Origin of the sequence: Streptococcus sp. IsoGale022 (assembly GCF_031142805.1) — a bacterium.
In the GTDB taxonomy this organism is placed as follows: domain Bacteria; phylum Bacillota; class Bacilli; order Lactobacillales; family Streptococcaceae; genus Streptococcus; species Streptococcus sanguinis_A.
Map to the genome: position 1 here is coordinate 1 of NZ_JAKZJI010000011.1, position 57,671 is coordinate 57,671.

General features: G+C 44.0%; 57 protein-coding genes, 1 pseudogene and 1 other annotated feature (1 of these 59 running past the window's edge). Of the genes and pseudogenes, 18 read left to right on the forward strand and 40 right to left on the reverse strand.

The window, feature by feature from the left end:
* The 4 genes and pseudogenes from RG608_RS06795 to RG608_RS06810 form a co-directional block, all read left to right on the forward strand.
* Positions 1-268, forward strand: a pseudogene (locus RG608_RS06795) (methicillin resistance protein FmtA); the annotation flags it as partial.
* Positions 269-284: 16 nt separating this feature from the next.
* Positions 285-2,066 carry a serine hydrolase domain-containing protein gene (locus RG608_RS06800; protein ID WP_308946765.1) on the forward strand — a complete coding sequence of 594 codons (1,782 nt, stop codon included), beginning with the start codon at positions 285-287 and terminating at the stop codon, positions 2,064-2,066.
* 16 nt (positions 2,067-2,082) lie between these two features.
* Positions 2,083-3,876 (forward strand): serine hydrolase, encoded by a 1,794-nt coding sequence (locus tag RG608_RS06805; RefSeq protein ID WP_268687551.1) that lies wholly within the window; start codon positions 2,083-2,085, stop codon positions 3,874-3,876.
* Positions 3,877-3,890: 14 nt separating this feature from the next.
* Positions 3,891-4,742, forward strand: a complete 852-nt coding sequence (locus tag RG608_RS06810; protein WP_049543376.1) for an alpha/beta fold hydrolase — start codon at positions 3,891-3,893, stop codon at positions 4,740-4,742.
* A 28-nt stretch (positions 4,743-4,770) separates the two neighbouring features.
* Here the strand turns inward: RG608_RS06810 and RG608_RS06815 are convergent, their stop codons facing one another.
* The 3 genes from RG608_RS06815 to typA all read right to left on the reverse strand — a co-directional run bounded on the left by RG608_RS06815 (position 4,771) and on the right by typA (position 7,248).
* Positions 4,771-5,031 carry a DUF3165 family protein gene (locus RG608_RS06815; protein WP_002929676.1) on the reverse strand — a complete coding sequence of 87 codons (261 nt, stop codon included), beginning with the start codon at positions 5,029-5,031 and terminating at the stop codon, positions 4,771-4,773.
* A gap of 76 nt (positions 5,032-5,107) precedes the next feature.
* On the reverse strand, positions 5,108-5,377 hold the full coding sequence (locus RG608_RS06820) for a DUF3165 family protein (RefSeq protein ID WP_002929675.1): 270 nt from the start codon (positions 5,375-5,377) through the stop codon (positions 5,108-5,110).
* A 23-nt stretch (positions 5,378-5,400) separates the two neighbouring features.
* Positions 5,401-7,248 (reverse strand): translational GTPase TypA, encoded by a 1,848-nt coding sequence (typA, locus tag RG608_RS06825; protein WP_268687552.1) that lies wholly within the window; start codon positions 7,246-7,248, stop codon positions 5,401-5,403.
* Between the two features lie 180 nt (positions 7,249-7,428).
* Between typA and RG608_RS06830 the strand changes: the two genes are divergently transcribed.
* A complete protein-coding gene (locus RG608_RS06830) occupies positions 7,429-8,154 on the forward strand; it encodes a 16S rRNA pseudouridine(516) synthase (RefSeq protein WP_268687553.1) in 726 nt (241 codons plus the stop codon).
* A 66-nt stretch (positions 8,155-8,220) separates the two neighbouring features.
* On the opposite strand, the gene RG608_RS06835 is transcribed toward RG608_RS06830, so the two are convergent.
* The 3 genes from RG608_RS06835 to RG608_RS06845 form a co-directional block, all read right to left on the reverse strand.
* Complete coding sequence (locus tag RG608_RS06835) at positions 8,221-8,601, reverse strand: rhodanese-like domain-containing protein (RefSeq protein WP_002896183.1); 381 nt, start codon at positions 8,599-8,601, stop codon at positions 8,221-8,223.
* Between the two features lies 1 nt (position 8,602).
* Positions 8,603-8,821, reverse strand: a complete 219-nt coding sequence (locus RG608_RS06840; RefSeq protein ID WP_002898045.1) for a YqgQ family protein — start codon at positions 8,819-8,821, stop codon at positions 8,603-8,605.
* A gap of 91 nt (positions 8,822-8,912) precedes the next feature.
* Positions 8,913-9,428: a DNA starvation/stationary phase protection protein gene (locus tag RG608_RS06845; RefSeq protein ID WP_002898046.1), complete on the reverse strand. Its 516-nt coding sequence runs from the start codon at positions 9,426-9,428 to the stop codon at positions 8,913-8,915.
* Positions 9,429-9,594: 166 nt separating this feature from the next.
* Between RG608_RS06845 and RG608_RS06850 the strand changes: the two genes are divergently transcribed.
* Positions 9,595-10,257, forward strand: coding sequence for an A24 family peptidase (locus RG608_RS06850; RefSeq protein WP_268687554.1), 663 nt, complete (start codon positions 9,595-9,597; stop codon positions 10,255-10,257).
* On the opposite strand, the gene RG608_RS06855 is transcribed toward RG608_RS06850, so the two are convergent.
* Positions 10,251-10,700 carry an effector binding domain-containing protein gene (locus tag RG608_RS06855; RefSeq protein ID WP_268687555.1) on the reverse strand — a complete coding sequence of 150 codons (450 nt, stop codon included), beginning with the start codon at positions 10,698-10,700 and terminating at the stop codon, positions 10,251-10,253. The two genes, RG608_RS06850 and RG608_RS06855, sit on opposite strands and share 7 nt — an antisense overlap.
* Positions 10,701-10,778: 78 nt before the next feature.
* Here RG608_RS06855 and RG608_RS06860 point away from each other — a divergent pair, with 78 nt between their 5' ends.
* Entirely contained in the window at positions 10,779-11,678 is a 900-nt protein-coding gene (locus tag RG608_RS06860; RefSeq protein ID WP_268687556.1) for a YafY family protein, read from the forward strand.
* Positions 11,679-11,883: 205 nt separating this feature from the next.
* Here RG608_RS06860 and trpA read toward each other — a convergent pair whose 3' ends face one another.
* The 15 genes from trpA to RG608_RS06940 all read right to left on the reverse strand — a co-directional run bounded on the left by trpA (position 11,884) and on the right by RG608_RS06940 (position 25,238).
* The gene (gene trpA, locus RG608_RS06870) at positions 11,884-12,663 is read right to left on the reverse strand and encodes a tryptophan synthase subunit alpha (protein ID WP_268687557.1); all 780 of its coding nucleotides are present in this window, start codon (positions 12,661-12,663) and stop codon (positions 11,884-11,886) included.
* Positions 12,656-13,879 carry a tryptophan synthase subunit beta gene (gene trpB / locus RG608_RS06875; protein WP_268687558.1) on the reverse strand — a complete coding sequence of 408 codons (1,224 nt, stop codon included), beginning with the start codon at positions 13,877-13,879 and terminating at the stop codon, positions 12,656-12,658. Before trpB (RG608_RS06875) ends, trpA begins: the two co-directional genes overlap by 8 nt.
* Positions 13,869-14,456 carry a phosphoribosylanthranilate isomerase gene (locus tag RG608_RS06880; RefSeq protein ID WP_268687559.1) on the reverse strand — a complete coding sequence of 196 codons (588 nt, stop codon included), beginning with the start codon at positions 14,454-14,456 and terminating at the stop codon, positions 13,869-13,871. The genes trpB (RG608_RS06875) and RG608_RS06880 overlap by 11 nt, the downstream gene beginning before the upstream one ends.
* Positions 14,443-15,210: an indole-3-glycerol phosphate synthase TrpC gene (gene trpC, locus RG608_RS06885; protein ID WP_002904030.1), complete on the reverse strand. Its 768-nt coding sequence runs from the start codon at positions 15,208-15,210 to the stop codon at positions 14,443-14,445. The genes RG608_RS06880 and trpC overlap by 14 nt, the downstream gene beginning before the upstream one ends.
* Positions 15,207-16,211: an anthranilate phosphoribosyltransferase gene (trpD, locus tag RG608_RS06890; protein ID WP_308946766.1), complete on the reverse strand. Its 1,005-nt coding sequence runs from the start codon at positions 16,209-16,211 to the stop codon at positions 15,207-15,209. Before trpD ends, trpC begins: the two co-directional genes overlap by 4 nt.
* Positions 16,212-16,221: 10 nt before the next feature.
* A complete protein-coding gene (locus RG608_RS06895) occupies positions 16,222-16,785 on the reverse strand; it encodes an aminodeoxychorismate/anthranilate synthase component II (protein ID WP_268687561.1) in 564 nt (187 codons plus the stop codon).
* Positions 16,782-18,140: an anthranilate synthase component I gene (gene trpE / locus RG608_RS06900; RefSeq protein WP_308946767.1), complete on the reverse strand. Its 1,359-nt coding sequence runs from the start codon at positions 18,138-18,140 to the stop codon at positions 16,782-16,784. The genes RG608_RS06895 and trpE overlap by 4 nt, the downstream gene beginning before the upstream one ends.
* Positions 18,141-18,544: 404 nt before the next feature.
* Entirely contained in the window at positions 18,545-19,726 is a 1,182-nt protein-coding gene (gene trpB, locus RG608_RS06905) for a tryptophan synthase subunit beta (protein WP_002929642.1), read from the reverse strand.
* Between the two features lie 64 nt (positions 19,727-19,790).
* Positions 19,791-20,026: a binding site (T-box leader), on the reverse strand.
* A gap of 69 nt (positions 20,027-20,095) precedes the next feature.
* Entirely contained in the window at positions 20,096-20,635 is a 540-nt protein-coding gene (locus RG608_RS06910) for a VanZ family protein (RefSeq protein ID WP_268687563.1), read from the reverse strand.
* Positions 20,622-21,710: a 23S rRNA (adenine(2503)-C(2))-methyltransferase RlmN gene (gene rlmN, locus RG608_RS06915; RefSeq protein WP_048772674.1), complete on the reverse strand. Its 1,089-nt coding sequence runs from the start codon at positions 21,708-21,710 to the stop codon at positions 20,622-20,624. The genes RG608_RS06910 and rlmN overlap by 14 nt, the downstream gene beginning before the upstream one ends.
* Entirely contained in the window at positions 21,707-22,288 is a 582-nt protein-coding gene (locus tag RG608_RS06920) for a YutD-like domain-containing protein (protein WP_268687564.1), read from the reverse strand. Before RG608_RS06920 ends, rlmN begins: the two co-directional genes overlap by 4 nt.
* 329 nt (positions 22,289-22,617) lie before the next feature.
* A complete protein-coding gene (locus RG608_RS06925; protein ID WP_004187930.1) occupies positions 22,618-23,661 on the reverse strand; it encodes a SepM family pheromone-processing serine protease in 1,044 nt (347 codons plus the stop codon).
* Positions 23,648-24,142 (reverse strand): pantetheine-phosphate adenylyltransferase, encoded by a 495-nt coding sequence (coaD, locus tag RG608_RS06930; protein ID WP_308946768.1) that lies wholly within the window; start codon positions 24,140-24,142, stop codon positions 23,648-23,650. Before coaD ends, RG608_RS06925 begins: the two co-directional genes overlap by 14 nt.
* Positions 24,132-24,680 carry a 16S rRNA (guanine(966)-N(2))-methyltransferase RsmD gene (gene rsmD, locus RG608_RS06935; RefSeq protein WP_268687567.1) on the reverse strand — a complete coding sequence of 183 codons (549 nt, stop codon included), beginning with the start codon at positions 24,678-24,680 and terminating at the stop codon, positions 24,132-24,134. Before rsmD ends, coaD begins: the two co-directional genes overlap by 11 nt.
* A gap of 69 nt (positions 24,681-24,749) precedes the next feature.
* Entirely contained in the window at positions 24,750-25,238 is a 489-nt protein-coding gene (locus RG608_RS06940; RefSeq protein ID WP_268687568.1) for a YcxB family protein, read from the reverse strand.
* 142 nt (positions 25,239-25,380) lie between these two features.
* Here RG608_RS06940 and RG608_RS06945 point away from each other — a divergent pair, with 142 nt between their 5' ends.
* Genes RG608_RS06945 through RG608_RS06960 form a run of 4 tightly spaced genes read left to right on the forward strand, consistent with a single transcriptional unit; the run spans position 25,381 to position 28,119 of the window.
* On the forward strand, positions 25,381-26,058 hold the full coding sequence (locus tag RG608_RS06945; protein WP_268687569.1) for an XRE family transcriptional regulator: 678 nt from the start codon (positions 25,381-25,383) through the stop codon (positions 26,056-26,058).
* A gap of 3 nt (positions 26,059-26,061) precedes the next feature.
* Positions 26,062-27,477: a Y-family DNA polymerase gene (locus tag RG608_RS06950; RefSeq protein WP_268687570.1), complete on the forward strand. Its 1,416-nt coding sequence runs from the start codon at positions 26,062-26,064 to the stop codon at positions 27,475-27,477.
* The gene (locus tag RG608_RS06955) at positions 27,474-27,848 is read left to right on the forward strand and encodes a hypothetical protein (protein ID WP_002929616.1); all 375 of its coding nucleotides are present in this window, start codon (positions 27,474-27,476) and stop codon (positions 27,846-27,848) included. Before RG608_RS06950 ends, RG608_RS06955 begins: the two co-directional genes overlap by 4 nt.
* A complete protein-coding gene (locus tag RG608_RS06960) occupies positions 27,826-28,119 on the forward strand; it encodes a DUF5960 family protein (RefSeq protein ID WP_268687571.1) in 294 nt (97 codons plus the stop codon). Before RG608_RS06955 ends, RG608_RS06960 begins: the two co-directional genes overlap by 23 nt.
* A 256-nt stretch (positions 28,120-28,375) precedes the next feature.
* On the opposite strand, the gene RG608_RS06965 is transcribed toward RG608_RS06960, so the two are convergent.
* Positions 28,376-29,854, reverse strand: a complete 1,479-nt coding sequence (locus RG608_RS06965; RefSeq protein WP_268687572.1) for a flotillin family protein — start codon at positions 29,852-29,854, stop codon at positions 28,376-28,378.
* A 104-nt stretch (positions 29,855-29,958) separates the two neighbouring features.
* Complete coding sequence (locus RG608_RS06970) at positions 29,959-30,489, reverse strand: DUF177 domain-containing protein (RefSeq protein WP_032906422.1); 531 nt, start codon at positions 30,487-30,489, stop codon at positions 29,959-29,961.
* 98 nt (positions 30,490-30,587) lie between these two features.
* Between RG608_RS06970 and RG608_RS06975 the strand changes: the two genes are divergently transcribed.
* Both RG608_RS06975 and RG608_RS06980 read left to right on the forward strand, forming a co-directional pair.
* Positions 30,588-31,457 (forward strand): Rgg/GadR/MutR family transcriptional regulator, encoded by an 870-nt coding sequence (locus tag RG608_RS06975; RefSeq protein WP_268687573.1) that lies wholly within the window; start codon positions 30,588-30,590, stop codon positions 31,455-31,457.
* A gap of 351 nt (positions 31,458-31,808) precedes the next feature.
* Entirely contained in the window at positions 31,809-33,050 is a 1,242-nt protein-coding gene (locus RG608_RS06980; protein ID WP_268687574.1) for a transporter, read from the forward strand.
* A gap of 131 nt (positions 33,051-33,181) precedes the next feature.
* Here RG608_RS06980 and RG608_RS06985 read toward each other — a convergent pair whose 3' ends face one another.
* From RG608_RS06985 to RG608_RS07000, 4 genes are all read right to left on the reverse strand, one after another.
* Positions 33,182-37,726, reverse strand: a complete 4,545-nt coding sequence (locus RG608_RS06985; RefSeq protein WP_308946770.1) for a glycoside hydrolase family 70 protein — start codon at positions 37,724-37,726, stop codon at positions 33,182-33,184.
* A 69-nt stretch (positions 37,727-37,795) separates the two neighbouring features.
* A complete protein-coding gene (locus tag RG608_RS06990) occupies positions 37,796-38,677 on the reverse strand; it encodes a helix-turn-helix domain-containing protein (protein ID WP_268687576.1) in 882 nt (293 codons plus the stop codon).
* A gap of 459 nt (positions 38,678-39,136) precedes the next feature.
* Positions 39,137-40,033 (reverse strand): zinc metalloprotease HtpX, encoded by an 897-nt coding sequence (gene htpX, locus RG608_RS06995; protein WP_268687577.1) that lies wholly within the window; start codon positions 40,031-40,033, stop codon positions 39,137-39,139.
* 1 nt (position 40,034) lies between these two features.
* Positions 40,035-40,604: a LemA family protein gene (locus RG608_RS07000; RefSeq protein ID WP_268687578.1), complete on the reverse strand. Its 570-nt coding sequence runs from the start codon at positions 40,602-40,604 to the stop codon at positions 40,035-40,037.
* Between the two features lie 153 nt (positions 40,605-40,757).
* Here RG608_RS07000 and RG608_RS07005 point away from each other — a divergent pair, with 153 nt between their 5' ends.
* The 5 genes from RG608_RS07005 to rsmG all read left to right on the forward strand — a co-directional run bounded on the left by RG608_RS07005 (position 40,758) and on the right by rsmG (position 46,627).
* Positions 40,758-41,375 carry a TetR/AcrR family transcriptional regulator gene (locus RG608_RS07005; RefSeq protein WP_268687579.1) on the forward strand — a complete coding sequence of 206 codons (618 nt, stop codon included), beginning with the start codon at positions 40,758-40,760 and terminating at the stop codon, positions 41,373-41,375.
* A 61-nt stretch (positions 41,376-41,436) separates the two neighbouring features.
* The gene (locus RG608_RS07010; RefSeq protein WP_268687580.1) at positions 41,437-42,720 is read left to right on the forward strand and encodes an MFS transporter; all 1,284 of its coding nucleotides are present in this window, start codon (positions 41,437-41,439) and stop codon (positions 42,718-42,720) included.
* Positions 42,695-45,031, forward strand: a complete 2,337-nt coding sequence (locus tag RG608_RS07015) for an FtsX-like permease family protein (protein ID WP_308946771.1) — start codon at positions 42,695-42,697, stop codon at positions 45,029-45,031. The genes RG608_RS07010 and RG608_RS07015 overlap by 26 nt, the downstream gene beginning before the upstream one ends.
* A 57-nt stretch (positions 45,032-45,088) precedes the next feature.
* The gene (locus RG608_RS07020) at positions 45,089-45,832 is read left to right on the forward strand and encodes an ABC transporter ATP-binding protein (protein ID WP_268687582.1); all 744 of its coding nucleotides are present in this window, start codon (positions 45,089-45,091) and stop codon (positions 45,830-45,832) included.
* Positions 45,833-45,913: 81 nt separating this feature from the next.
* Positions 45,914-46,627, forward strand: coding sequence for a 16S rRNA (guanine(527)-N(7))-methyltransferase RsmG (gene rsmG / locus RG608_RS07025; protein ID WP_268687583.1), 714 nt, complete (start codon positions 45,914-45,916; stop codon positions 46,625-46,627).
* Positions 46,628-46,712: 85 nt separating this feature from the next.
* Here the strand turns inward: rsmG and RG608_RS07030 are convergent, their stop codons facing one another.
* From RG608_RS07030 to RG608_RS07085, 12 genes are all read right to left on the reverse strand, one after another.
* Positions 46,713-47,564 (reverse strand): CPBP family intramembrane glutamic endopeptidase, encoded by an 852-nt coding sequence (locus tag RG608_RS07030; protein WP_268687584.1) that lies wholly within the window; start codon positions 47,562-47,564, stop codon positions 46,713-46,715.
* A 19-nt stretch (positions 47,565-47,583) separates the two neighbouring features.
* Complete coding sequence (locus RG608_RS07035; RefSeq protein WP_268687585.1) at positions 47,584-48,420, reverse strand: energy-coupling factor transporter transmembrane protein EcfT; 837 nt, start codon at positions 48,418-48,420, stop codon at positions 47,584-47,586.
* The gene (locus RG608_RS07040; protein ID WP_308946772.1) at positions 48,413-50,098 is read right to left on the reverse strand and encodes an ABC transporter ATP-binding protein; all 1,686 of its coding nucleotides are present in this window, start codon (positions 50,096-50,098) and stop codon (positions 48,413-48,415) included. The genes RG608_RS07035 and RG608_RS07040 overlap by 8 nt, the downstream gene beginning before the upstream one ends.
* 9 nt (positions 50,099-50,107) lie before the next feature.
* Positions 50,108-50,869, reverse strand: a complete 762-nt coding sequence (locus RG608_RS07045; protein WP_268687587.1) for a nucleoside phosphorylase — start codon at positions 50,867-50,869, stop codon at positions 50,108-50,110.
* 219 nt (positions 50,870-51,088) lie between these two features.
* Complete coding sequence (locus RG608_RS07050; RefSeq protein ID WP_002898091.1) at positions 51,089-51,349, reverse strand: SemiSWEET family transporter; 261 nt, start codon at positions 51,347-51,349, stop codon at positions 51,089-51,091.
* Between the two features lie 180 nt (positions 51,350-51,529).
* A complete protein-coding gene (locus RG608_RS07055; protein ID WP_308946774.1) occupies positions 51,530-52,447 on the reverse strand; it encodes a DUF4299 family protein in 918 nt (305 codons plus the stop codon).
* Between the two features lie 294 nt (positions 52,448-52,741).
* Positions 52,742-53,101 (reverse strand): TfoX/Sxy family protein, encoded by a 360-nt coding sequence (locus RG608_RS07060; RefSeq protein WP_268687589.1) that lies wholly within the window; start codon positions 53,099-53,101, stop codon positions 52,742-52,744.
* A 9-nt stretch (positions 53,102-53,110) separates the two neighbouring features.
* A complete protein-coding gene (locus RG608_RS07065; protein ID WP_268687590.1) occupies positions 53,111-53,524 on the reverse strand; it encodes a VOC family protein in 414 nt (137 codons plus the stop codon).
* A gap of 56 nt (positions 53,525-53,580) precedes the next feature.
* Complete coding sequence (locus tag RG608_RS07070; RefSeq protein ID WP_268687591.1) at positions 53,581-54,384, reverse strand: helix-turn-helix transcriptional regulator; 804 nt, start codon at positions 54,382-54,384, stop codon at positions 53,581-53,583.
* A gap of 237 nt (positions 54,385-54,621) precedes the next feature.
* Positions 54,622-55,608 (reverse strand): rhodanese-related sulfurtransferase, encoded by a 987-nt coding sequence (locus tag RG608_RS07075; protein ID WP_268687592.1) that lies wholly within the window; start codon positions 55,606-55,608, stop codon positions 54,622-54,624.
* A gap of 610 nt (positions 55,609-56,218) precedes the next feature.
* Positions 56,219-56,863, reverse strand: coding sequence for a fructose-6-phosphate aldolase (gene fsa, locus RG608_RS07080; protein WP_002932437.1), 645 nt, complete (start codon positions 56,861-56,863; stop codon positions 56,219-56,221).
* A gap of 697 nt (positions 56,864-57,560) precedes the next feature.
* On the reverse strand, positions 57,561-57,671 hold the final stretch of the coding sequence (locus RG608_RS07085) for an ECF-type riboflavin transporter substrate-binding protein (RefSeq protein WP_002900998.1). The gene runs 432 nt beyond the window's last position; the window shows 111 of its 543 coding nt (coding positions 433-543); the start codon falls outside the window, past its right edge; the stop codon is at positions 57,561-57,563.

The window sequence follows — 57,671 nt, forward strand, 5'->3', positions numbered from 1 at the left end:
GCTGATTCTGGTCAGCTTGGTCAATCTAGCAGGTCTCGTCATAGTTGCCGTTTCGGGGAAGTACATGCCCGATTATCGTTGGCAAGTTATTCTCTTTGCCCTGCTTGCACTGATTTTCTTGGTTAATGCTGGGTTGCCAATCTTTCTGCGTTCAAAATTCCAAGTCAGCAAGGGTCGAAAAATCTTGACCTACTTGACCAGCAGCGCTTCACTTATCGTCGTTCTCAATATCCTTTATTGGAGCCTTTACCAGTGGTGGGCACTTTAATAGAAAGGTAAGTATCATGAAAACATCATTTTTTAAACATTGCTTAACTGTGCTGACTTGCGGCTTGCTCGCTCTGGGAGCTGGTCACGCTTACGCTGACCAGCAGAAGTTGCCGTCAGGCACGCCTTACGACCAAATTGGTCAGAAAATTGAGGATTACTACAAGGAACACGAAAAAACCAGTGCGGGACTGGCGACATCTGTTTTTGACAAGGACGGACAAACCATTTACCAAAATAATTTTGGCTATGTAGACAAGGAAAAAAAGTTGGCGGTGGATGACAACTCAGTTTTCGAGTGGGGCTCTGCCACCAAGTTGACCGTCTGGGTCAGCGTCATGCAGCTTTGGGAAGAAGGCAAGATTGACCTTAAAACAGATATAAAAGAGTATCTGCCCAAGGATTTTCTCAAAGGCAAGCTCACATACGACAAGCCAATCACCATGCTGGATCTGATGAACCACCAAGCAAGCTTTGGAGACACGGGGCTTGCCAAGGGAACTAGTAAGAACTTGGGAGATACGCTCAAAAAAGTACATATCTATCAAGCCTATGAGCCGGGAACAGTGACAGCCTACTCTAACTTTGGGACGGCTCTGGCAGGATATATCGTCGAGCGGATTAGCAGACAATCTTATGCTGACTATGTCCACGAGCATATCTTTGAACCTTTAGATATGAGGCACACCGCTCTCTTACCCGATTTATCAGATAATCCCTATGTAGTAGAAAAACGTAAGGAAGTCAAAGGTTACACTAGAGACGGTCGGTTGATTGGCGAAGCTCCATATCTAATAGAAATGTACCCTGCTGGGCGAGCAACAGGAACCTTGGAAGATTTCAAGGCATTCGCTCAGGCACTCCTGCAAAAGAAGACACTTTTTAAGCGTTCAGAGACTTGGGACACCCTTTATACAGCAACCTCTAACTATCCTGATAGCGATCTTCCTACCAATGCTCATGGTTTTTGGAGTGACCTTTATCAAGACCAAGTTATCCTCGGGCACGGTGGTAATACAGCTGGTTTTTCATCAAGTTTGACCTTAGACTTAAAATCAGGTATCGCTGCTGTCATTTTAACGAACCAACTGGGCGAGAAAAATTATGTTGAGAAAATTCCCGAGCTGGTCTATGGGCAAAAGAAAGATGTTCCCAACAAAAAGAAAGAAGAACTCAAACCCGGCTTTTATCGTGACGCTAGTCAATTCTTTGGGCCTTTATCCATTGCGCGACTAAATATGGCGACCTTCTATATTGATAAAAATAGTGAAAATCGATTTTACTGGAGCTTGGAGAAAGTCGGTAAGCGAGAATTTATCAAGCGCCCAGTTTCTGATTACTTTAAACTATCTAACTGGGAAGTTGCCAAAGAATTCGGCAGTGTCATCCTATGGGGGTTAGCAATCTTCTATGCTCTTCTTAGTTTGGTATCTGCTTTACTGGTCAAGCTCTACCGGCTCCTTGCCAAGCGGACAAACCGCAAACCTGTGACACTTGCTTGGTCGCTCTGGCATTATCTGACTTGCGGACTTGTTTTGTCCACTGTACTCATAACCATTCTCATCGTGCAATATAATATGAACATCAGCGGCTCGCCAAATAACAGTGCTTGGCTCTATGTCATCTTTGCAATAACGGGTCTGCTGCTTCTTGCTAGTTCTGTTTTGCCAATTCTTCTGCGTTCAAAATTCCAAGTCAGCAAAGGCAGAAAAATCTTGACCTACTTGACCAGCAGCGCTTCACTTATCGTCGTTCTCAATATCCTTTATTGGGGCCTGTACCAATGGTGGGCACTTTAATAGAAAGGTAAGTATCATGAAAACATCATTTTTGAAGAGCACTGTGGCGCTGCTGACTTGCGGCTTGCTCACTTTTGGAGTAGCGCAAGTTCGAGCCGATGAGCAAAAATTGCCGTCGGGGACATCTTACGACCAAATCGGACAGAAGATTGAGGATTATTATCAGAAAAACGAGAAAACCAGCGCAGGACTGGCAACATCTATTTTTGACAAGGACGGTCAAACCATTTACCAAAATAATTTTGGCTATGTAGACAAGGAAAAAAAGTGGGCGGTGGATGACAACTCAGTTTTCGAGTGGGGCTCTGTAACGAAATTAACCGTCTGGGTCAGCGTCATGCAGCTCTGGGAAGAGGGGAAAATTGACCTAAAAACCGACATCAAAGAGTATCTGCCCAAGGATTTTCTCAAAAGCAAGCTCAAATTTGACAAACCCATTACCATGCTTGACCTCATGAACCACCAAGCAGGCTTCGCAGATGTTGACTTGGCCAAAAATGAAGACAAGGACCTAGCCCATACGCTACAAAAGGCGCCGATTATTCAAGCCTATGAGCCGGGGACAATAACTGCTTATTCCAATTTTGGAACGGTGCTTGCTGGCTACATCGTCGAGCGGATTAGCGGACAATCTTACGCTGACTATGTGCACGAGCATATTTTTCAGCCCTTAGGTATGAAGCACACCGCTATTTTGCCCGATTTTTCGGATAATGACTATGTGGTCGAAAAACGCAAGGAAATCAAGGGCTACACCTCAGACGGTCAGCTGATTGGCGAGGCAAACAAGCCTAATCCTTACTATCCGAGCGGGCGAGCAACAGGAACTTTGAAAGACTTTAAGACCTTTGCCCAAGCACTCCTGCAAAAGAAGACACTTTTTAGGCGCGCGGAAACTTGGGACACCCTTTATACGGCGACTTCGACTTTTCCTGATAGCAAACTCCCAATCAATGCTCACGGATTTTGGAGTGACCTTTATCAAGACCGCGTTATCCTCGGTCACGGTGGTAATACGGCTGGCTTTTCATCCATATTAACTTTGGATTTCAAATCAGGTATCGCTACCGTCATTTTAACCAATCAACAATACGAAAGTAACTATCTTAAAAAAATTCCTGAGCTGATTTATGGAAACAAGGCAACTACTTCAGAGAAGATAAAAGCAGAGTTTAAACCGGGCGTTTATCGCTCAAGTCGCGTTTTCACCAATGCCTTATCAATCACGCGCATTGCTCCGCCAATAACTAACTATCTTGAGAAAAATAGTAAATTTGTCACTCAAAAATACTGGGAATTGGAGAAAAACGGCAAGCAAGAACGGCTGAAATTGCCTATCGCAGACTACCTTAAACTTTCCACATGGGATGTAGTCAAGGATTACGGCAGTCTCGTCTTGTGGTGCCTCGCTGCTTTCTATGCCCTCCTCATCCCTGTATCTGCTTTACTGGTCAAACTCTATCGGCTTCTTTTCAAGCGGAAAAATCACAAACTTACACCGCTTGCTTGGTCGCTCTGGCAATACCTGACTTGCGGGTTCATTCTATCTACCATGCTCCTGCTTTACTTCTTTATCCAAAGCGTCCTGAGTCTACATTCCTCACCAAACAGCCGTGTTTGGCTTTCTATGGGCTTTGCAGCTGTGGGAGTTAGCCTCCTGGTTAGCCTTATTGCCTCATTCTTCCTGCGCTCAAAATTCCAAGTGAGCAAGGGTCGAAAAATCTTGACCTACTTGACCAGCAGTGCTTCACTTATCGTCGTTCTCAATCTCCTCTACTGGAGCCTATATCAGTGGTGGACGCTCTACTAAAAGAAAGGAAAGTTATGACCCATTCTCAAAAAATCGAAACAATGATTCAAAACGGCTCCGACCAACTCTACACCGTTTGCTATCCCAATCCTGACAAGGAAACGATTATCCTGCTGCACGGTGGACCGGGAACGCCTGATGACTTCAAGCTCTTTATCCCTAAGCTCGAAAAAGATTATCAACTGATTGTCTTTCACCAGCGGGGAACGAGGAAATCGCCCTGTCCGAGTGGCGACTACAGCATGGAGGCCTACATTGCAGACATCAACACAATCGCCGACCACTTCAATGTAGATAAATTTCACCTTTTGGGGCATTCCTGGGGTGGATTGTACGCGCAAATCTACGCCAGCAAAATCCCTGAGCGGCTCCTTAGTCTCTTTCTTTCCTCGCCGGGAACAGGCACGGGCAAGCAGTGGAAACAAATGGAAAAGGAAATGATGAATTACAATAAAAATCACTGCACGACTATCGAATGGCTGAAAATGGGAATCTATTCTCTGCTGGGAGGTCTTGGCAGTTCCAAGGCTTCGCAGGCTCTCTATCGTCAGGTTGCTCGCAATTACAATGCCGACTATCCAGCCTTTCGCGATGTGACGTTTAACTTGAGCAATGTTTCAGTCCGGGCAGGCAATCAGACAAGAAAGGAAATTATGGCCTATCCTCTCTTGCCCCGCCTAGAACATCCTGCTTTTCCTATTACCGTGACTTTCGGTGACAATGATATTTTTGGTGCCAGCATGCACTTTGTCATCAGCCGCTATCCCAGCGCTCAGGTGTTCACGATTAAAAACAGCGGCCACTTTCCATTTTTCCACAATCCAGAAGACTACTTTGCTATCTTGCACCAGCATTTTGGAGCATAAAAAAGAACCTATAAAAGCAAGACCGCTTTTATAGGTTTTTCTTTTCTTTTTTCTTGACGGGCATTCTCGCTAAATCCCGCAAGGCAAAATAAGCAAGAAAGGTCACGCCAATGCTGACGAAGATTTCGCTAGGCAGCTGGAAAATTCGGAAAGCTGCTAGAGTTAAGAGGATGAGCAAGACAACCAAGATAAGCACCAGCGTCACTACATTGAGTGTTCCGCGAATGCTAGGCGGAGCAGCAAAAATGTAAAATAAGAGAATGAGAATTCCCACAATCAAATAAAACATAAGCCTATTGTTTTTGTAAAGAAAAAGAGCAAAAACTCAAAACGTCTATCCGACTTTCTAAGTTCTTGCTCATTTATTATTCTTCATCAAAATTCTTTTTTGATTTCTTAGGCGGCTTGAGACGATTAATATCCCGCAAAGCCAAGACGGTCACTACGGATAGGCCAAATCCTACAAAATATTCAGCTGGCAATTGGAAAATCTGAAAAATGCCTAAGCCAAATAAGATAATCAAGGCCACAATCAGTAAAACCATGGTCACAGCATTAACAGTGCCTTTAATACTGGATGGAACAGCAAAAATGTAGAAAAAGAGGATTAAAATCCCAATGATAAGATAAACCATATTGCTGCTCCTTTCCTTTTTAATTATTCAGCTGCAGCTGATTTTTTCTTTTTATTGGCTTTTTCGCGTTCTTGTTTGTTCAAAATTTGCTTGCGCAGACGAATAGATTCTGGCGTTACTTCCATGTATTCGTCGTCATTCAAGAATTCCAGAGATTCTTCCAAGGTCAAAATGCGCGGTGTCTTGATGACTGCTGTCTGGTCCTTGGTTGCAGAACGAACGTTGGTCATTTGCTTAGCTTTGGTGATATTAACAGTCAAGTCATTTTCACGAGAGTTTTCACCGATGATCATTCCTTCGTAAACCTCAGTACCTGGGTTGACAAAGATGGTTCCGCGCTCTTCGATAGACATAATAGAGTAGGTTGTAGCCTTACCAGCATCGATGGATACCAGAGCACCGCGGTGGCGGCCACCGATTTCACCTGGAATAAGTGGTAGGTATTGATCAAAGGTATGGTTCATAATCCCGTAACCACGAGTCATAGATAAGAACTCAGTTGAGTAACCAATCAAACCACGGGCAGGAACCAAGAAGACCAAACGAGTCTGACCATTTCCAGTTGCTACCATATCCAGCATTTCACCCTTGCGCTCAGAAAGGCTTTGGATGACCGAACCTTGATATTCTTCAGGTGTATCGATTTGGACGCGCTCAAATGGCTCACATTTGACACCGTCGATTTCTTTCACGATAACTTCTGGACGAGATACTTGCAGCTCATAACCTTCACGACGCATTGTTTCAATCAGGATTGACAAGTGCAATTCACCACGACCTGAAACGATCCACTTGTCTGGTGAATCAGTTGACTCAACACGTAGAGATACATCTGTTTGCAGTTCAGCCTGCAGACGTTCTTCAACCTTACGAGAAGTTACCCATTTCCCTTCGCGGCCAGCAAAAGGTGAGTTGTTAACCAAGAAGGTCATCTGCAGAGTCGGCTCATCGATATGCAAAATTGGCAGGGCTTCAACGGCATCTGTCGGTGTAATCGTCTCTCCGACAAAGATATCTTCCATACCTGAAACGGCAATCAGGTCACCTGCTTTTGCTTCGTTGATTTCACGACGCTCCAAACCAAAGAAACCAAATAGTTTTGTAACACGGAAGTTTTTCGTTGTTCCGTCTAGTTTAGAAAGGGTTACTTGATCACCAACCTTAACAGTACCACGGAAGACACGGCCGATACCGATCCGGCCAACGAAGTCATTGTAGTCCAAGAGTGACACTTGGAATTGGAAAGGTTCGTCAGAATTATCCACTGGTGCTGGGATATGGTCAATGATGGTATCAAAAATCGGTGCCATGGTGTGCTCTTGATCAGCTGGATCATCAGACATAGATGAGGTTCCATTGATAGCGGAAGCATAAACCACTGGGAAGTCCAGCTGGTCATCATCCGCTCCAAGCTCAATAAAGAGTTCCAATACTTCATCCACTACTTCTGCTGGACGAGCAGACGGCTTGTCGATTTTATTCACCACTACGATAGGAACAAGGTCTTGCTCCAAGGCTTTTTTCAATACAAAGCGAGTCTGAGGCATAGTTCCTTCGTAGGCGTCCACAACCAGAACAACCCCGTCCACCATCTTCATAATCCGCTCTACTTCACCACCGAAGTCCGCGTGCCCTGGTGTATCCATGATATTGATACGAGTACCTTCGTAAGCCACGGCTGTATTTTTAGCCAAGATGGTAATACCGCGCTCCTTTTCAATATCGTTTGAGTCCATTGCCCGCTCTTGCAGCTCTTTACGCTCATCTAGTGTATGAGATTGTTTCAGCAACTCATCAACCAAGGTTGTTTTCCCGTGGTCAACGTGAGCAATAATGGCGATATTGCGAATATCTTCTCTTAATTTTGTCATGATTTCCTCTAAATTTTTAAATTTTATTTCTAACTGAACAATTATACCACAGACGCAGGCAAAAAACACGGCTTTGATAAGTGTAAATGTTTTCATTAAAAAATATGGGAGCTGCATGAGGATTTGCATTTCCCATCCTGAAAATTTATGATATGATTTAGAAAAAAACAAGGAAAACAGATGCGCCTCGACCAACTGCTGGCTGCCAATCATATCAGCCGAAAAAAGATGAAACAAAGCCTTTTACAAAAACAGATTTTAGTGGATGGTAAGCCCGCCTGCAAACTCAGCCAAAATGTTGATACCGGCCTGCAGCAGATTACTTTTCAAAGCAAACATGTCAGCGGTCCTGCCCACCGTTACTACATGCTGAATAAACCCACAGGTGCAGTCACTGCCAATCGCGACGCTGAAAAATTGACTGTCCTGGATTTGCTGGACAAGGAGGTAGAGAAAGAAAATCTTTACTCTATCGGACGCTTAGACAGAGATACTGAAGGGCTTCTCTTGATTACCGACAACGGTCCCATGGGATTTCAGCTTCTGCACCCTCAATACCATGTCGAAAAAACTTACTATGTAGAAGTCAATGGGCCTTTAACTCCTAAGGACAAATCTTCCTTTCAGGAAGGCATTCGCTTTTTAGACGGCACCACCTGCCAACCTGCCCAACTCTCTATCCTCTCTAGCAGCTCTAATCTGAGCTGTGCTACCGTCAAGATTTCCGAGGGGAAATTCCACCAGATTAAAAAGATGTTTCTGGCAGTTGGTGTTAAGGTCATTTATCTCAAGCGGATTCAGTTTGGGGATTTTTCATTAGACCCAGACCTAGCAACAGGTGATTATCGTCCTTTAAACCAAGAAGAATTAGGGATTATTAAAAAATATTTAGAGAAAAGTTGGTAAAACAAAAAAAGCTTTAAAAAATAAAGCTTTTTTGTTATTTCACCAATCCGTTCATGAATCGTTTTATCAGCTAGCCTTCACCTTGCCATTCCAAGAATCCAACCCATAAGAAAGAATATAGATTTCTTTAAATCCTTGTTTTTTCAGATACAGAGCCGCATTGGTTACGCGCTGACCGCGACTATTTTCATAGAGGAGAACAGCCTTATCCTTGCGAAGTGCACCGACACTATCCTTCAGCTGCTGAGATGGAATATTGCGAGCACCTAAGATATGCTTCCGGTGAAAATCAGATGGATCCCGCAGATCAACCAACTGACCTTGGCGAATCAAGTCTTCAAATTCCCCGTTATCCACGATTTTTGCTGCCTGACGCAGGCGCAGATAATTAAAGCCCATCCAGCCAAGTATTCCCAAAAGTACCGCCCACAAAATCCAAATTGTCATCTCAAGTCTCCTTTTTCTTTTCTAAATATTCTAACTCTAATCGATGTTCTCGGCGCAAGACAGCCTCCGCCTCAAAATAAGCTAGCTTATCCATTAGACCAGCATCGTAAATTCTCTTCAGCTCGATTTTCATCATTTCAATATCGTAAAGGCGTTTGCCCATATAGATAATGATTCCGAAACTTTTAAGAAATTGCTGAACATCATACAGGGTTTTCATGAGCTATATTTTATCAGATTTTCCAGCGCTTTTCAAGATGAAAAAGCAGAAAGGAAAGCCTGTTTCCTTTCTGCTTGGCATGGATCATTTTTTATAAACCTGGTGCTTGACCAATTTCAGCTGTCAGCATCCAGATAGTCTTTTCAAGGTCTGCCTTGGCACCGACAAAGATATCATTGGTTACATCGTCCCCTTCTTCGTCTGTTACATCCAAAGCTTCTTGGTAAAGACCTGTCAGATAACGGAAAATCTCAATCACACGCGCCAGACTTTCTTCTACATTCTTGCTGAATTCACCAGCTTTTTCTTCAATCTTACTGTGTTGGATAAACTCAGTCAAGGTAGAATAAGGCTTGCCTCCCAGTGTAATCAAGCGCTCGCTGACTTCATCCAAAGTTGTATCCAAAGTTTCCATGTATTCGTCCATTTTTGGATGCCACACCATGAAGCCTGCACCACGCATATACCAGTGAACTTGGTGAAGAGCGATATGAGCTGTATAAAGGTCTGCCACTACTTGATTAAGAATAGCCTTAGTCTTTGGCAAAGCCTTTTGATTGCTGAAAGTTGCTACGTCAGTTGCTGCACCATTTTTTACTTGTGTCATTGTATTTACCTCGTTTTTATTTATAATGATTCTAATCTTTTTAGATTATGGTTTAATTATAATGCTTCTAAATAAGAAGGTCAAGACAAAAGATTCAAAAAAAGACTTTATTAGAAAAGTTGCAAAATTTCAGAATTTTTCTGTTTAACATTACGAATAAATAAGTATGATTCATCTATACTTTTTTCTCCTTGGCACTGTCTTTGCCTCCTTTCTAGGCTTAGTCATTGACCGTTTCCCAGAGCAGTCTATCGTTGCTCCTGCTAGCCATTGCAATGCCTGCGGGAAAAGATTGGCACCGCGTGATTTGATTCCTATTTTTTCTCAAATCTTAAATCTTCTTCGTTGCCGCTTCTGTGGAGACAAGATTCCCTTACGCTATTTATTTTTTGAATGTATCTTGGGCGGTCTTTTTCTGGCAACTTCACTCGGCACGATTTCCATCAGTCAACTCCTACTACTCACCATGGGCTTGACCCTAGCCATCTACGATAAAAGAGAGCAGCAATATCCCCTGATGGTCTGGCTGATCTTTCAGCTTTCGCTGATGATGACAGCAGGCATCAATCTTCTCATGCTCTTCTTTTTAGTCCTAGGACTTCTAGCCTTCTTTTATAATCTTCGCATTGGAGCTGGCGACTTTCTATTTCTCGCTTCCTGCTCAGCTATTTTCAGCCTGACGGAGATTCTCATTCTTATCCAAATCGCTAGCTTCTCTGGCCTCGCCTGTTTTTGCTTTAAAAAGAAAAAAGACAGGCTAGCATTTGTACCCTGTCTTCTGTTTGGTGTCGTGATGATTATTTTCTATAAATCCTTACTCTTTTACTGAACTGGAACCCAAAGCTCAACTTCTGCATCCATAGGATTCCCATTTAAAAGTATTTCTAAGATAATTCCATCTTGGTAAAGGGATCTGCTTTCTTCCTCAAAAAAGTTATCCTCCAATTGGTCAAACAGGAGTCTTGATTTATCACCACTGGCTGAACTTACTAAATAATCTTTCTCTGGGACGAGAATGCTTTCGTAGCCTGCCACAGCATTCTTTGCCGCAACTCCTGCATAGTATTGAATACCATCTTTATGAGGAACAATCAAAGCATAGCCTTTTTTGTCTAGAGAATGGGTCATCAATTTCCCGAGCATTCCTTCTTTAAATAACTGAGCATAGAACGCCGTCTTCTCTTTAGAATAGTGCTGTTCATGAACCGTAGTTCCTTCTATCAAAATACTCCTGCCAATCAGGGTAAACGATGGTTTGGTTTGATGTTTCATTATATGAACTCCTTTCTTTATGGTATAATCATAACAAAAGTAATATGACATCTATCTGTCATATTCAAGGAGAAAATCATGAAAATCGACCGTCAAATGGGAATCATTTCTCATTTAGTAAATCAACGAAAAACAACAGCTAAAGAACTATCAGAACTTTTTAAAGTCAGCACCCGAACTATTATGAGAGATATTGATGATTTATCTCTTGCAGGCATTCCTCTCTATGTAATGAAAGGAAAAAACGGCGGGATTTTTCTTATGGAAGACTTCCAAACTGATAAACCTCCCCTGACCCAATCCGAACGACTTTCAATAGAATCCGGTTTAAAAAGTCGCTATCAAGTTTTGGAAGACACCTATACTTTCAACGCTATATTGAAATTAAATGCTACCAATACATACCCTGATTTCGAAATTGATTTGTCTCTATCTCAAGGGAACTTGGAAATACGCACTTTGATTTTTAAGTTATTGGAAGCTATTAGAGGTAGAGTAAAAATAAAATTTTCCTATATTAATTCACAAGGACTGGTAAGTCAAAAAATTTGTGAGCCTTACCGTATCGTCTATAAGGATCGGAGTTGGTATATGGATGCCTACGATACTGATAAAGCGCGTTTTTCTGTTTTTAAAGTTGCTAGAATTAGTGAACTTACTCTCTCTGATACTTTTTCAAAAAGACATTTTACACCACTTCCCTATGATGGTGGTACATGGATGAATGAAAACAAGGTACCTGTCATCTTGCATGTCCAGAAAATTGTCCTTGACCGGTTTGTGGAACTCTTAGGCTATAATGCCATAAAACCCATTAATAGCGATATTTACGAGATTACTTATCCTTTAAACGACAATGATTGGGGATACAATACCTTGCTTGCTTTTGGAAAATATATCACTGTTATATCTCCTAAGCATTTCTTGAAACATTTCACCAGCTATATAGATACCATTCATAAGCAATATCCAAACTAATATTCAATCAACATCAAAAATCAAACATTTCTTAAAAATGAATTAGACGAAAGTTACTTTTTTATGGTGATAAAATTCAAGAATATGGGTCAGGCTCTAATTCTTATCCAAATCGCTAGCTTCTCTGGCCTTGTCTGTTTCTGCTTTAAAAAGAAAAAAGACAGGCTAGCTTTTGTGCCTTGTCTTTTGTTTGGTGTCATGGTTCTTATTTCTTATAAGCTGCTGCTGCTTGGATAAAGTCTGCTATAGCAGCATCCTTTTCATGAAGAGCTTTGACAATCTTAGATCCGACAATGACTCCATCAGAGACTTGATTGAAGCGGTCAACATCCTCTAAAGTCGAAACGCCAAAGCCCGTCAGTACTGGAATCTCTGCAATATCACGAAGCTTGCTCAAATGCTGGTCCAAATCATTGCGGTAGCTTCCGCTCTTACCCGTCACACCGTTGATGGCTACAGCGTAGATAAAACCTTCAGCTTCCTTGATCAGCTCCTGCTGCCGTTCTAAGCCAGTCGTCAGGCTCACTAAAGGAATTAGAGCAATATCTGAATCTTCCAGTAAAGGCAGAATAAAGTTCCTATGCTCGTAGGGCAGATCCGGAATAATCAATCCTTGAACCGGTGTCCTAGCCAAATCCTTGACAAAATCTTTGAGACCGTATTGGAAAATAGGATTGAAGTAGGTCATGATGATGAGAGGCAACTGAGTGTCCAAATTCTGCAAGCTTGCGACTAAAGACTTGGCCGAAGTATAGTTGCCCAGACTTCTCAGACCGGCTTCTTCAATAACCGGCCCATCTGCAACAGGGTCTGAAAAAGGCAGACCGATTTCAATGGCTGACACACCCAAGTTTTCCAAAAATGAGATAGTTTCCGGCAAACCTGCTAAACCTTTCTCGTGATCACCAGCCATGATATAAGGAAGGAAAATTCCCTTGCCTGCTTTTTTGATGGTTTCTAAATGCTGAGTGAGTGTTTTAGTCATGGGCACCTCCTTTTTGAGCCGTTTCACTTTCCAAGCGTTCCTTTACCTGAACGACATCCTTGTCACCACGGCCGGATAGGCAGACGATCATTGATTTATCTGGTCCCAACTCCTTAGCCAGCTTAACTGCATAAGCAATAGCGTGGCTAGACTCTAGAGCAGGGATAATTCCTTCGATACGAGACAGGAGCTGAAAGGCTTCCAAGGCTTCTTGATCCGTCACTGGAACATAAGTGGCGCGCTGAATAGCATTAAAATGAGAATGTTCAGGACCGATGCCCGGATAGTCCAGCCCGGCAGAGATAGAGAAAGCCTCAAGAATCTGCCCTTGCTCATCCTGCAAGACATCCATCAAGGCACCGTGCAAAACACCCGGCCGGCCCTTGGTTAAGGTCGCAGCGTGTTCATCTGTATCCACGCCCCGACCAGCTGCTTCTGTTCCATACATAGCAACTGAGCTATCGTCTACAAAGGGATAAAAGAGCCCAATAGCATTGGAACCACCGCCAACGCAGGCCACTAAAGCATCTGGCAAGGCGCCTGCATTTTGCTCAGCAAACTGGCGCTTGGCCTCACGCCCAATCACGCTCTGATAGTCGCGGACAATCTCTGGGAAAGGATGGGGTCCCAAGGCTGAGCCCATAATATAGTGAGTATCATCGACCTGAGCCACCCAAGCTCGCAAGGCAGCATTGACTGCATCCTTGAGGACTCGAGAGCCATCGGTCACAGACTCTACCTTGGCTCCAAGAAGTTCCATCCGAAAGACATTGAGGGCTTGGCGCTTGACATCTTCTTCACCCATGTAGATAGTACAGTCCATGTTGAAAAGGGCTGCAGCTGTGGCTGTAGCTACTCCGTGCTGACCCGCACCAGTCTCGGCAATGATTTTCTTCTTGCCCATCCGCTTGGCTAATAGGACCTGGCCTAGGGCATTATTGATTTTATGGGCTCCGGTATGGTTGAGGTCTTCCCGCTTCAGATAAATCTTAGCACCACCAGCATAGGCTGTCAGATTTTTTGCAAAATAGAGAGGATTTTCTCGCCCTACATACTGCTTCAGCAACTCGTCCAGCTCAGCCTGAAAGGCTGGGTCTTTTTTACTCTCACGGTAGGCTTTATCCAGCTCCAAAACTGCTGTCATCAGCGTTTCGGGAACAAATCGTCCACCAAACTCACCATAGAATCCTTCTTGATTGGGTTGATTATATGCCATATTTCACTCTTTCTATAAATTCTGTTATCTTTTCTAAGTCCTTCTGGCCGTCAGTCTCGACTCCGCTTGAGACATCAACTGCGTGAGGGGCGAAGTGCTGAATAGCTTCTCGGACATTTCCTGCATTCAAACCACCGGCGATAAAAAAGGGCTGGTTTATTTGGCTCCTATCAAAAACCTGCCAGTCAAAGGTCTGACCACTACCAGCAAGTGGTGCATCAAATAGCAGATAGTCCGACTGTTGGCTGACATCTTTTAACGCTCCACTGACCTGATAAGCTCGAATAACCGGCCGGCCAACCTGAGTCAGGAGTTCTTCATCAAAATCGCCATGAATCTGCACCAAATCCAGATTTGCCACTGAAATAGCTTCCTCTAGCTCAGTCAAGCTGGGCGATACGAAAACACCGACCTTTCGGACAGGAGATGGCACCAAGGCAGCTAGCTTCTGAGCTTGCTCTAAACTAACTCTCCGACGGCTCTCAGCAAAGACAAATCCAATGTAATCCGCACCAGCCTTGCATGCCGTCTCCACAGCACTGGCCGTTGATAAGCCGCAAATCTTAACCTTTGTCAATTTTTAGCTCCTTGATTTTTTCTGCCACATCCTCAGCCTGCATCAGGGCTGTTCCAACTAAAACCGCATGGAAATAAGGAGCTACTAGCTCAGCATCTTCCTTGCTGAAAATAGCGGATTCTGATACGTAAACCCTGCCATCTTTGAAATGGGCAGACAGCTGGAGACTGGTATTGATATCTGTCTCAAAAGTCACTAGATTGCGGTTATTAACACCGATAATCCGAGCTCCTATTCTATGGGCAATTTCCAGCTCCGCCAGATTATGGGTCTCGACTAGAACTTCCAAGCCTAAACCCGTCGCAAAATCATAAAGTTCTTGTAGCCGCTTTTCAGGCAAGGCAGCCACGATCAGAAGAATAACCGTTGCTCCGGCATTGCGGGCGCGAACAATCTGCTTTTCATCAATGATAAAGTCCTTATTGAGGGTTGGAATATTAACCTGCCTTGAAATCTCTCTCAGGTAATCCAGATGTCCTTTGAAGAAAATCTCATCTGTCAGGACCGAAATCATGGCTGCACCGTATCGTTCATAGGTTCGAGCTTGCTCCACAATATCCACAGCTAGATTAATATCTCCCAGACTGGGGCTGGCTTTTTTAACCTCAGCAATCAGTTGTAGCTCTTGAGGATGGCTTTTGAGATACTCATAGAGGGAATAGGTCGAGCGCAGAGGTTGTAGCTCTTCATAGGACATGGCTGCCACTTCCTGCTCTTTTTGCTTTAGAATGGTTGGGAGAAATTCTTTACTCATTTCTGATACTCCTGTAGTTGCTTGAGTTTTTCATAGGCTGCGCCACTGGCAATCACTTGGCGGGCCAAAGCTATTCCTTCTTCTATACTGTCTGATTTTCCATTAGCATAGAAGCCCAATCCCGCATTCAAAACTGTCGTTTCTAGATAGGGGCTGGCTTGATTTTGTAGGACAGATAGCAGAATTTCTGCATTTTCCTTGGCATTACCCCCACGGATCGCTTCAAGAGCTATCTCTCTCATGCCAATATCTGCTGGCAGAAAGCTGTGCAGGCTGATTTGTCCATCTGAGAGCAGAGCATACTGGGTACGGCCATGAAGGCCAGCCTCGTCTAGACCATCTGGCCCCGAGACGACTACTGCACGTTTGCGGCCCATATTTTTCAAGACCTCTGCCGTGCTCTCTAACATATCCGGCCGACTGGTTCCTAAAAGCTGGGTTTCTAGCGACATAGGATGGATGAGCGGACCAGTTAGATTCATGATTGTGGGAATGCCGAGGCTAAGCCGGGCTGGCATGATGTATTTCATAGCCGGATGCATATTTTTCGCAAAGAGAAAGACGATACCTGTCTGCTCAAAAACCTTACCCAAGCTAGCAGCATCCAAGTCTAGATTGATCCCCAGAGCTTCTAACACATCAGCTGAGCCTGACTTAGAAGAAATGGAGCGATTGCCGTGCTTGGCCATCTTAATCCCGCCACCTGCCAGTACAAAAGCTGCTGTAGTCGAAACATTGAAGCTGAAAGACTTGTCCCCACCCGTACCGCAATTGTCCATGGCAGTGCGAATAGTGGTCGGAATCTGCTTAGCGTGGCCTCGCATTACCTGAGCCAAAGCCGTTCGTTCCTCAATCGTTTCCCCCTTCATCTTGAGCCCCAGTAAGAAGGCTACAATTTGAGACTCTGTCACCCGCCCAGTGACAATACGCTCAATCACATCTGTCATCTCAGCGCTGCTTAAATCCTTAAAATCAGCTAGTTTTGCAATAATCTCTTTCATACATCCTCCTTTATTTTACTAAATCGATGAAATTCTTGATAGACGACAAGCCGTCCGGCGTGCCAATACTCTCTGGATGATACTGAAAACCATAAATGGGCAGACTCTTGTGCTGGATAGCCATGATTGAGTTGTCATCAACCGCCCGAGCCGCCACTTCAAAATCCTCTGGCATCTCCTCAATCAAAATCGAATGATAGCGCATGACTGGCTGCCCATCCTCTATCCCCTCATAGATAGGAGATTTTCCCTCAAAGCGCAGAATACTTTGCTTGCCATGCATGACTTTGGGAGCCAATCCTAGCTTTCCGCCAAATACTTCTGCAATGGCTTGATGCCCCAAGCAAATCCCTAAAATCGGCTTTTTACCAGCAAAATCGCGGATAAGCTCTTCCATCCGTCCTGCATCTGCTGGCCAGCCTGGACCCGGAGACAGAACCAAGGCATCAGCTTCTTCTGCCGCTTGATAAAGGCCTGCATCATCATTTCGCAAGACCTTAACTTCTGCGAAATTGCCGATATATTGGGCTAGATTGTAAGTAAAAGAATCATAATTATCAATCAATAAAATCATTGCATCTCTCCTATCTTGGTCATTGATTTGGCTTTGTTGATGGTTTCTTGGTATTCATTAGCAGGGATCGAGTCATAAACAATACCCGCTCCAGCTTGAACGTAAGCTCTGCCATTTTTCAAAATCATAGTGCGTATAGCGATGGCAACATCCATATCTCCGGTCGCAGATAGATAGCCGATAGCTCCCGCATAAACGCCACGCTTTTCCTGTTCCAGCTCATAAATTCGCTTCATAGCTCGAATCTTAGGCGCACCCGAGACGGTACCAGCCGGCAGGGTTGACTTGAGCGCATCCATGGCTGTCAGTTGAGGCAGAAGCTGACCACGAACCACACTGGTCAGATGCATGACATAGCGAAAATACTCTACCTCCATGTACTTAGTGACTTCCACGCTGTCATTCTGGGAAATTTTACCAATATCATTACGCCCCAAATCAACTAACATACGGTGTTCAGCCACTTCCTTCTCGTCAGCCAGCAACTCCTCTGCCAAGGCCTTATCTTCTCTTTCATCCTTCCCACGCGGTCTGGTTCCAGCGATAGGATTGGTCGTAACCTGACCCTGCTTGACAGAGACCAGACTTTCTGGACTGGCTCCGATAATCTGATAATCCCCGAAGTCATAAAAGTAGAGATAGTTGGAAGGGTTGGTCACGCGCAGATTGCGATAGTAATCCAGTGGTTTACCAGAATACTCTGCTGAAAACCGCTGACTGAGCACACATTGGAACATGTCGCCCTGCCGAATCAAGCTCCGCGCTTCTTCCACCATTTTTTCAAAAGCTGTCTGCTCGATATGGCTCTGGAAGTTCAAACTGGACAGTTCCAGCGATGAAAATTCATCTGCCGCAGGCTGCGCCAGCTCAGTCATGATACGCTCCAGACTAGTAGCCAAATCAGCTTCGCTTCTATCACTGTAGAGCGCCTCCTCAACGATATAGACCTTGTCTTTTTTATGGTCAAAAACCATGTAACTCTCATAGACGAAAAAGTGCATATCCGGCGTTCCAATCACATCAGCTGGAATCTGGCCAATCTCCTCATAGAGGGAAATCATATCGTAACCTACAAAGCCGATGGCTCCACCACCAAAAGGCAGGTCTGAATGATGATCTTTTTTCACTGCCAACTCATGCAGATAGTCCAATGGATCCGCCTCGATTGCTTGCCCGTTCTTTGTTAACCGGCCATTTTCATAGCGAACTTCAAAGACTGGGTTATAAGCTAGGATAGAAAAGCGAGCTGTTTCGCTATCTCTCGGAATACTTTCCAAAATCACCTTGTGGTCGCCCTGAATCCGCATGTAAGCTAGAATCGGCGATAAAATATCAGCTGGTAAAATCTTTTGCATATTTTTTCTTTCTATTTAAATCGGACGCGTTTAAGGAGGAGCAATCTGCTAGCCATGACCGCATTTCACAAGAACAGATAGCACCTGTTCACTGTCATAACTTGCTCCAGAACTACAGAAAAACGCCCGCACAGTTCATTCTGTGAGGGCGTGTCATCGCGGTGCCACCTCAGTTATGGAGTTTTCAGGCTCCACATCTCATTTACCTATTTACAGTCATTTAGATCCCTTTTAGTAGAAGGCAGCATACTGGTTTACAGCAAAGTAAGCTAACAAAGTAATAAAAGTTCAACTAAAGGACAAGATTTTGACTCCAGCAGCCCATTTCATAACTTCTCCTGCCTGTTTACAGCAACCACAGACTCTCTGAAAGGAGGGACATTACTACTCTTCTGCTGGGTATATTATTTTCGTTTTTCTAGATAGTCGGCAATGGCTGCCACATCCTTGTCTCCGCGACCAGATACATTGATAATGATGATTTGATCAGATGACAGTTGCGGAGCTCGCTTGATGGCTTCAGCAATGGCATGGGAGCTTTCGATTGCCGGCAAAATTCCTTCCTTTTGTGTCAAGAGGAGCAAGGCATCCACAGCTTCATCATCTGTCGCGGCTACGTATTCTACTCGGCCAGAATCTTTAAAGAAAGCATGTTCGGGACCAACTCCAGGATAGTCCAAACCTGCTGAAATTGAGTAAACCGGTGCCACCTGACCGTCTTCAGCAAAGACAGCGTAGGTCTTCATACCATCCACTACTCCGACGCTTCCCTTGGTCATGGTCGCTGCATGCTGGTCTGTGTCAAGACCCCGTCCAGCCGCTTCAACACCAACCAACTTGACTTCTTCATCCGCCACATACTGGGAGAAGGCACCGATAGCATTGGAGCCACCGCCTACGCAGGCAATAACATAGTCCGGCAAGCGGCCTTCCTTGTCCAAAATCTGACGGCGTGATTCTTCACTGATCACCTTTTGGAACTCATGGACAATGGTCGGATAGGGGTGAGGTCCGACAGCCGAACCCAAAACATAGAAGGCTTCCAAATCGCTCATCCAAGCTCCAAAAGCTGCATCTACAGCATCCTTGAGGGTTTTGGTTCCTGTTTCCACAGCGTGAACAGTCGCCCCCATCATTTCCATGCGGAAGACATTGAGGCGCTGGCGCTCTACATCCTCTGCACCCATGTATACATCGCACTTCATACCAAACTTAGCTGCTGCCGCTGCAGTTGCCACACCATGCTGACCAGCTCCAGTTTCAGCGATGACTCGGGTCTTACCCATGCGCTTAGCTAGAAGAATCTGCCCCAAAACATTATTGAGCTTATGAGAGCCTAGATGATTGAGATCTTCCCGCTTCAGATAAATCTTAGCTCCGCCCAGATGCTGAGTCAGACTTTCTGCAAAGTAGAGCGGAGTTTCCCGACCTGAATAATCCGCCAAATAATGTCGGTATTCATTTAAAAATTCTGGGTCATCCTTATATTTCTCAAAAGTCACTTCCAATTCATCCAGCAAGGCCTGGATAGGCTCCGGTACAAAGGAGCCGCCGAATTGTCCAAAATATCCTTTAGTTTCCGTCATATTAATTACCTCATTTCTTTATTTTCAAGCAAAACAAAAGCCCACACACAGAAAAAAAACTCTGTGTGAGGGCGTAAAATCGCGGTGCCACCTCAATTATGGAGCAAAGTATAGACTGCCTCCATATCTCTGTCTTGTCTAACAACAAGCTGCACTGTAAGGTGTGCTCACCGAATTTTTATTGCTTCAAATTCACCTTTTGCATCAGCCCACTTCATAATCCTCCACTGCCTGTTTCCACCAGCCACAGGCTCCCTGAAAGTAGAAAAAATTATTACTTTTCTGATGATTTATTTTATTATAGGCCTTTCCCTTTTTCTTGTCAAGAAAAAATTTATTTTTTTCTCCTAAATCCGAACCTTTCTCTCGCTAATCTCTTTTAAAAGCGTTGTCTTGACGATTTTTCCAGATTTTCTGACCAAGCTGAAATACCCGCCAAGCCAGATAACCACCCAAAGTATTGGTCCAGAGATCATCAATCTCAAAAACTCGATTAGCGTTGATGAGAAGGTCCAGCAGAATCTGAGTCATTTCGATGGACAGGCTCATCCCAAAGCTCAGCCATACAACCTTCTTGGTCTTCCGCAATTTCGGAAAGAGCCAAAGCAATTGAAAAATTAAGGGTGACAGCAAGAAGATATTGGCTAGATTTTGGATAAAGACCTTGACCAGCTGGATCCAAGAAGTAATCTCGCCAATATTGACAAAGGAATTAAAAGGGATTAACAAAACCACTATTCGGCCAAAGTACTGGATTCCCGGCGTCTCCATTCCCGGCTCTGGAACTTGAGGAATAAAACACAGAATGCAGAGCATCAAGAAATAGAGCCAGCTTCCTACTATCAGCAATCTCCGTCCCTTGGCTGTCAACTCACCGTCTGAAGTCAGATAGTTCTTAAGGCTGAACATTTTCTACCAATGCTTTCTCGCGATCACGCTTCATAGTATTAGAACGCAGCTGGCCGCAGGCTGCATCAATATCTGTACCATGTTCCTGACGAACCACACAGTTGACTCCGTTTTTCTTGAGAGTATCATAGAAAGCCATTACACGCTCTTTGGGACTGCGGCTGTATTGGTCGTGCTCGCTAACGGGGTTGTAAGGAATGAGATTGACATAAGACAGTTTCTTAATGTTCTTGAGCAGCTCAGCCAGTTCCTTGGCCTGCTCTACCCCGTCATTGACTTCATTAAGCATGATGTACTCAAAGGTCACACGACGGTTGGTCGTCTCAATATAGTATTCGATAGCTGCAAAAAGCTTTTCTATAGGGAAGGACCGGTTAATCCGCATAATGCTGGTCCGCAGTTCATTATTCGGGGCATGGAGGGATACAGCTAGATTGACCTGCACACCTTCATTGGCAAAGTCACGAATCTTATGAGCCAGTCCTGAAGTTGAAACCGTGATATGGCGGGCACCGATAGCCAAACCTTTGTCATCATTGACCGTCCGGACAAACTTGAGCACATTATCATAGTTGTCAAAAGGCTCGCCAATTCCCATAACTACGATGTGACTAACCCGCTCATCCTGACCACGCTCGTCAAAATACTTCTGAACCAGCATAATCTGAGCAACAATCTCACCGTTATTGAGGTCGCGTTGCTTTTTAATCAAGCCGGAAGCACAGAAGGTACAGCCAATATTGCAGCCAACTTGGGTAGTCACACAGACAGAAAGTCCGTAGTGCTGGCGCATAAGTACCGTCTCAATCAGCATACCATCCGGCAGCTCAAAGAGGTACTTAACCGTACCATCAGCCGACTCCTGAACAATGCGCTGCTTAAGCGGATTGACGACAAACTGATCATTTAGCTTGGCAATTAAGTCCTTGGATAGATTGGTCATCTCTTCAAAAGACTGGACTCGCTTGCGGTAGAGCCACTCCCAAATCTGGGCAGCACGGAATTTCTTTTCTCCCTGAGCTTCCGCCCATTCAATCATTTCCTGACGCGTTAAGCTATAAATAGATGGTTTCATTTTTCTCCTTTATTCTGGCGAATCACAAAATGGCGATTGCTGTCTTTTTGCTTTTTCTGCCTATCTTGCTGGGAATTGTTGCGAGAGCGCTTATTATCCCTTTTAGAACGACTGTCTCGGTCTCGCTCGCTTCTGCGATTGCGGCCACCGCCTGAGCGACTATTGCGAGAACGTTTCGACCGACCTTCTGACTCTTTCTTGCCATGCGATTTCTTATCAAAGGAAGCACGCTGGGGATTTGGATTTTCCAAGACAAAATAAGCACAGCCGTAGCTGCAGTACTCCAGCAAATAGTCTTCTAAGCGGCTGATCTTCTCATCGCTGTCATTGGCCCTCTCGTCTTTGTAAAAACCACGCAGGCGCAGCTGCTCATTGCCCCAGTCACCGACAATATAGTCAAACTTGGTGAGAATTTCTGAAAAACGCTGATGAAAGGCAGTCAAGTCAAAGCCTTCCTTATAGTTCTCAATCAATTCAAACTCGAATTTTTCTGCAACAATCTTGCTGTCAATCTGTTTAAACTCTGGTCCTGGGAATTTATTATAATTATACAATTCAGGTGAAATATCTTTACGCATACTCTTCCTTTAACGATCTTGGATAGTTTATCTACAATACTTTATTTTATCATAAATCAGCCAGTATTTCGCGGACTTTTCATCAAAAATATCTTTCTGAAAAAAGTCAGACGATTTAAAGCAAAGAAGACCAACTGATTTTGTCTGTCTCACAAGAAAAGGGAGTGGGAAAGAACTTCAAACAAGTTAAAAAGTTCGTCTTCCCACCCCCGCACAGTTGATTAGGTCATCTTTGGAGCTTAAAAAGCGAAGTAAGATGCCAATCAACCACTGCGTCATCTATTTTTTCTAATTTAGACTCAAAAGTCTGGACTTTTTGCCCAGACTCCTTACTTGTTCTTTTTCAGATAGTCAATGGCATCCTGCAGCGTTTTAACTGGAACAATTTTCATATCCGTTTTAATCTTCTTGGCTGTCTCCAGAGCCGTTTGGTAGTTGTTTTTCCCATTGGGAGAAAGCTTCTTCTCTTCCTCTGTAAGTTCATTGTTCGGTGCAAAGAAAACATCTGCTCCGCTTTGGGCTGCTGAAACGACTTTCTTATCGATTCCGCCGATTTCGCCAACTTCACCTTCACGGCTGATGCTGCCGGTCCCTGCAATATCGCGGCCGCCACGAAGGGTCGGATCAGCCAACTGGGTATAAATGGCTAGGCTGAACATGAGACCAGCACTAGGACCGCCAATACCTTCAGTTGAAAATGTAATCGGAATATTACTGCTGACTTCTGTCCTGTCTATCAGACTAATCCCAATCCCGTTCTTACCGTTCTCCAGCTTGATAATCTTTCCGGTTGCCGATTTCTCCTGACCATCTTCTTGGAAAGTCACCTTGACCTTATCTCCAAGCTTCTGCGAGTTGACATACTTGACCAGCTCCTCAGAGCTTTCAAAGGTCTTGTCATTGACACCGGTTACCGTATCAGCAATATTGAGAACTCCTTTGAAGGTTGAGTTATCAGCTACCTGCAGGACATAAACCCCCAAATAGTCCATTTTGATCTCTTTACCAGCTGTCGTCAACCCCTGATATTTGGCCATATTTTGCGATGTTTCCATGTAAAACTGGTTGATCCGATTAAACTCATCGTCCGTGGAGCCACCCGTCATATCCTTGGCGGAATAAATATCTGTAAAAGGAGTCAGCCAAGCATAGACCAGATGAGCAAAGGTTGCCTGCTCTACTCCGACCGTCACAAAATTGTAGGAGCCCGCTTCCTTGTCGGCCTTATTATCAACTATCAAGACCTGACGAACATCCTCGGCACCACCAGGAACTTCTATGTAATAAGGCAGACGAACGTAAAGAGCTGCTATAAAAAAGGCAATAGTGACGCCAATGACCGTTGGCAATATAAACTTCTTAATTCTTTTCATTGTTGATTCTTTCTAATTCTTTGATTACACTTTGGGGCACATAGGCCGCGATATCCTGCTGAAAAGCAATCAGCTCACGAATACGTGATGAACTGATATGCTGATAGACTGGCTTGCTGAGTAAGAAAATCGTCTCCAGCTCTCCTGCTAGTTCATGATTGAAAAAGTTCATATTGGCTTCATAGTCTAGGTCTTGACTGTTACGGAGACCGCGTACAAAGGCCTTGACTCTCAGCCTTCTGGCCACTGTCACTGCTAGCTCATTCTGAGAAGTAATAACCTCAACATTATCCAAATGCTGCAGAGCTTCTTTGACCATGCGCTCTCTGGCTTCAATTGTGAAAAAACCAGATTTTTCTCGGTTATAGAAAATCCCTACATAGAGCTTATCAAAAAGCCTGCTGGCCCGCTCAATCAGGTCCACATGCCCTGTGGTCATCGGGTCAAAAGACCCTGTGAATAATCCTATCTTATCTGACATATACCGTCACCTTTGAAATTCCATATATCTTCTGCTTCCAAATGCCCAGCCCTGCAATTTCCTCCGGCAGCTCTACTTCCTTGTCTGTCTCACAGACTACCAGAACATCTTGACTCAAGAGCCGACGCTCCTCCAGCTTCTCAAGGTCCTCCACAATCTGCTCCTTGGCATAAGGCGGATCCAAGAGAACTAAGTCAAAAGCCCCTGTCAACATTTCCAAGGCTCGACCAGACTCCATCTTGAGCAAGTCAAAACGTTCCTGCTCCTTGGTCATCTGAATATTTTCTGAAATAATAGCCTGAGCTCTGCGATCCCTTTCGACTAAGATAGCTGTCTCCATACCTCGCGAAATAGCTTCAATGGCCAAACTCCCGCTCCCAGCATAAAGATCCAGCACTCGACCGCCGTCAAAATAGGGACCAATCATATTAAAAATTGCCCCCTTGACCTTATCGGTCGTAGGCCTGGTCGTCTTGCCGTCCAAAGTCTTGAGGGGCCTGCCTCCGTATTTACCTGCCACAACTCTCATAAAAAACATTATAACACACATCGCACAGGAGGCCAATTTTTTGAAAACTTGACAGACAAAAAACAGAAGTGCCCCAAATTAGAGACTTCTGCTTTCTTTTAGTTTTAGTAAAAAATCAATTAATTCAGGCTGACAGTCTGCCTTATCCAAGATCAGTCCCAATGACCGGCCAACCATGATATAAAAAGTTTCTGGCTTGTCTATAATCGCCACAATATCTTGATAGTCATATCGAGAGGTATGATTACGATTAAAGACCTGAAAATCCGTCTCGTAAAAGTTAAATTCCTGCTCCAAATCATGCCAGAGAGGGTTGCCTCTATAAAACTTTTTAATATGTCGATTCATAGACAGGTAGTAAAGAAAAGGAAGTATAGCCACAATAACAAGAAAAGCTACGCCTGCCAAAGGTTCTCCGATAAAAAAACAGATTGCACCGCATATCAGCACCACTATCTCAGGGAGAATCAGTGAGAAGATGCCATTCTTTTTATACCAAAAGTTGGTCCAAGCGAAACGGCGGTAGACTTCTTCTGTCATAGTTGTTTTTGCTGTCATAGGAAACATCTCTCTACCTCCTGGTTATATTCCTCCCTACAGTTTACCACATTATTGCTAAGAATGAAAATACTCAATAAAGCACTTGCTTTTCTCAATTTCATCTGGTATACTATGTGTAACTTTTAAAACGTTACATAGGAGGTGTAATATGTTTTCGCATGAAAAATTAAAAAAACGCCGGCTGGAGCTTAATTTGACTCAGGCTTCCATTTACCAAGAGCTGGGCGTCTCTCGAAAGACATACTCTGCTTGGGAAAATGGCCTAGCAGAACCCCATGCAAAAAATCTCAGGAGGTTGGCCACCTGTCTCAAAGTCCAAGAGAACTACTTTGTGGATGAGACCAGTGCGCTCTACACCTACCCTTTACTAACTACTCCGCACAAAAAAGAAGTAGACAAGCTCGCTAGTCGGCTCCTAGAGAGACAGCGCAAGGTTAGCTCTCTTACAGCCTATAAGGTTCTATCCGTTGAGCTGGCTGCAGGTCGCGGGCACAGTTACTATGACAATGAAACAGACTACGAAACGGTCTACTTTGATCAAGAGATCCAGCATGACTTCGCATCTTGGGTCTCTGGGGATTCTATGGAGCCTAAATATCCCAATGGCTCTGTTGCCCTTATGAAACAGACAGGATTCGACTACGATGGGGCGGTCTATGCTCTTATGTGGAATGGCAAGACCTATATCAAAAAAGTCTACCGTGAAGCTGAAGGCCTACGCTTAGAATCTATCAATCCTCACTACGATGACCTCTTTGCCCCTTATGAAGACCAACCTAGCATTGTTGGTATAGTAGTCGGACATTTTCTGCCGATTGAGGTGTAAGTTATGGTCCTATTTGATTATTCACGCGAGCCCCATTCAGACATTGCTTTTGTGGATATGAAAAGTTTTTACGCCTCTTGTGAATGCATTGCCCTCGGCCTTGACCCTTTAAAAACCTCGCTCTGTGTCATGAGCCGAATTGAAAATTCTGCCGGACTGATACTAGCTGCTACCCCTCTCTTTAAAAAGAATTTTGGGAGCCAAAATGTCAGCCGAAGCTATAATCTTCCTTTTGATGTCCACACCCGTAAGTTCAACTATGCTGCTGCCCGCAAGCAGGGACTGCCAATTACAGCAGATTATGTGCGCTTTATCGAAGACGCTGCCCAAAAGACCCTACTGGTCCCCCCTCGGATGAACTACTATATCCAGAAAAACATGGAAATCCAAAAGATTTTCCAGGATTTTGCGGCTCCCGATGATATTTTCCCCTACTCAATTGATGAGGGCTTCTTAGATTTGACAAGCTCTATCAACTACTTCATTCCCGATCAGACGCTGGACCGCAGGACTAAACTAGACCTGCTGGCTGCCCGCATTCAACAGGCTATCTGGAAGAAGACTGGGATTTATGCCTCTATCGGCCTGAGCAATGCCAATCCTCTTCTCGCTAAGCTGGCCTTGGACATTGAAGCAAAACATACAAAAAAGATGCGGGTCAACTGGTCCTACGAGGATGTTCCCAACAAGGTCTGGACTATTCCGACAATGACAGATTTTTGGGGTATCGGCCACCGAACGGCCATCCGTCTTAAGAAGCTAGGTATCCACTCCATTTATGATTTGGTTCACTTTAACCCCGATATTCTCAAAAAAGAAATGGGGGTCATGGGCCTGCAGCTTTGGTTTCACGCTCATGGCATTGATGAAAGCAATGTTCACAAGCCTTATCAGGTCAAGTCACATGGCCTAGGGAATTCGCAAATTCTCCCCCGAGATTATAGACGACAGGCAGAGATTGAGCTGGTTTTCCGAGAAATGGCTGAGCAGGTCGCCATTCGGCTCAGACGTTCTGGTAAGAAATGCCAGCGTGTCTCCATCTATGCCCGCTATTCTAAACAGGAGCGCCTTCCTTCCATTCATACACAGAAAAAAATTGAGCCTATCAATAACAGCGATCGACTGGCTCAAATCGTAGTTCAGCTTTTTCGTTCCAAATATAAGGGCGGGGCTATCCGACAGATTGGTGTTTTTTACAGTGACTTTGTCGATCAAGGCTATGGTCAGATTTCTCTCTTTGATGATCCCCTGCAAATTCAAAAAGAAGAGGAGCTCCAGCTGACGATTGACCTCATCAGAGATCGCTTCGGCTTTACCTCTCTGCTTAAGGGAAATGCCTTGCTGGACTCCTCCCGTGCTATTGCTCGAAGCAAGTTAACTGGTGGCCATTCTGCTGGAGGTTTGGAGGGCTTATCATGACCGACCGCTCTTATCTCCCCTATCAGTCAGCACGTGACTTTCAGGATCGGGGCATGGCTAAGTGGGCTGGCTTTTTCCTCTCTGAGCACAGCACTGCTCTGGCCAAGACAGAACTAGATATCAGTCGCCTGACCCAGCTTGACAGACAGGAAAAATTCCACTTGCTCAGTCAAGCCTACAGTCAGCAAGTTCCCATCCGAATCACCTTTCTTAATCAGGGAAAGCTGACCGACATTACTGCTACCGTCTTCCATCTGGACTGCAAGCAGGTCCTCTTGCAGGAAGGTGACCATTACAAAGTCCTTGCTATCCATCAGATTCTTTCGATACAAGCTTCAGGAGGCGCAGATGACTACTCAGAATCTACATGAGGAACTTCAATTTGATTATTTTTCCCAGAATTACTATCAATTTCAAGAGGATTTTTATCAATTTTCCAATCTTCCCCAGCCTCTGATGGCCATGGAAGATGACATCCTACTCCACATGGCCAGCCGCCGGGTCACTTACTTCAAACTCTCCAAGACCAAAAGTTTGGACAAGAAGGACCATTACTTCCACTTTACCGTCAGCCGCCCAGACCAAGCAAACCGACTCTGCATTTACCACTATCAAGGCCAAACAGAAGATATAAAGCAATGAGCTCCCAAACTAAATGTCTGGGAGCTTATTGTATGGAGCTGGCCATCTACTAGAATCTTCTCAATTCTTTCTTGCTTTAAGTCAGGCAAATAACATTAAAGATTTGAACCGGGTATATTCGAACCTGAGAAACGCCATTCTTTTTAGGTTATATACCTAGTTTATTTGTATAACTTAATTTCAGATTAAAGACACCCCAATCGTTAGATTTTCTGTCTAACTTTTGGGGTGCAATCAAAACCATTTATCTTTTCTTTTATTTTTTATCGGTGTCAAGATTTGCAGCTTCAATAGCAGGTTGCTCATCTTGTTTTAGCTTGTTAACAGTCATATTAACACCAAGAGCTCCTGCTAGGAGTTGGCGGATATCGAAGCCTGCACCTTGCGACACTTGGTCAATACTCTGCATGATATCACCAACCATCTTAGAAGCATTGCCTTCACCATACATAGTAATTTTGTCCACTTTAGTAAGCGGCTCTGCTACAGCACGGGCAATTTCTGGCAGTTTGTCTACAATCATCTCAGTAATCGCAGCTTCCTGCATTTTCTTCATGGCTTCAGCTTTTTTATCCAAACCTTCTGCTTCAGCTTCTAGCTTAAGACGAATAGCCTCCGCTTCAGCACGTCCCTTGGCTTCAATGGCTTCAGCTTCTTGCAGTTGCGCAAATTTCTCAGCCTCGGCTTGAGCCTTGCGAGCTTCGGCTTCTTTTTGTGTTTCAAAGAGTTCAGCCTCGGCTTGGCGTTGACGCTCAATCAATTGTGCTTCCGCAGCTTGTTGACGAGAGTATTTCTCTGCTTCAGCCTGTTTGCGGATGTTAGCATCCAGTTCTTGCTCCCGAACCTTAACTTCGCGTTCCTTGACTTCAGCTTCTTTCTCTTGCTTCATGATATTAGCTTCGGCAGCCACACGTTCTTGCTCGCGACGCTGCACTTCCGCCTCAATACCTTTAGCTGCATCAGCCTTAGCTTGCGCAATATCCGCTTCCTGCTTGAGGGCTGCTTGTTTCAGTTTCAACTCATTTTGCTTTTGAGCGATTTCTAAGTCAGCGGCTACTCGCTTGTCGTTAGCCAATTTGTCTTGCTCAGCTTCTACTTCCTTGCGCTCACGTTCCGCTTTAGCCTTTGCGATTAAGGCATCTTTTTTGATGGTTTCAACATTTTCGATACCGAGATTATCAATCACACCACCTTCGTCAGAGAAAGATTGAACTGTAAAGGCAATGACTTCCAATCCCATTTTAGCTAAATCCGGAGCTACGTTATCCTGCACTTTTGAGGCAAATTCCTGACGGTCATTGACCATCTTCCGCAACTCCATCTGACCAATTACTTCCCGAAGATTTCCTTCCAAGACATCTTGAACAGAGTTGGAAATATCAATTGTATTCCAATTAAGGAAGTTTTCTGCCGCACGAGCAATCATTTCATCAGTCGTTCCGATTTTTAGCTTAACAGCTGCATCGGCACGAACATTGATAAAGTCTAGAGTCGGTACCGCTTCAGAAGTGCGAACATCTGTTGAGAACTGCTCAATATCCAAATAAGAGCGCTGCTCTACAAAAGGAATCATAAAGCCAGCCTTACCACGAAGGTGACGCTGTTTACGTAGTCCCGTAATTACAACTACTTCGTTAGGGCGTGCGTTAACATAGCCTTTCACTAAAAGTACGACAAGGACAACCAAACCAATAATTACTGGAATCAACCAGGTTGGAAAGAAAAATGTATCCATTAAATCTCCTTCTATAAGACAATTTTCATTGTCTATTTTCTTTTTATACTTAGTATAACAAATTATTTCAAATTCTCAAATTATTTTCAAGATTTTTACAAGAATCATTCATCAAAAAGTCCTTGCAAACCGGCGAAAGGATTGTTCTTCTCTTTTTGAGCTTCTTGAGCAGCGGCGAATTCCTCTTCCGTCATAACCTGCCAGTCTTGGCCCGACAGAAAGCCTTGGCCGGCTTCTTCCTCAGCTGTCAGGATTTTCAACGGGATATTCAGCAAGATATTATCAGCCACACTCTCGGATACATTAATCTCGCCATTTTCAATCGGCAGCACCAAATCCTGATCAATCATATCCTGCGATGCAGCCTGTCCTTCTTCCATGAAAATTTCGTTGACTAGATAAGACTCCTTGAGTTCCACTGGCTCCATGCTACGACTGGACGTCAGAGTAATGGTATAAGACAAGTCATAATCTAGAAAATAAAGGCCGTCTTCATATTGAACCTTTCCACTGGCTACAATATCCTGAACATCTAAAATTTCAGGATTGCGCTCTTTTAACTCCTCTGCCAAGTCCAGCTTTTTCTCAAAGGCTAGTCCATCTGGATTCTTCCGAATTTCTTGAATATGCAACATAAGTTCCTCTTTGTTTTTTTCTTTTATTATATCATGTTTGGGCGCTCCGCTGTTATTGAAAATTATTTTGTTATAATAAATAGCAAGGAGGGAAGACAATGGAACATCTGGGACAGGTTTTTAGATTTTTTCGAGAGGCTAGGCACATCTCTTTATCCGAGGCGACCGGTGGAGAATTTTCAAAATCTATGCTCTCTCGCTTTGAAAATGGGCAGAGCGAACTGTCGGCACAGAAACTTTTTAGCGCACTCAGTGCTATCCACACGGAAACGGAAGAATTTACTGTTGCAGCCGGCATCCAGAACCATCACTCTCACAAGGAACTCTTAAGCCAAATCCAAGACCTGTTGCAAGCCAATCAGCTTAACCTCTTAGAGGAACTTTATCTGGAAAAAGAAAAAATCACGCGAAAAAGTAAGAGCGCTAACGATTGGGTTGAGCGCCTGATTATAAAGGCCTATCTCTGTGCCCTCAAAGAGTCTGAAAAGGCCAGCCCAAAAGAACTCGATTACCTACATGATTACCTCTTTTCAGTTGATATTTGGGGCCGCTACGAGCTCAATCTCTTCTCTATCTGCACTCCAGTTTTATCTCTAGATTTGTTTTCTCAGTATACGAAAGAAATCCTCTCAAGAAAGGATTTCGTAGCCTTATTTGCCAACAATCGCAACACCCTGCACACTACTTTTCTTAATGGCTATCTTCTGGCCATCAGTCAGGAAAATATCACCCAGGCAGACTATTTCCAACAAGTCATTGAGCGACACTTTTACGAAGAAAATGAGACTTACTTCCGAATTGTCTATCTCTTTGCTCAGGGAGAGTTAGCTTGTTTGAAAGGGCAAAAAGAAGAGGGACTCACTCAAATGAAGCAATCTGTCGACATTTTCCGAATCTTGAACTGTCAGCATAGCGCTGACTATTATCAAGAAGCTCTTGATACTGCTTTTCAAAAATATAGTAAATAATGCAAATCTCCACTTTTAAGCTCAGCGATGTTGAGTTGGAAAGTGGTTTTTTGATGCAAAATACACTCCAACTTACTCATTTTAACAATTACACCCAAAAAAATCATTGAATATATGCAACATTTCTTGCGGCTTAGATTTTCTATTTTATACTAAAAACAGAAAGAGCTAGCGCAAGTCACTTTCAGAATTTTACCACTTACTTATGAGACCTAACCAGTTGCCGAAAAGCCCTTTTTTTGGCTTTAAACGGTCTATAATGGTCATCAGAAAGAGAAAAAACAAAAGCTAGATTACAGATGTGCCAAATCAGCTTTTATACAATTTTGCAGTTTAGAAAAGGAGTCTACGATGAAATTATTCTTTAAAAATGGGGTCTATGCCTCACTCAGCCTTTCCCGAATCTTCAACACCTTGGGAGCTTCTATTTTCAATATTGTTTTTGTGGTATTTGCTTCCAGCATGCCCAATCCCAAGTTCGCTATTGCTGTGGCTAATTTTATCGTTCTGGTTCCGACCTTCTTTACTATCTTTGCTGGTATCAAAGCTGACAAGACCGTTCATAAAACTCGTTGGCTGATTCATTTTGGTTATCTTCAAGCCCTGCTCTTTGTCCTTGTTGCCTTCATGACTCGCTCCAGCTCTTATCTAGCCTTCTCAGCCGTCTGCTTGATGAATATCCTTTCTGATATCATCAGCGACTATCGGAGCGGCCTGCAAATGCCGATTTTGAAAAAGAATGTTCCAGAGAAAGACCTTATGGAAGCCTTCTCTTTTACCCAGCTTATCAGTTTTCTCTGCAGCCTGGCCGGACAAGCTTTGGGAGTTTGGCTCCTAACCGTCAGCCAGCAAGACTTTTTCTTAGTTGCTTTGGTTAACGCCTTGACCTTTCTCCTATCCTCCACCATCCTCTACCTAGTCCGTCGCAGATTGACCCATGACCCAGTGGCAATTTCTGAGAAAAAAGCTCCTCTGAAGGAAGAATTGAAGAAAATGTACACATCGTCCAAGCTCATCTTCGAACAGGAAGGTTCTAACAATTTTCTTAAACTACTGGCTCAAATCCTGATCGTCAACGCTATGGCAGGTTCTCTTATAGCTCTTTATAATCTCTACTTGCTGGACAATCCCATCTTCCAGCTGTCCTTTAGTCAGTCTCTCTTGGTTCTTCAGACCACTCTTGTCCTAGCCATGATTGCAGCCAGCCTGACGCCCAACGATTACTTTAGCCGTCTCTCTCTAAATCAACTAACCCTCTGGGCTGCTCTTACCATGATTCTGCTTGCTGTCAGCAATTTCTTGCATCTGCCTGTTTTCGTTGGTATTGCTTTCGGATTTTTACTAGCTTATATCTCCGGCAAGATTAATCCCAAAATCAACACCCTCTTACTGAGCAAATTGCCTTCTGATGTTCTCGCTCAGACTTCCAGCTTTCTGAGTCTGCTCTTTTCTTTCTCTGTTCCCTTTGGTACTATGATCTTCAGCAGTCTGGCCCTCTGGAATATGAACGCTAGCTGGCTCATCTTCAGCATTATCGGTGTGATTGCTCTGCTCCTATCTATCGAAAAAAAGAAAGATGTTAAAGAAATTTGATAGATTTAATTTTATTTTTATATTTGTTCTCCCAGAAGACAGCAAAAAACGATAACTTCCAAATAAGAAGTTATCGTTTTTGTGTATTAGAAAGCTAAAGATTAAGTTTCATTTAGCCTATTCTATTGCTATTAGTTCCAGCCGAAGCGTCTGCCTCTACCATTTCGGTCAAAGTACATCCAACTTCCATCTTCCAGCTGAATCCATTTATTGCGCGCCATTTCACCTGAATTGGCATCAAAGTAACGGTTAGCACCATTGACATAGACAATCTTACCTTTGACTTGCTTGCCATTTTGGTCGAAGTAAAGGGTTTGTTGGCCAATCTGCTGCAGACCTGTCACAGCTATCCCGTCACGGCCAAAGTAGTACCAAGCATTTGGTTCTGCTTCAGCAAAGCGGTTGCGAGCCAGCTCGCCGGAGTTGGCATCAAAGTAGTAGCGTTGTCCTTTATTGTTCTTCACAATCTTGCCCTTGACTTGCTTGCCATCTTGGTCAAAGTAAAGCACTTGCTTGTTGATGGTTTGTAGACCAGTCACAGCCTTACCAGCCTGATCGAAGTAATACCATACATTCTTGGCGCCTTCGACAAACTTGTTGACAGCCATTTCACCTGAGTTAGCATCAAAGTAACGGATAGATTTATCAGCCAGAGTTACTACCTGCCCCTTGACTTGCTTGCCATCTTGAGCGAAATAAAGAGTTTGCTGACCAACTTTTTGCAGACCAGTCACAGCAACACCATCTGCGCCGAAATAGTACCAGTCACTTGGATTATCTCCTTGGGCAAAGCGATTAGCAGCAGCGTTACCTGAATCCTTGTCAAAGTAACGAAGTTTACCATCCTTGGCACGCGCAATCTTGCCCTTGACTTGGTAGCCGTTTTGGTCGAAGAATTGCTGATTGCCACCCAGAGTTACCAAACCTCTAGCCATGACACCCTTGGCATCAAAGTAACGCCAGTTTTGGCCATCAGTAGTGTAGTAACGGTTGAGAACTTGGGCACCAGTCTTATCGTAGTAGTACTGATTGCCGTTTTCATCTTCACGGAGAGAGTCTCGTAACTGAATACCATTCTTGAGGAAGTAGAGCTGTTTGCCGTCAATTTCTTGCGCGCCTGTCACCAGATAGCCGCGGTTGTTGAAGTAATACCAATTTCCATTTTCATCTTGGATAAAGGCATTCTTAGCCTCATATCCACTAGTTGAATAATACTTAGTACCATTAGCATCACTAACAAATCCAGTGGAAGCTTTCTTATTGACCAGTTGCTTAGGCAGTACCATCTCACCATTCTTGGTATTGAGATATTCGTTGCTAGCCCAATCTTTAAGAACATAGTAAGCCCCGCGACCTAAGATATTGGTACCGTTGAAGTGTTTAGCTGACCACTTGGTAATCTTCTCATCAGTCGTCATCTTTTGGCCGTTGGAAATCTGTACTCGTTCAAAGATTTCTGGGTATTTAGCTTTGAGTTCATCCAAGAAGGCTCCACCATACTTGCCTTGATAGTCTGTACCATTCGTTCTAGCATTGGCAACGTAAAGTTTTTCCTTGATTTCTGCACCTTCACGGTAGGTTCCGTAGTTGTTGACACGAGTTGCTGTTACTACTTCTTTGCCTGGCAGATTGTAGATTTGGTCTGGCACCCAGTCCGCAATGGCTTGGATATTGACACTATGAAGAGCACGGAGAGCATTGAGCAGGTCATTTAAAGAACCATATTTATTGTTTTTGCTCATTGCCATATCATAGCGATCTTCAAAGGCATAACCATTCTGGATGATAGAATCTAGGAAAGTACCGTCTTGGCTAGATACATACTGAGGTGGCAGCTCAAATGAAGTCACTCCCCATTCCTTGAAGAGGTTGACATTTTTAGCAATGACTTTATTGGTATATTGGTCATCACGAGTTGCAAAGTCTTGGAAGTTAGAGAAACCTTCATAAATCAGCTGAGAATCAAGGGCTGCGCTAGACTCGTAAACCTGACCGCTGGCATTTTTCTTCTTGCTGGCTGTTACACGAGCATCCTGATCTGCCTTAGCACCAACTGGTACCCAAACAGCCAGATAACCAGAAACTTGGACATTGCTGTAGCCTGCAATATCATTCATATCAAAGGTCAAAATACCATTGGCATCTGTCTTCTTCCAGAGGGATTGTGGTACTTCTTCGTCAGTTAAATAGCGGGAAATGCCATCTTTGGTCGTCAAGAGCACAGGACGGTAGTATTGATTCTTATGGGCTGCTCCCATATTGACTTGCAGTTTATCCCATACATTTAACTTGAGGTTAGGGTTGTTAGAAGCAATAACAGCCATCCCTTGGGTACGGGTCTCTTCTGTTCCTTCATCCGTTGCTTCGTTGGCACCAGTACCGTAACGAACAGAAGTCAAAATACCGTTATAAGACCATTTATCAGCCTCACGAGGTACACCCATATAGGTGACTTTCATGTCCTGACCACCAGCTACATACTTAATACGAGCCCGCAACAAGGCATCAATAGCGTCATAGTAAGGAGATTTTTTCTCCATGTATTGACCGTCATCAGTATAGAGATCCCCATAGTAGACCCGAGTAATGGAGTCTTTATTAGAGAGCATGAGAGCATGAGCAGTTGGAATATTGAACTGCGTATACTTCTTGTCCGCCTTGCGCATATCTTCGTTGTAAATCTTGAAGGCTTGCTTAAGCTCATCCATGGTAAAGGTCAAACCATCAGTATTTGGATTGATATTTTCCCGAATGATGTCGGCAATAACGGTTTGTACTTCACTGTCATGAGCCCGAACAAAGATATAGTTGGCCATCCGCTCGCCATTTTTCTTTTCAGTAGAACGGTCATTCAGACTATTCGTAATCGTTGGCTCTACACCGCTACGGATAGAAAGTTTACGCATGAACGAATAAAGCAAGGACAGACGAAGCTTATTATCAATCGGCAATTGAGCGCCCTTGGTGTCTTTGTTGTAGTCAGGGTCGTTGTCAGACCAAGCTTCTAAGATAGACAGATGCTTAATAGCCTGCTCTTCACTTTCTCCAACCTTGTAGCGAGACTTGAAGTAGTCAGAGGCAATTTGGAGCAAGTCCGCATTGACATTGTCCACCGCATCGACACGGACTCCGTCAAAGTTAGCAGTCGGATCATTAGCTACGATGCTGCCGAAATTCATCATAAAGTGCAGCCAGTTGAGTTGCTCAGCCTGAACAGCTGGATTAGAGTTGTCAAAGTCGTTAGCTAGCAGGAACTCATAACCACCATTTGACTTATCAATGAAGTACTTAGGTGTACCAGTTTGGCTGGTAGGTGTGCGATTCAGGATGCGGTACTTAGAATTAGCATGAGAAGTCTTATCACTATTGGTATAAAGCAGAGCTCCGCCTTGCAAGTGGTCCTTATTAGTACCAGTTGTTTCAGACTCTGTCTTGATATTCCAGTTTGGCTGAGTTTTGATAAATGCACCCATCAGTGTTCTCAGCCATTTAGTATCGCCGTCTTTACCGATTCTTTCTTCAATTTTGCGCTGAACCTGCTGAGAAGCACCTGTCAGGATAGCTTGTTCCACTTTGTTTTCAAAAGCTCCTGCTCCCAAACCTTGCTGGTTCATATAGTTAAGATAGCTAACCTGCGTTTGCTTATCAGGCCACCAAGCCATTAAAAGCGGACGCAAGTCAGTCTCTGTAGACTGAGTCCATGTTTTTCCATCCTTGAGGATAGCTTTTGGACGATACCAGCTATCCGCTGTCAGGTAGCCGTCAACTGTTTCGATGTCCTTTTCCGTAGTGCCATGGAAGGCATTCATTCTGGTGAATTCATTGTTAAGGCTGCTAGTACCTTGCTGGAATTGATACTCAGCTGAATCAATCAGTGCTCCAGTCTCTGCATCGAAATAAAGAACTTTTCCATTAAGCTCAACTGCAAAATTCTTTTTAACTGTACCATCGTCCTGAACATAGTATTTCTTGCCATCAATCGTCTTGATATGAGATAAGACATCATCATCATGCTCAGTATTAACAGGCGCCGCTTGAGCTTGAGCAGCACGCATTCTTTCAGCTATCGCTCCCTGTCTTTGAACCGGTTCTGGCAAGCGATCTTTCTTTGCAACCTTTGGATTTGCAACAATTTTGTCTGTAACAGTCTTTTTTGCTTGTTTGTCAGCAGCCTGCTTTTGAACAGTTGCTGGACTTGCTTGTCTATCCTGAGCAATTGCTTCCGTTTTAGCTGCTTCTGATGTTGCGTTAGCTGCTTTTGCTTCTTCAGCAACGGCTGCATTTTCTGTAGCTGCTGCTTCTACCTGCTTTGCTGGTTCTTGAGCATCGGTTTTAGCTACTGCCTCTGTAGTTGCTGCAGCTGCTGCAGCTGTCTTTTCAATGCTTGCTGGACTTACTGCGGTAGCTCTGTAAGTTGCTTGGTCCGCAGAAGCTGTTTTTTCTGCTTCTAGTTTAGAAGGTGTAGTCGCTTGGGCTTCAATCGCCTGCTCTGAACTACTGCTCTGAACGGGCGTCTGATCTTTAACGGCCGCTTGTTCAGCATCATCCGCATGGACAATGCCTGCTTCAAGACCAAGTACTTTTGGTGCTACGAGGAGTGATAAAGCAGTCACGCCAATAGCTACCCAGTTCTTCTTAACTTTATGCATTTTATAATGAATTTTTTTCTCCATCATAAAACCTCCTTTTGAAATTAATATAAAGTTTTACCCTTATTTTAGTACATTTTTAGAAATGAGTCTATTTTATTTGCACATCTGCAACTGCGAAAGGCAAATTCTTTCAAACTGTGCTTTGAGCTTCTGGGCAACACCGAAGGAATCTAAAAATTCCAAAAAAGCTAGGCATTGCTCAATATCACTCAGAGCATGGCTATTCCCAACCTTATAGGAATAAAGAGCTCTGTGATATTTAATCAGCATCCGTTCATAGAGATCTGTCTCAGGGATTTTAGAATGGTCAAGATAATTTAGGAATCTCATAGCAACCAGCAAATGATTTCCCTCTATGCAGACGCTGATAACATTAAGCAGCATCTTGATAATACGCCGGCGATTCTCTGGTAGGTCATTATAAAACTGGGTCCGATTAATCATCTCACTAGCAAAGGTTTCCAGTGTTTCTAAGGTCAGCAAATCAACACTGTTAGTAAAGAGCCATAGCTCATAACGGCCCCATTCCTCGACAGAAAAGAGATAATCGGTCAGAAATTCTATATCTTTCTTGCTAATCTGAAAATCTGGACTGCAGGAAGACAGGACTGCCCTAACAACAATTGTATTGAGCCTATAATTCTTCTTCTCAGGGAATTTTTCGACCAAAGCTTCCGAGCCAGCCAAAATATTTTGGAGCTTGACGACATTGTTTTCCTGATAAGCATCAGCTACTTTTTTTGAGAAGAGCGCATCATCTGCCTCAATGTAGTTATGATAAACATACTGGAACTCGTCTAGAGAAACGGCCATATTCTTCAAGCAGCAATAAAAAGAATCAAGCGTGATACCGCTGACTCCCCGCTCAAAACGGGACAATTGAGCTACTGAAATATCTCCGGCTGCCGCCTCTTTAAGAGACATATTTTTTGATTCTCTAATGACTTTGAAAATTTTTCCAAATGTTTTCAACATACCGAACCCCCGGTTTCATATATGCAATAAAATTTTTTACTAAATTTAATATACTAGTAATATATTTCTTTTTTATTACAGAAAAATTACTTTATATTTCTAAATAATACAAATAGATTAATTTGAGCAATAAAACAACTCAATATAGTGATTTTTTCTGAAAATTTTCTGTTTTTCAAGAAAATGCTAATTTTATCAGAAAGTCAGAAGGGTTCAACCTGACAACTTGAAAACACTGAATTTTCTAAAGGTAGCTTCCGTACTTATACAAAAATAAACTTGGATAATCTAAGATTTATAGACGGCTGAAATAAAATTGTAACACAATCTGAGTGAACATCTTTTAGACATGAGTTAAAGGAAGCAAAATGAAAAGGACTTAGCCCTGTCCAATGCAGAACTAAATCCTTTTACTAGTTGTTTATCTAACTTTTGGAAATAATTTAAGTTTCCCTGCTTTTACATCTGTCTCAAGCGCTCCACTCGTTCTGAGATAGGAGGGTGCGTATAGAAGAGTTTCTTCAATCCGCCTTCTTTTTTAGGATCGCTGATATAGAGAGCTGCACTTGCATCATCGACATGATGCTCCATAGGCTCGCTGCGATCCAGCTTGAGTAGGGCATTAATCATACCTTGCGGATTGCGGGTCAGCTCTACACTGGAAGCATCAGCCAGAAACTCCCGCTGACGAGAAATGGCCAACTGCACCAAGGTAGCTGCCAGAGGAGCTAAAACGATAGCAATCAATGATACGATAAGGAGAATAATTCCCAAACCACTATCGTTATCTCGATCATTACTACTGCGCCGTCCGCCACCAAACCACATCATCCGCCCAGCCAGGCTAGACAACAGGGTAATAGCACTGGCCAAAGCCACAGCAATCGTTGAAATTCGGATATCGTAATTGCGAATATGACTGACTTCATGACCAATCACTCCCTCAAGCTCCTCACGATTCATGATTTGCAAGATACCTGTCGTTGCTGCGACAGCTGCATTTTCAGGCTTAGAGCCGGTAGCAAAAGCATTGGGAGAGGGATCCTCTACGATATAGACACGTGGCATAGGAATCTGAGCGACCATGGCCATATCTTGAACAATATGATAGAGTTCAGGTGCTTCCTGCTCAGAGACCTCGCGAGCCCCATTCATAGCCATGACAAACTCTGTAGACTGAAAAATCATCACTCCGGCATAAATCGCTCCGATGATCAAGGCTAGCAAGACACCACCTACCGCAGAGCGCAGCCAGAGATAGCCAATAGCTGCTCCAAGGAGAGCCAAGAGACCGAAAAAAGCGATAAGGAGGAGCCAAGTCCTCCTTTTATTGCTGGCAATTTGATCAAATAGCATCTTAGTCACCTAGTCCAGTACTGCCAAAGTCAACTTTTGGCACAGCCTTTTCTTCTTCTGGTGTCTTGAGGAAGTCAGCAGCTTTAAAGCCAAACATTCCTGCAACAATATTGCTTGGGAATGTTTCCAACTTCACATTGTAGTTGCCAGTTACTGAATTATAAAGCTGACGAGAATAAGCAATTTTATTTTCAGTATTGGTCAGCTCTTCCTGCAACTTCAAGTAGTTGGTATTTGCTTTCAGATCTGGATAGCTTTCAGCTACTGCAAAGATTCCAGAAATCTGACGAGAAAGGGCGTCGCTGGCTTGCATGGCTTCGGCTGGTGAAGCAGCTGAAGCTACCTGGTTGCGCAGTTGTGTTACCTTTTCCAAGGTTGCCTGCTCGTACTTGCCATAGCCTTTGACCGTTTCCAAGAGGTTAGGAATCAGGTCATTACGGCGTTTGAGCTGCACATCGATCTGACTCCAAGCTTCTTGAGTCTGCATACGGCTTTTAACCAAGGTATTGTAAGCACCAACAACGAAGAATGCTAAAACCGCGACAATAATAAGAACAATAATAAAAGTCATGATATACTCCTTCAATTTTGATTAGACTTATTATATCAAAAAATAGTGGAACTGTCTTTATTCTTGACATGGATTTAGAAAAGATGTATGATAAAGGAAAGAATAAACCGACAGTCGGTCGAATAAAATTTTACTATTAAAAAGGATGCAAACATGGCCAATAAAAAAGACTTTATCTTAGATACCGCTCAGGAGCTTTTTATGGAGCAAGGCTTTGACCAGACCTCTATCTCCCAGATTTTAGAAGCGACTCAAATCGCTCGCGGTACTCTCTACTATTACTTTTCTTCTAAGGAAGAGATAATGGATGCCATCATTGAGCGAACCATTGAAGGAGCATTTACGGCTTCTCAAGCCTTTGCTGATAATCGTGAACTGACTGTTCTGGAGCGCTTGGCTGGTAGCATGGATGCACTGAATCTCAATCATCAAGAGGGAGAGAAAGTGCTGCTACATCTCAATCAGCCGCAAAATGCACTCCTGCACGAAAAGACCAATCAAATTCTTCTTGAACGGGCACCTCAGATTCTCCTCCCCATCATCCAAGACGGTATTGCTGCTGGAGATATGAGGACCGACTATCCCTACGAAAGCCTGGAAATGATTCTTACTTATTCACTACAAGCTTTTGGCAGCAGTTTTCAGGCTCTCCCTCCAGAAAAACAGCATCAAAAACTGCAGGCTTTTCTCTATCTTTTAGAAACTCTTTTTCAAAGCCGGCAAGGCTACTTCAATCCCTTTCTAGACTTGATTCAGACTCAAAGCAGCTAGAAAAATAAGCACTAGATTCACTATTTATACTTACTTGACGTCATAAGATTAGGAGGCAATTATGAAACAATCAGGCTTTAGACTCTTTTTATTGATTTGGATTGGAAGCCTCATCTCGGAAATCGGCTCTGGTATGACTTCTTTCGCTTTAGGAGTTTATATCTTCCAGCTGACCGGTTTGGTTTCTGTTTCTTCTTTTGTTACTCTTTGTGCTTTTCTACCCGGTCTTTTGGTCACCCCTCTAGCTGGAATTCTGGCAGATCGCTATGACCGAAGATTGCTGATGGCTCTGGGAGATGGTCTGTCAGGCTTAGGAGTTCTCTGGATTTACTTTAGTCTGAAAAATCCTGCTTTGATTTTTATCTGTATCGGAGCTGCCATTAGCTCACTCTTTTCAGCCTTGGTCAATCCGGCCTTTCGAGCTACGATTTCCGACTTGCTGCCTGAAGACCAGTTATCAAAAGCAACTGGTTTGTCCCAGATTAATGGCATTGCCCGCTATCTGATTTCACCAGCCTTAGCTGGAATGATTTTGGCGAGTGGACATATCAGCACGATTCTGTTGCTGGATTTTTCGACCATTTTCGTGACAGTGGCCTGCACCTTGCTCGCTCGTAGAGCCATTCACACACAAGTTTATAGCAGCGACAGTCGTTTCTGGGCTGATTTCCTTAAAGGTTTTCAAATCGTCTATGGAAAAAAAGGCATCTGGATTTTAGTCCTAGCTGGAACAGGCTTTTCCTTCTTTTTGGGAACAGTCCAAATCCTGCTTTCTCCCTTGGTGCTGGCTTTCGCAGACGCCAAAACAGCCGGCTGGGTGATGACCATCTCTAGCAGTGGTATGCTGATAGGAGGGTTGATTCTGGGATTATTTGCTATAAAAAAACACTTCCATCGTATTCTCTGCCTCTCTCTATTTCTATTGGGGCTCTTCATGGTTGGGCTGGGCATGAAGGAGAGCTTCATCTGGATTTGCAGTTTTGGCTTTCTCCTCTTTACTGCCCTGCCTTTCGCCAATACAGCTATCGACTATCTGGTGCGCATCAATATTAACAAAGCCGATCAAGGTAAGGTCTGGGGAACCATTGGGATTATTTCTCAGCTGGGCTATGTGCTAGCTTATGCCGGCATGGGTTGGGTAGCAGATACCCTTTTCAAGCCCTCACTGACTTACTTTGGCTGGCTGGCAAATTCTGTCGGAAAAATCATCGGTGTTGGAGGAGGCAGAGGCTACGGTCTGCTCTTTATCCTATCCGGTATCTCTATCAGCATCGGTTCTTATCTGCTCTCCCGAGCACGTTCAGTAAAGGAGCTGGAATATGTTTCAACGCTTGATAAGAAATGATCTAAAAGAAAATAAAATCAGCATGTTGGTCATCGGGCTTTTCCTGCTTCTGACTCTGACTCTGAGTTTTGCAGCTACACGCCTGACCGTCAGACTCACTAGCTCAATTGAGCGCTTTGTAGAGACAGCCAAAAGCCCTCACCTGCTACAGATGCACAGCGGAAGCGTCGACCGAGAACGTCTGAAAAACTTTGTCCAGCAGCATCCGGAAATTGCCTCTTGGCAGCTGACAGACTTTGTCAATGTGGAAGGATCAGCCATCCGCATCAATGAGAAAGACTCACTTCAGGACAGCTCTCAGGATAATGGCTTTTCCAGTCAAAACCAAAACTTTGACTTCTTACTGGATCAGAATAACCAGCCAGCCCAGCCTCAGCTGGGTCAAGTATATATTCCGCTCTACTACTACAACAGCGGTAAAATCAAGATTGGTGACAAAATAAGCGTCGGCAGTCTCCAGCTGACTGTCAAGGGCTTTATCCGCGATGCCCAGATGAATGCAGGTCTGGTATCCTCCAAGCGCTTCCTCATCTCGCAGGCTGATTTGCAGACTCTGAAAAAAGAAGCATTTGCATCTAATGAGAACCTGATTGCTTTTCGAGTACATAAGCTTAGCCAGATCTCTAGCATTGAGCAGGCCTATAAAAATGCAGAGCTTGAGTCCAACGGGCCGCCTATGATTACCTATCCGACCATCAAGATGATTAATGGCTTCAATGATGCTCTCGTCATCCTAGTCATGGGACTGCTGGTTGTGGCCATTATTGGCATCACCTTTCTCTGCATGCGCTTTTCCCTCTTGACCAAGATTCAAGAAGAACTGCAGCAGATTGCCGTTATGAAGATAATGGGGCTGCCCCAAAGCTTTATCAGCAGGGTCTACCTGACCAAGTATTATTTCTGCCTGGCTCTGGCAACCATCATAGGATGGGGACTATCCTTTCTTCTGAGTTCTCCTTTTAAAAAGCAGATGGTATTGTCTATGGGGCAAAGCCCGACGCCCTTCTATAGCTATCTTTTGGAAATGCTAGTGGCTCTGCTGCTCTGTCTCTTGGTCTTCTGGCTGACTGCCCGTCCTCTCAGCTCTTTTAAGAAAATGACCCCCGGCCAAGCTTTAAGATTAGCTTCTTCCAACAGTCTGACCGAGACTCGTTCTACTCCCAAAATGGGTTTACCGACTATCCCCTTCTCAGACAGACCCTATTTCGCCCTGAAAACGATTCTCAGTCATAAGAAACTATATTTGACTATCTTGTTCATTGTCAGTTTGATTAGCCTGCTTATCCTGCTGCCAGCCAGTCTCTACAGCACTGTGATGGACAAGAACTTCATCCAGTATGTGGGAGCTGGTCAGGCAGATGTGTTGATTGATATTTCTCAGACTGAAGATATTGATACCAAGGCTTCCCAGCTTCTAAAAGAACTACAGGCAGACAAGGATATCGCAGAGATTAATCAGTACCAAAGCCAGAATTTCTCCTATCAAGACCAGCAAGGTCAGACCCAGCAGTTGCGGGTAACTCTGGGAAACCATGCAGGATTTCCAGTCAAATACAGCCAAGGCCGCTATCCTAAAAACGAGGATGAAATTGCCCTATCCAAGCTGCAGGCAGAAGAACTCAAGCTAAAAGTAGGAGATAACTTGACTTTGAATATTGATGGCCAAGCAAGGAGACTAAAAATAGTCGGTATCTACTCAGACCTGACCTACGGCGGTAAGACCGCCAAGGCTGTCTTTGTGACAAAGCAGGCTCAAACGCTCAATAGTCTGACGACCATCCGTCTTAAAGATGCTAGCAACAAAGCTAAAAAAATCAACGATTGGAAAAAACACTATTCCAACTATAAATTAACCGACATAGAAGACTTTTTCCATCAGACTTTTGATGACACTCTAGCCATGCTCCGCCTGATTCAGACCAGCGTTTTCCGGACAGGACTCATCATTGTCTTCATCCTTATGACCCTCTTTGTCTATATGATTTTCACTAAGGACCAAGCTGACTTGGCACTTTATCGGATGCTGGGATTTGGCAGTGAACGACTCAGGAGCCACTACCTGCTCGCTGTCTGCTTCATCTTGATGCTGGCTTTGGCAATAGCCGACCTGCTGCTCCTTAGTCTAGGGCAAGAAGTCTGCAGTCTGCTGCTCAGCAGCTTCGGTATCAGCAAACTCCAGCTCATCATCAATAAGTCCCTTACTTTTCTATGGACACCGCTGGCTCTGCTTCTTAGCGGACTGACAGCAGCACACATCAGTCTCCGAGCTCTGAACAAGCTGGAAATTGGTCGCTATCTCAAGGAACATTGACCTTAAGCAGATAGCTTCCGAGCACTTAGCATTTATTCTACATCCGAGGAGAAGCCTATGTTATTAGAAGCACATAACCTCAGCAAAAGCTATCAGGAAAATCAGGAGCCCATTCTCCGTGATTTGTCGCTGGAGATTGAAAGCGGCCAATTCATCGCCATCATGGGACCGTCTGGCTGCGGGAAATCCACTCTTCTCAATCTTTTGTCCACCATTGACAAACCTGACCAAGGACAGATTCTTTACCAGGGACAGGACTTGCTGGCCATGAAAGACAAGGACTTAGACCGCCTTCGCAGAGAGGCTTTTGGCTTTGTCTTCCAGCAGGCAACTTTCCTGAAAAATCTCAATATCCTAGACAATATCTGCCTACCGAGTATTATTGGTAAGAAAGGCAGTGAGCGAAAGGCAGCCTATGAGCGAGCCAAGGAGTTAATGGCTCTGACCGGAATTAAGGACATTGCCAACCGCTCTATCCATCAGGTATCGGGCGGCCAGCTCCAGCGAGCTGGCATCTGTCGGGCTCTCATGAACCAGCCTCGAATCATTTTTGCTGACGAGCCGACAGGAGCCCTCAACTCTCAGGCTGGCCGTCAAGCTATGGAACTCATGCAGCACTTCCACCAGCAGGGCGCAAGCATTCTCCTAGTGACGCATGATGCCAGCGTGGCGACCTATGCAGACAAGGTCCTGCTTATTTTAGATGGCAAGATAAAAAAAGAAGTTCTATTTGACCAAACCGCTAATCAGGATGAGCGGCGCCAGCTGCTCTTGGCAGAGCTCAATCAGATTGGCATATAAGAAAAGAGGCCCTTCGGCAGAATGCCGGGGTCTCCTTTTTATGATATAATAGGATGAATACTGACAAACAAGGATGAAACTATGACATCGCAAGAATTTTACCAGCTATTAAGCCAGCAGGGGTTCGAACTGACTGACCGCCAGAAAGACCAGTTTGAGCGTTATTTTCAACTTCTGGTCGAATGGAATGAAAAAATCAATCTCACAGCTATCACCGAGAAAAATGAAGTCTATCTCAAGCATTTCTATGATTCAATTGCCCCCGTTTTGCAAGGCCTGATCGATAATCAAGAGCTTAAGCTGCTGGATATCGGAGCCGGTGCTGGCTTTCCCAGTCTCCCTATGAAAATCATCTGCCCTCAGCTGGATGTGACTATCATTGACTCGCTCAATAAACGAATCAACTTCCTCAAACTGCTGGCTGAAGAGCTGGAGCTGGACAAGGTTCACTTCTACCACGGTCGCGCAGAAGACTTTGCTCAGGACAAGGCTTTTCGGGCTCAATTTGACCTGGTCACTGCCCGTGCAGTCGCTCGCATGCAGGTCCTATCTGAACTGACCGTTCCCTATCTGAAAGTTGGCGGGAAGCTTTTGGCGCTCAAGGCTTCTAATGCTCCAGAAGAACTGGAAGAAGCCAAAAATGCCCTGAACCTGCTCTTTAGCAAGGTCCAGGACAACCTCAGCTATGCCCTGCCAAACGGTGACCCTCGCTTTATTACGGTGGTGGAAAAGAAGAAAGAAACTCCCAATAAATACCCCCGCAAAGCCGGCATGCCCAATAAAAAGCCATTATAAGAAGAAAAGCAAGCAATTCAGTGATTGCCTGCTTTTTAAATGCTTCGTTGAGATAAGTCGAAAAGAAAACTGAGGTATAAAGAACTCAATGGCGCGACCGCTTTCGTGTTTGATAGTAGATTAAAAGCACTAAAAATGACAAGGTCTGAGCCACGGTGATTCGAAGACTCAGCAGCTGATCCGTTCCGTTTTTTGATAGGACATGAAGCAGATTAACCACCGTGTTATTAACAAAATGAACAGCCATGCCCATATAGAGACTGCCCGTCATCTTAGCCATAAGAGCAAACTGAAGACCAATCAGAAAACTAGTGAGAACTAAGATCAAACTATTAACCCAGAAGCCTGTCAAGCTCATTTCGCCATCAAGCAGACTTCTAAAGGGTGCCATGATATGCCAGAAACCAAAAAGGAGACTGGAAAAAAGAGCTGCTTTTATAAAGCTGTATTTTCTTTCAAAAACTTTTTGAAAAAGTCCACGGAAGATTCCTTCTTCCATGAGGACATTGATGAGATTGCCAGACAGACAGATCAATAGAAAAAGAAGGCCCCTTTGCTGGCCGATATTGCCATTGACTGAATAAGCAGATACATAAAAATCAAGCCCCATAAAATTTCCTTGACTGAGCAACACAGCGATTTCTACCAGATAAGCTAAAGCAAAAAATAGACTCCCCCAGATTAGACCTAGACTAACACGACGGAACAAGTTTTTTGTCCCCAAGCCAATTTGTTTGAAATTCAGGCCGTAAAAACGCAAAGCTGGGACCAGGAGTAGCATCCCTAGGAGTTTGTGGACAAAAGATTCTCCCCAGAATGTCTGATCCGTCCTCAAAATCATATATTCTGCAATCCGCAGAATACAGCAAACCAAATAAATAATCAAAACAACTTGAATCTGTCGGACATATTGGTCTTTAATTCTTTTTATTTTCATACTTTCTTACTCCCCTTTCCTACCTCCACGGATTATAAAAGCGACCGTGATTGACTGCGAAGAGGGCAAAGCAGAGCAATAGAAAGATGACTGCCAGTGTCAGCACTAGCATATCTCGTTTGCTTAGAGCCTGATAGGTATACCAGGTGCGTTTTTTATTCTTACCGAAACGGCGCAGCTCCATGGCTGTAGCAATGGTATTGATGCGCTCTAGTGAGCTGAAAATCAGCGGAATGATAATCTGCAGATTTCCTTTCACGCGCTGAGCCAGTTTGGCTTTCTTGGATAATTCCTGCCCGCGCGCTTCCTGAGACATCCTGATGAGGAAGAATTCTTCCTGCAAATCTGGAATATAGCGGAGCGTCAGACTGACCGCGTAAGCAATTTTATAGGAAATACCAAGCTGATGAAGGCTGGAAGCAAACTGACTGGGATGGGTTGTCATAAGGAAAATCACTGCCAGAGGAATAGTCGAAACATACTTGAGCAGGAGATTAAAGAGGTAGAACAGCTCCTGAGCTGTTAGATTATAAGCTCCCCATCCGGTCCAGAGGACATCTTTGGCTCCATAGATATCGACACCATACTGAGGGGCAAAAAGATAGACCATCACTAAGTTAAGAGCAGCAAAGGATGCCGCAAAGACTAAAACAAATGAAATGTCTCGGATGCGAATATGGGACAGCCGAAAGAGGCAGAGGGACAGCAGGGCTAGCCCCAGCAAAAAGCGAGTATCATAGCTAATCATGGCTGCCACCGATACCAGAACGAAGAACAGCATCTTGCTGGCACCAGACAGACCATGAAGAGATGTCTCGCCTGCATGGTAGCCGATTAATTTTCGCTGATTAAGCATGCTTGTCCTCCTTTTCTCGCATATAAAACTCGGTCAAAGCCAGAGGGTCGGCCCCAATCTTCTCAGCCAGAGCAAAGATTGACGTTTCCTTTAGATGAGCCGCCGCAATCAACTCTTGATCTGTCAGCACCTGCGCAGGCGCCTTATCGGCTAAAATCTGACCATCCACCACAACCACTGCCCGGTCTGAGTAATCCAGCATCAGCTGCATATCGTGGGTAATCATGATAATCGTATGTCCCTGCTGGTTGAGCTCATCTAGAAAGTCCATCATCTCTGTATAATGGCGCTGGTCCTGACCAGCTGTCGGCTCATCCAAGAGGATAATCTCCGGATTCAGCACCAAGATAGACGCAATGGTCACCCGCTTCTTCTGGCCAAAAGACAGGGCCGAAATCGGCCAACTACGAAATTCATAGAGTCCACATGTCTTAAGAGCTGCATGGACCCGCTCTTCGATTTCCGCTTCTGCCAGTCCGCGCAAGCGCAAGCCTAAGGCCACTTCATCAAAAATCATGGCTGCCGAAATCATCTGATTGGGATTCTGCAGGACATAGCCAATCCGCTCAGCTCGCTCCTTTATAGAGTCTCCTTTGATGTCCTGACCTTTCCAGCTATAGCTTCCTTCAGTCTCGATAAACTGACAGAGAGCCTTGGCCAGAGTTGACTTGCCAGCTCCATTTTTACCAACGATGGCTATCCGCTCACCCTTGAAAATCTTCAGGCTCATATCCTGCAAAATAGGCTTGCCGCCGCTCTGGTAAGCAAAAGACACCTGCTCCAGTTCCAGTAAGGGCTCCTGAGGCTCTTTGTCAGGGTCAGACCAGTTTCTGCCCTCAAAGGTCACATCTGCCAACTGCAGCTGATTCAAGTGGGACAATCCCTCAGTCTTTTCCACATCAACACCCAGCTGGCGTAGGGTCGTAATGTAGAGCGGTTCGCGGATGCCATTTTCAGCTAGCAGCTGGGTTCTGAGCAGGTCATCCGGCTGTCCATTAAAGAGAATGCGTCCGTCATTGATAAGCACTAGCCGGTCTACTGGCCGATAGAGAACATCTTCCAAACGATGCTCGATAATCAGAGTTGTCGTTTCCGTCTCCCGATGAAGCTGATCAATCAAATCAATGGTATCCTGACCTGACTTGGGATCCAGGTTGGCCAAGGGCTCGTCAAAGAGCAGAATAGGACCCTCGTCAATCAAAACCCCAGCCAGACTGACGCGCTGCTTTTGACCGCCCGATAAATCCTGGGGCCGATGCTGCAAAAGCTCAGCTAGATCCAGCTTCCCAGCCCAAGCTTGAACTTTTTCGCGCATAAGCGACAGCCCCATGACGTCATTTTCCAGCGCAAAGGCCAAATCTTCTGCTACGCTAAGCCCAATAAACTGGCCATCCGTGTCCTGCAAGACTGTGCTGACTAGATTGGACTTATCATAAATGCTGGATTCAAAGGCTGGCTGCCCCTTAATCAAGAGATGACCGCTGGCCTCTCCTTTATAAATGTTGGGGATAATCCCATTGAGGCACTGGCCCAGCGTTGACTTCCCAGAGCCAGACGGCCCGACAATCAAAACCTTCTCTCCCTCGTAAATAGTCAGGTTAATCTGCTTCAGGGTCGGCTCAGACTGGGCCTGATATTGAAAGCTAAAGTCTTCAAATTGGATAATTGGTTTTTTCATCTTATTTCTCTATAGTGCCAGAGCGATCTGAATCGCGAGATTGGCAATTTTATCTTTTTCGTCTAAGTCAGCGTGGTTAGCCAGATTGCGCATATCCCAAGCTTCCTCTGACAAGTGGTCAGCTGCATAGAAGAACTGGCAGACGGTTATCTCTCGAAAAGCTGCTAAAGCCGCTACAGCTGAGCATTCCATATCCACACAGATAGCTCCCTCAGCCTTTCTCTGGCGGAGTTTAGCCACCGTCTCACGGTAAATGCCGTCTGTCGTCCAGACCTTGCCCTTGCGATGGGAAATACCGCGCTCATCCAGAAAAGCCGTCAAAAAATCTTTCAGGCCAAGATTGACTTCCTGCTCACGGCTAGTTGGCTGGTAGTGATAGCTAGTCCCCTCATCTCGCAGGGCCTCCGTCGGGATAATGACGGACGTTTCCTTAATCTCCTCATCCAAGATGCCACAAGTACCGAAAAGCACCAGCTTCTTCATGCCAAAAGCAATCAGGTCTTCCAGAATAGCTACACAGGCCGAAGCTCCAACCGGTGCATTAAAAAGAGCCAGTTCCCGTCCATCCACTAAGACCCGATAGATAGGAATTTCAATATTTGCCATGCTGGTCGTCGTAATCAGTTCATGCTCAAAATCCGCTAGCATCCGCGCAAAAGTCTCTCTGGCAAAGCAGGAAACAGCCGTCTCCGGAAATCCTTCTATGGATTCATTCAAATCTTTTGGGTTGATGATGGCCTTGCGATTGTTGTCAAATTCTTCAAGTATCATAGGCGCGCTCTCTTATCCCTTTCTTCCTGATGAAACAGCCAGCAGTTCTCTGCTGACTTCATCTTACCATTGTATCATAAAAAGACGGTCTGCTGAACGCTACCTGCATATTTTCTACATAGCCAAAGCCATAGGCAGGCTCTATAGCTACAAGTGAAGTGAATACTTTGTCCAATGATTTTCCAACAAAAAAGACTGGGCATAACTCCCAATCTCGTCTTACATAAGGGCTGTAGCAGCAGTAATCAAGCCAAATACGATGCCCGGCATATTAGCCGCTGCCAAAGGAATGTCCCGCTTCTCTTTAAATAGACCATAAATGACCCAGAGAGTACAGTTTAGAGCAGCTACTGAAGGCTGGATAAAGTCACCCTTATTGCCAGCTAGATTATTCATAATCTGAGGGATATAGGAAACATACATCATAACAGACATAAAAGTGGCCACCCAGCCCAAGATTAGCATGTGTTTTTCTTTCATTTCGTTCTCCTTTTTATAAAACTGACCTCTATTCTATAGCTTCTTTTTGAAATTTTCAAGATATTTTCAATAATGTTATCAAAAAGAAAAGAGTCACAAAATTGTGAGAACTGCTGACAGACCTAAAAAAGCCGCCTTTTGGCAGCTCTGTTAAGATTCAAAAGGTAAATTTTCCTAGCGCTAAAACTTCGGTTCTCCCTCTGGAAGCTGGTCCAAAATAGCTTCCAGTTCCAGCCGATTGAGTGGCTGAATCCGGATCTGGCTGGAATCCAGATAGGTGCGGTGAGTATCTGGAATCTTTTCCAAAAAAGCTTTTAAATCCTTTGTTGTCAAGTATTTATAGCCCTGCGGGCTGCTGGCATCCTCTATCAGGGTATGAAGATGCCATTCCATGTCTTGACTAGCACCGCTCTCAATCATCTCTTTAACCAAGTAGCCCTTGGGCATGGGCTGAGTTGGAAGGACTGTATCCACTCCTTCTGCCAGAACATAAGAACCCAGGTATTTCCCACCCTGATCCTTATAATACTTAGGAGTAGAAAATTGACTCTGAACCTGCTGCATCTCGGCCATCTGCCTGCCAAACTCCTCCACAGGATCTTCAGCCTTGAATAGTTCCAGAAGTTTTTCCTGCGACATGTACAAATCATGGGCATAACCTTCGAAAACATGCATAGGCGCAGCTGCCACTCTGGCATCGTTCAGGCCATAGAGAATATCCGCTTCAAAATCAATATTAAAAATCCCGTCAGCAGTGTAAGTATTGCCGTATTCATCGACAATATCCTGCTTCATCTTCTGAGCCAAACGACTCATAAAGAGAATAGCCCCTTTCCAATCACCTACCGTCGATGGTGTCAAGACGCGGACCTGATAGGTTTCCCGGTCTGGCAGATAATAAACTTCAAACCCACGGCCTGCCCCTTCCCAATAGACAGCCAGAAAAGTTCCGACCTGATCCAAGGATTGATAAGCCTTATCGCCCTCGAGGCCTACGACCTCCAGCCCTTCCACCAAAGAAACTAGAGACAGGGGTGTCTCGACGGCCTTATAGCTAAACAAGCCCTTTCGGTTCTGAATGTAAAAAGAAATACTCATACCATGCTCCTTTCTAACGACAAAAGCCTTTCAGAAAGCGAGAAAATGCAAAATCAAAACTCAATACTGGTACAAACTAGCTTTTCTCCAAGACTTTTAGGGATAACCCCCATTCGCAAAACGGACTCTGGTATTAGTATAACATTTTTGGAAGAAAAAGACGAAAAAACCTGTATCCATGAAGAGACTCTCCGATTGAAAGCTGCATCAATACAGATTCTAAGAATATATTTGAATTTCATAAAAAGGTAATGAATAAACTTCTAAGAAAGCAAAACTCATTCTGAGTACTTCTTACTTTTTATCCTGCTGCGTCAGCTCCTGATTGTAGGACAAAGCTAGCTTGATCCAGTAAGACAGTTCCTTTTGTCCTTCGCCATCTAAATCAATATAGCCATGATAAAGCCTACCCTTCATCACTGTGACACTAGCACCATTTTTAGGCAGAACCTGCTGTTCCATTTCCTTACCGATGCGTATCATGATAAGCTCTTGACTTCTCGAACTCACAGTAACGGTCATCTTACCTCGAACCATAAAAGCCAAGCCACCAAACATCTTTTTCTCTTCTACCTCTTCTTCAAAAACACAAGAAGGAAGTTCAGTAGCTAAAATGGTACGGACTTGCTGGGCTAAGGATTCACTATAAGCCATCCTTCTACCTCATTTCATCACATCCCAGCCGATACCAAAACGGTCAATCAAGCGACCATAAAACTCTGCGAAAGCTTGTTCCTCTAAAGGATAGAGAATTTGTCCACCTTCAGCAAGCTTAGCAAAGAGCTCATCGGCTTCTTCTCTACTATCTGGACTCAGAACCAACCATTGATTGGGCTGATGATTGCTAGGAATAGATAGGTCATTAAAAACACCTACATCCTCACCATGCAGAGTTAAGTTTTCCGTATCTAAGGCAATCCAGGCAACCTTATCCCGTTTTGCTGCAGGAAGGTCAGCTGGATCCATCATATCACTGGCTCGGACAAGTCCCTTTATCTCTGTCTGAAAAAGATCTGCATAAAAACGAAAAGCTTCTTCGGCCTGACCATTGAAACTTAAAAACACGTCTAATTTCATTATTGTTCCTCCAATTTTTTATATCTGAGAATAAATCTCTAGTATCAGTTTATCAATTAGGATAAAAATTTTCTTATTCTCAATTGCGCTTGTTTGGCTAGGGAACGCATGATTAAAACTGGAAGATTAACTGTAATAGGTGGATCACTGGGCAAGGGCCTGCGCATGCTGATTTCCTCTTGATAGATGCTATCGCCTGAAAATGTGAGAGGCTCATCACTGCCCCAGCGAAAGTTATGCTTCAAGACATAGTTTTTAGACAGGCGTAAATCCTCCAGTAATTCACAGGCCAAAAGATAGTAGTGACCATCCGGTACATTTTCAAAAATAAACTGCCTCTCCTGACTAAGTGCCACTCCGATAACTGGCTCTTCTTTAGGTATGCGGGTCTTAAAAAGCCCGACACAACTAATGCGTGGCTCATACCCCTCGGGATAAGATAACGCCACAGTCAACCGATTGCCACTTTTACAGTCGGGATCCTGATGCAACAAAGCTCCCTTCTCATCCAGCTGTTTGACTATAAAATCATAAGCCTTGGTTGATTCCTGATAATATTTTTTAGGCGAAAGTCCAGTATGCCGCTTAAACGTATTGGAAAAACTGCCTAGACTATCATAACCAGCTTCCATAGAGGTCTCAGTCACATTTTGCCGGCCTTCTACAATCTCCTGAATCCCTTTTTCCATCTTAAGAGCTTCCACATATTGCTTGATAGAAAAGCCCATCTTTTTCTTGAAAGTTCTGGATAGATGGGAAGGACTATAATGGAAATACTGAGACAAATCAGTCAGACTCAGCTCTTCATCTGCATGCTGACGAAGATAGGCTGCCACTTCTTCCATGATAGCTTTAGACATAGACTTACTCCTTTCCCATTTATTTAAGCCCATTATATCACATCAAAAAGAAAGGACAAAAAATCAAAACCTCGGAAAGAAAACCAGAAATCAAGTGATAATCCGCGAGATGCCCCAAGAATCGGCGGAAACAGTCTACTTTCCCAAATCTCTGTCCAACAAGACTTTTACCTGTAGATAAATGATAAAAAACTTTAGACGCTTGAAACATCTAAAGTTTTTATCTTCACGATTAAATTACTGAGCCACTAGTGTTTCCAGGCTTTCTCCAATCGCAGCCAAACGCTCCACCACTTCTGCTTGGCTCAAACCGTTTTCAGCCACATAGCGGTTGCGAGGGTGAACACGGCATTCATGAGAACAGCCACGAAGGTACTTGTCTTCATTTTCTTCTGAAGTCAGGATGCGGCGGTTACACTCTGGATTGCCACAGTTGACATAGCGCTCGCAAGGAGTACCGTCAAACCAGTCTTTCCCAATCACAACTGGATCAACATGGTTGATATCAACCGAGATACGCTCATCAAAGACATACATCTTACCGTCCCAAAGCTCACCTTGAACTTCTGGATCCTTGCCGTAAGTCGCGATACCGCCATGAAGCTGACCGACATCCTTGTATCCTTCACGCACCATCCAGCCTGAGAATTTCTCACAGCGAACACCACCTGTACAGTAAACAACCACGCGCTTGTCCATGAACTTCTCTTTGTTATCACGGACCCATTGCGGCAATTCGCGGAAGTTGCGGATGTCTGGACGAATGGCACCGCGGAAGTGACCCAGATCGTACTCATAGTCGTTACGAGTGTCTAGGACAACAGTGTCTTCATCCAAGAGAGCTTCCTTAAATTCCTTAGGTGACAAGTAAGCTCCTGTCGTCTCCAGCGGGTTGATGTCATTATCAAAATCATTGTCTTCCAAGCCCAAGTGCACAATTTCTTTCTTGTAGCGAACAAACATTTTCTTGAAAGCTTGTTCGTTTTCTTCGTCAATCTTGAACCAAAGGTCTTCCATGCCCGGAAAGCTGTGCACATAATCCATGTATTTTTGAGTGGTTTCATAATCACCAGAAACCGTTCCATTGATTCCCTCATCTGCTACCAAGATACGGCCTTTAAGACCAATAGATTTACAGAAGGCCAGATGATCAGCTGCAAATTTCTCAGCATTCTCAATCGGAACATATTTGTAGTAAAGTAGGACGCGAATATCTTTTGCCATAAGATTTCAACTCTCTTTTCTCTATAAAATTTTCTGAATTTTTTAATTCATCTATTTATTATAACCCGAGAAGAAAAGCTGGGCAAAAAATTTGTTTGAAAAATAGCAGAGCTGGAAAGTTTAAATGAGAAGGACAGGTCATCGCTCTTCTTCCAATTGATCCAAATACTTCTCAAAGCGCTTTTTCTGCCATTCTCTTACAGATTCCCCTTTCACTTTATAAATCTCTATAATGCAATATATAATTTACATTTTATCTTTTATTTTTTACATTATTTCAGAAGCAATTTCCACAAATCTAAACATCAAAAAGAGGCTGGGACAAAAGTCCTAGCCTCTCAATTGTCTTTGGATTGTCGAGCAAGACGCAGTGGTTGAGTGGACTCTACTACGCTGATTTCATCAGCTTTTACAGCCCTACTCAACTGTGCGGAGGTGGGACGACGAAATCGAATTCTAACGAATTACCGATTTCTGTCCCACTCTCCAAATCTTATCTTACCCGCAACCTAGATCTGTTGACAAAGAGTCAAAGTCTTCTAAGTCGCTATGGCCTGCTTAAAATATAGTCAGAGGCAGAGACTTCTATTTTCCATACCTACCCTAACACTTATTTTTTAAATGCTTCCCAATCCTTCATAAATTGGGCTATCCCATTGGTAGTCAGTGGATGTTGCGTCATTTTTTCAAATAAATTATCCGGAATAGTCGCAATGTGAGCACCAAGTTTTGCAACAGCTTCAACATGTGCCGAATTACGAATACTAGCTGCGATGATTTCAGCTTCAAAATCATAAATATCAATAATCGTGCGCAAATCTGCAATCAGTTGATAGGCATCTGTTCCGATATCTTCCAAACGTCCAACAAAAGGACTGATGAAGGTAGCTCCAGCTTTCATAGCCATGAGTCCTTGAGAAACTGTAAAAATCAAGGTAACATTCGTTTTAATTCCCTCTTTTGAAAGGACAGAGACTGCTTTTAAGCCTTCCGTTGTCATTGGAATTTTGACAACAACATTATCAGCCCATTTAGCAATATCCCGTGCTTCTGCAATCATTTCAGGTGCTGTCAAGCCAGTAACCTCTGCACTAACAGGACCACTTACAATCTCACAGATTTCTTGAATAACCGTTTTAAAATCGCGTCCTTCACGTGAAATAATTGTTGGGTTAGTTGTTACGCCATCCACAACCCCTAATTCATTAATTGCTTTGATAGCCGCCACATCAGCTGTATCTAAGAAAAATTTCATACCACATGTCCTCCTAGGCTTCTTCATTTAAGCCTTTATTACAAATAGCACTTGTCATTACAACAAGTAGATCAAATACAACAATGGTCATCATGAAGGGCATCCAGCCAAACTGACCAATTTTACCTAAAATACACATTGGAATTCGATAATTCCTGAGCCTAAAAATTGAAACTGCTCTCTTTTACGAATCAAGAAGTGAAAAAATTGCAAGTCACAACCAACTCAACTGAAACCTTTTCTACCCACACCATATCTATATCTTAGAGGTCTATACATCCAGCCGTCAGGGCACCTGATTCTGCTGCTAAAACAATGTAGGCACAATCATCAATAACACGTTGGAACTAGCTGAGTCACATAAGAACCAAAGAGACTTTGAACTATTCAAATCTTTGGTTAATCTTGATTCGTTGGCAAGGAACTTACCGACTCCTATTCTCTATTATAGTAAAAATTTAAAGCGTTTTCAAAAAAGACTAGAAAAATCTACAAAATTCAGATCAGCAAGAGCTGTTCTAAAATTTGCTCTTGTTTTTTAGCTCGTCTAAATATATCGTTTTATATTATAAGTAGTTTTAGGAAGTCATGAATTGCTTAAATTGTCCAGTTCCGAATGGACAACTGTATGCTTCACCACTATCAAAAAAAGCCGCCCAGTCATATAGGCAGCTATTTTTGATAGAAAATACTATGATTAATCTTTTTTGAGACTTCCTGCGCGGGTGCGGGTGCGAGCGTAAGCAGTCAGCAAGACAGTTCCGATGACAGCTACTGTCGCAGAATTCACCAGAATTGCTACAATACT

Coding starts and splice junctions, on each gene's coding strand:
- RG608_RS06800 (WP_308946765.1), top strand. CDS start 285: ATGAAAACATCATTTTTTAAACATTGCTTAACTGTGCTGACTTGCGGC.
- RG608_RS06805 (WP_268687551.1), top strand. CDS start 2,083: ATGAAAACATCATTTTTGAAGAGCACTGTGGCGCTGCTGACTTGCGGC.
- RG608_RS06810 (WP_049543376.1), top strand. CDS start 3,891: ATGACCCATTCTCAAAAAATCGAAACAATGATTCAAAACGGCTCCGAC.
- RG608_RS06815 (WP_002929676.1), bottom strand. CDS start 5,031: ATGTTTTATTTGATTGTGGGAATTCTCATTCTCTTATTTTACATTTTT.
- RG608_RS06820 (WP_002929675.1), bottom strand. CDS start 5,377: ATGGTTTATCTTATCATTGGGATTTTAATCCTCTTTTTCTACATTTTT.
- typA (WP_268687552.1), bottom strand. CDS start 7,248: ATGACAAAATTAAGAGAAGATATTCGCAATATCGCCATTATTGCTCAC.
- RG608_RS06830 (WP_268687553.1), top strand. CDS start 7,429: ATGCGCCTCGACCAACTGCTGGCTGCCAATCATATCAGCCGAAAAAAG.
- RG608_RS06835 (WP_002896183.1), bottom strand. CDS start 8,601: ATGACAATTTGGATTTTGTGGGCGGTACTTTTGGGAATACTTGGCTGG.
- RG608_RS06840 (WP_002898045.1), bottom strand. CDS start 8,821: ATGAAAACCCTGTATGATGTTCAGCAATTTCTTAAAAGTTTCGGAATC.
- RG608_RS06845 (WP_002898046.1), bottom strand. CDS start 9,428: ATGACACAAGTAAAAAATGGTGCAGCAACTGACGTAGCAACTTTCAGC.
- RG608_RS06850 (WP_268687554.1), top strand. CDS start 9,595: ATGATTCATCTATACTTTTTTCTCCTTGGCACTGTCTTTGCCTCCTTT.
- RG608_RS06855 (WP_268687555.1), bottom strand. CDS start 10,700: ATGAAACATCAAACCAAACCATCGTTTACCCTGATTGGCAGGAGTATT.
- RG608_RS06860 (WP_268687556.1), top strand. CDS start 10,779: ATGAAAATCGACCGTCAAATGGGAATCATTTCTCATTTAGTAAATCAA.
- trpA (WP_268687557.1), bottom strand. CDS start 12,663: ATGACTAAAACACTCACTCAGCATTTAGAAACCATCAAAAAAGCAGGC.
- trpB (WP_268687558.1), bottom strand. CDS start 13,879: ATGGCATATAATCAACCCAATCAAGAAGGATTCTATGGTGAGTTTGGT.
- trpC (WP_002904030.1), bottom strand. CDS start 15,210: ATGAGTAAAGAATTTCTCCCAACCATTCTAAAGCAAAAAGAGCAGGAA.
- trpD (WP_308946766.1), bottom strand. CDS start 16,211: ATGAAAGAGATTATTGCAAAACTAGCTGATTTTAAGGATTTAAGCAGC.
- RG608_RS06895 (WP_268687561.1), bottom strand. CDS start 16,785: ATGATTTTATTGATTGATAATTATGATTCTTTTACTTACAATCTAGCC.
- trpE (WP_308946767.1), bottom strand. CDS start 18,140: ATGCAAAAGATTTTACCAGCTGATATTTTATCGCCGATTCTAGCTTAC.
- trpB (WP_002929642.1), bottom strand. CDS start 19,726: ATGACGGAAACTAAAGGATATTTTGGACAATTCGGCGGCTCCTTTGTA.
- RG608_RS06910 (WP_268687563.1), bottom strand. CDS start 20,635: ATGTTCAGCCTTAAGAACTATCTGACTTCAGACGGTGAGTTGACAGCC.
- rlmN (WP_048772674.1), bottom strand. CDS start 21,710: ATGAAACCATCTATTTATAGCTTAACGCGTCAGGAAATGATTGAATGG.
- RG608_RS06920 (WP_268687564.1), bottom strand. CDS start 22,288: ATGCGTAAAGATATTTCACCTGAATTGTATAATTATAATAAATTCCCA.
- RG608_RS06925 (WP_004187930.1), bottom strand. CDS start 23,661: ATGAAAAGAATTAAGAAGTTTATATTGCCAACGGTCATTGGCGTCACT.
- coaD (WP_308946768.1), bottom strand. CDS start 24,142: ATGTCAGATAAGATAGGATTATTCACAGGGTCTTTTGACCCGATGACC.
- rsmD (WP_268687567.1), bottom strand. CDS start 24,680: ATGTTTTTTATGAGAGTTGTGGCAGGTAAATACGGAGGCAGGCCCCTC.
- RG608_RS06940 (WP_268687568.1), bottom strand. CDS start 25,238: ATGTTTCCTATGACAGCAAAAACAACTATGACAGAAGAAGTCTACCGC.
- RG608_RS06945 (WP_268687569.1), top strand. CDS start 25,381: ATGTTTTCGCATGAAAAATTAAAAAAACGCCGGCTGGAGCTTAATTTG.
- RG608_RS06950 (WP_268687570.1), top strand. CDS start 26,062: ATGGTCCTATTTGATTATTCACGCGAGCCCCATTCAGACATTGCTTTT.
- RG608_RS06955 (WP_002929616.1), top strand. CDS start 27,474: ATGACCGACCGCTCTTATCTCCCCTATCAGTCAGCACGTGACTTTCAG.
- RG608_RS06960 (WP_268687571.1), top strand. CDS start 27,826: ATGACTACTCAGAATCTACATGAGGAACTTCAATTTGATTATTTTTCC.
- RG608_RS06965 (WP_268687572.1), bottom strand. CDS start 29,854: ATGGATACATTTTTCTTTCCAACCTGGTTGATTCCAGTAATTATTGGT.
- RG608_RS06970 (WP_032906422.1), bottom strand. CDS start 30,489: ATGTTGCATATTCAAGAAATTCGGAAGAATCCAGATGGACTAGCCTTT.
- RG608_RS06975 (WP_268687573.1), top strand. CDS start 30,588: ATGGAACATCTGGGACAGGTTTTTAGATTTTTTCGAGAGGCTAGGCAC.
- RG608_RS06980 (WP_268687574.1), top strand. CDS start 31,809: ATGAAATTATTCTTTAAAAATGGGGTCTATGCCTCACTCAGCCTTTCC.
- RG608_RS06985 (WP_308946770.1), bottom strand. CDS start 37,726: ATGATGGAGAAAAAAATTCATTATAAAATGCATAAAGTTAAGAAGAAC.
- RG608_RS06990 (WP_268687576.1), bottom strand. CDS start 38,677: ATGTTGAAAACATTTGGAAAAATTTTCAAAGTCATTAGAGAATCAAAA.
- htpX (WP_268687577.1), bottom strand. CDS start 40,033: ATGCTATTTGATCAAATTGCCAGCAATAAAAGGAGGACTTGGCTCCTC.
- RG608_RS07000 (WP_268687578.1), bottom strand. CDS start 40,604: ATGACTTTTATTATTGTTCTTATTATTGTCGCGGTTTTAGCATTCTTC.
- RG608_RS07005 (WP_268687579.1), top strand. CDS start 40,758: ATGGCCAATAAAAAAGACTTTATCTTAGATACCGCTCAGGAGCTTTTT.
- RG608_RS07010 (WP_268687580.1), top strand. CDS start 41,437: ATGAAACAATCAGGCTTTAGACTCTTTTTATTGATTTGGATTGGAAGC.
- RG608_RS07015 (WP_308946771.1), top strand. CDS start 42,695: ATGTTTCAACGCTTGATAAGAAATGATCTAAAAGAAAATAAAATCAGC.
- RG608_RS07020 (WP_268687582.1), top strand. CDS start 45,089: ATGTTATTAGAAGCACATAACCTCAGCAAAAGCTATCAGGAAAATCAG.
- rsmG (WP_268687583.1), top strand. CDS start 45,914: ATGACATCGCAAGAATTTTACCAGCTATTAAGCCAGCAGGGGTTCGAA.
- RG608_RS07030 (WP_268687584.1), bottom strand. CDS start 47,564: ATGAAAATAAAAAGAATTAAAGACCAATATGTCCGACAGATTCAAGTT.
- RG608_RS07035 (WP_268687585.1), bottom strand. CDS start 48,420: ATGCTTAATCAGCGAAAATTAATCGGCTACCATGCAGGCGAGACATCT.
- RG608_RS07040 (WP_308946772.1), bottom strand. CDS start 50,098: ATGAAAAAACCAATTATCCAATTTGAAGACTTTAGCTTTCAATATCAG.
- RG608_RS07045 (WP_268687587.1), bottom strand. CDS start 50,869: ATGATACTTGAAGAATTTGACAACAATCGCAAGGCCATCATCAACCCA.
- RG608_RS07050 (WP_002898091.1), bottom strand. CDS start 51,349: ATGAAAGAAAAACACATGCTAATCTTGGGCTGGGTGGCCACTTTTATG.
- RG608_RS07055 (WP_308946774.1), bottom strand. CDS start 52,447: ATGAGTATTTCTTTTTACATTCAGAACCGAAAGGGCTTGTTTAGCTAT.
- RG608_RS07060 (WP_268687589.1), bottom strand. CDS start 53,101: ATGGCTTATAGTGAATCCTTAGCCCAGCAAGTCCGTACCATTTTAGCT.
- RG608_RS07065 (WP_268687590.1), bottom strand. CDS start 53,524: ATGAAATTAGACGTGTTTTTAAGTTTCAATGGTCAGGCCGAAGAAGCT.
- RG608_RS07070 (WP_268687591.1), bottom strand. CDS start 54,384: ATGTCTAAAGCTATCATGGAAGAAGTGGCAGCCTATCTTCGTCAGCAT.
- RG608_RS07075 (WP_268687592.1), bottom strand. CDS start 55,608: ATGGCAAAAGATATTCGCGTCCTACTTTACTACAAATATGTTCCGATT.
- fsa (WP_002932437.1), bottom strand. CDS start 56,863: ATGAAATTTTTCTTAGATACAGCTGATGTGGCGGCTATCAAAGCAATT.